Raw genomic sequence first — 44,483 nt, 5'->3', positions numbered from 1 at the left:
TCACACTATTTCTTCTCTTACTCATAGTGGACTCCTCCTCTTAACTAAATTGTACTCCTACTAAATTTAGGTGTCCAAATCAGTTAAGGGGCTAAAATGCTATCTCTTCAAATTAGGTCAAAATTCAAAGATTTAGATAAGTTAACCGGAAAAACTTCCCTTATTTTAAAGGAAATATGGGTGTTTTCCAATTTAAGCGGAATTTTTCCTGTTATTTCAATCATATATAATATTCGGAATTTATTACAAATAAAGTAAAAAAGAGTATAATTTAAGAAATAATGTCATTTCGTTAAAAATGAAACAAGGAGGTGTTTGGATGGTCAATTCTCTCAAGAAATCAAATATTAAATTTGCCAAGTTATTTTTTCACTCGATTATTCTAACGAGTATCCTGACTCTTATATCTAGTGTTTGTATGGACATAATAGCATTAATTCTTGGACATCCACTCGAAAATAATACCTTCAATTATGTCACCTTCTCAGTTTTAATATGGCTCATTTTTGCATTACAAAATGAAAAATATAAAAAATGATAAAATACAATTAATTGAGGTCCCTGAATTCTTGTTGTATGTTGGTAATAGAGAATGCTACTGAAGGTTACGTCCGCACATCATTTATTCATTGATGGAGTGGACTTTTTTTAACGGAGAATATTTTGGGGGGATGGGTTAATGGATTCTGTTTGTATGAGAAAGTTCGGGGTGGTAGTAATAATATTTACTCTGATTACTGTTTTATTTGGATGCGGAGCGGATAAAGGGGAACTTTATGACAGCAACAAAGAGATTGGTAAAAACGGAGATAGCTATACTTTTGTAGGAAGAATTGGGAGCCAAAGTAAAAAACATATTGATTTTAGCTTTAAAAAGTTTTCCGGGGTGCAAACGCAATGGTTGATTGAGGCAAAGGACAATAGTGCGATCGAACTATATTATGATGCTGAGATTGAAAAAGGTGATTTCAAGATTGTTTTTGTAACACCAAAACAAGAAGTTACCCACATTGCCCAGAACAGCAGCAAAGGTAGCTTCAAAGTTAATACTTCAAATGGGAAGTATCGAATCAAAATCGTAGGCAGGAACGCAAAAGGAAAAATCAAAATGGATTTAGAAACAAAAGGTGTGAAGAGAGTATCACATCCGGGAGATGATTAATGAATGTATGAGGGATCGGATGGCAAAGCATAATCTATTTCAAAATAGTCATAGTAAAGTTGACTACTGAGTGGTTCTGATTTCCAATAACTTGAATAGAATGACGTTTCTGGAAGTAAAATATCTCCAATTGTGATGATAAAAATGATGCAACAAAGGAGGTATTAAAGATGGCGTTAGATTTCAATCTATTGCGAGCCACCGAACGGTTTCATTATGACCATCCAACCTGTGGGGTATTGGTCGATGTATTTCAAAATGGGCATCACTGGCACGCAATCGCCACTGCGGAAAGACCGGAATGGTATTGCCATAATGGATTTGGTGAAACAAAAGAGCAAGCAATCAAGGAGGCAGTTAGTGGGGTATTAGTGTTGGTGAAAGATATTGATTAAGCATCAGTTTCTAGTGAACGGCCAGAAACCCGCAGTTTTTACATAGTTTAGTTTTACGTGGACTCCTACCTCGAGAAATGAGTGTAGGAGTTTTATTTTTGAAAGGGGGAAGAACAATGCACGTAACGATAAAAGAAATTAAGCTAAAGAGGGCAAATTCTGCACCATATGGTATCAAAGCAGAATTTAGAGAGTAGATTGATAAGTTTTCATTCATATTTTGAGGTAAACTTTAGCTAATGTTTTCAAGCAGGAATTTGTGTATAATTAGTTGGATTACCAAGGGAAATGAAATGGAGAGTAGTTATGTTTTTTCGGTTAATGTATCATATTGTCTTACCTATTTATGTAGTATTTGTTATTTTCGCCTCGATTTCGTTGGACAAGACTCAAAATGCATTTATTATGATTGGATTTGGACTTCTTTTTATAATTAGCATTTTCTTGGAGAAAATTTATCCTCGCTTATTTGTTTTCATTGCAGCTAGTGAAATCATTTCGTTGCTATTGTTTCATTTCACCAGCCAACTGAATTGGTGTTACTCAATTTACATCATTTTACTTAGTAAATTTTTATTCCAATTCAAGGGAGCCGTCAAGGGGATTTTTCTTGGTTTTGTTTTCATGGTTTTTTACACTGTTATTCGAGCTACGTATTCACCTGTAAATTCATATAGCATATTTGGGGTTGGATCAGACTTCTTAACTTCAATAGCTGTAGTACTGATCATTCAGTACATTATTGAAATGGAAACGAAAAAAAATACCCTTATTGAAGAGAAGAAACGTGAAGAACTGCGGCACCAAGAGGAAAAAGGGAAGCTAATAGCTGAAATGGCTGCAGGTCTTGCACATGAAATTAGAAACCCGTTAACGATCATTCAAGGGTTTCTGCAACATTCCAAAGGGGCAAATTATAATATAGAGCCGTGGTACGATATAATCTTTAGTGAAGTCAACAGGATGAATAAATTAACTGTTGAATTCCTACAATTTTCAAAACCAGATGTTTCTCAATACCAAGCATATTCCATCCACGAGTGTTTAAAGAGAGTCATTACCTTAACACAATCCGAAACCCGCAGATTAGGACATCAAATCGTATACACGGAGGATAATCCTGATCTTTTGGTTAAAATGGACTTCGATAAAATGGTACAGGTTTTTGTGAATTTAATTAACAATGCCATTCAGTCTATGGTTGAAAGTGGACATATTACGATTCGATTGTTCAAAGTGGAGAACTTAGCAGTTTGTGAGGTTTGTGATACGGGTGCGGGTATAGAAGATGCGGATCTGAATAAAATCTTTAATCCCTTCTTTACAACGAAATCTGAAGGAACGGGTCTGGGTCTACCCATATGTCAGAAAATTATTCAGGATCATGGGGGAACGATTGAGGTGAGTAGTACTCCGAATTATGGGTCTACATTTACTATTAGTCTTCCATTAGATATTGATGCTAATCACGAGCTGGATTTTGCCAAAGATTAGTTGACGTTAGTCAATAAGACCAAATTGGTATGCAATTAGAAAATAGGGCGCACTAATAATATAACAAAAGCCAACATTCTCACTTATACTTAGAATGTTGGCTTTTGTCCCTTCAGGTAACCTTGTAAATTCTCAATCCTCTTGTGAATCCACCCAATCCTTCACTTCATATATTCCAACGATCTCGTTCTTTGCTTTTTCAATGACATCAACACTATCGTCATTTCCCTTATAAAAGATAAAATGGGTAGGTGTTTCTGCTAGTACTCGATACCTTTCAACGTTCCCGTCTTGAACTTCAACCATATAAATTTTACCTGTTACGAAATCAAGTGTATCCTCTAAATTTTTCAAGTTCAAACCAACCTCCTGATGTGTATGTAATCTTATTTTAATAGAAATCAAACGTAAAAAGAGTTTCAAAAAGATGTGTTAATAGGGTTATTTTTTTAAGTGGATTTTTCTCCATTCGCTCGCCAATACTCCATAAACGGCATGGTCAACATAATGGTCATATAGCCACTCGGCCTGCCTAATTGTTCCTTCATTTACAAAGCCTAATCTTTCCGGAAGGGTCCTGCTGCTTTTATTCTCAACGGCAGCGCGAATTTCCACTTTATTTAGATCGAGATGATGAAAAGCATAGTTGGTCAACGCTTTAGCAACTTTGGTCATAATCCCATTTCCTTGATATTCTTCACCAAGCCAATACCCAATATAAGCCGTCTTGTTGGACCAATTTATACTATTGAAGCCTGCGACTCCAACAATTTCTTCATTGAATAAAATAACCGTATTTAAACTTTTACTGTCGGCATAACCTTTTAAACATCCTCGGATAAAATCTTTTGTATCTTCGACATTATTGGTGAAGTCAAGCCATGGTAGCCATTCTCTTAAATAATATCTCGACTTGTCTGTTAGTTCAAAAACGCTTTGGGCATCATTTAATTCGATTAGTTTTAAGGAAACATTCTCATCAATCTTATGTATAAACACAATCCACCCCCAAATTTCTTGTTGGTTTAATTTTACTATAAACGCTTAATTATTTTATTAGAAAAATAAAAATAGTAAAGCAGGTCGTCAACTATCGTGCCCATGAAGAGTGAAAAACGAAGTCAGCGGTAACGATAGGTCAACTATCGTGCCCATGAAGAGTGAAAAACGAAGCTGGCGGTAACGATAGGTCGACAATCGTGCCCATGGAGAGTGAAAAACGAAGCTAGTGGTAACGATAGGTCGGCTATCGAGCCCATGAAGAATGAAAAATGAAGCTAGTGGTAACGATAACTCCTCAATCGTGCCCATGAACAAATATTCTACTAATAGAATCAGACTTTTATTGGATTTTGATTTTTAAAAAAACTGAAAGCCCCTGGTGGACTTTCAGTTTTCATTTTTTTATCGCAATACATTAAAATTTAGCTTATTTTCTAAGTTTTACTTGTAAACCAATTTGTCAAAAAGTGTACTCTTTATGATGATGATTATGCCCAATTCTTAAGTTTAGAGGTTTTGCCGATTCCTGGGTTGAAGCTGTTGGTAGGGTCACCGTTTTTGTAGTGATCAACTAGTGCTGGTGCAGCTTCATAGAGATGACCAACATTATGCTCCGCAGGATAAATCGCACCGCGCTCATCCAGAAGTTTCAGCATTTTTTTCTTCAAGGCATGCGCATCGACACCTTTTTTCAAGATGTAGTCCTGATGCAGCACGTGGCACATGAAATGTCCGTAGTAAAGCTTATGGACAATCTGGCTCGAGATCTCCTCAGGCAGCTCTTCAAACCAGTCCATGTCATTGCGTCTTAAGGCGATATCAAGTGCCAAAATATCATCGACTTCGTCTTGATGCACCTCTTGGAAGCGAATTGCAGCACCAGCCGCCACAAATCGATGCAAGAACGCATCTGCTCCTTCTTTTGGTGTGCAAATAAAGAAATCACCCTCAGCTTCTTTGAAAAGTTCCGTCAAATATGCCTCCGCCTCAGCGTTACCTTCGCCTGACATTTTGAGCATCAAATGGTGCTCATACTTATCGCGAAATTCTTCCATTCTTTTTGGCAAATGGTTCGGGAAAAGATAGCTAAGTTTTTGCAAGATACGGTCAGGAAGATAAGGCTTAAAGATTTTCATTTTGTCCAAAATCCGCTCTGCATTCGCTTTCGAGGCAAATAAGAACGGCAAACGGTCAGTTCCAAGTTTATTGATGACAATGAATGAATCTTTGCCGTATTTTTTGGCAATATCGTAAATCTCACGGTGCATGTATTCACCAGCGACAGGGATGTTTTCAAACTCCGACAGCGCTTTTCTCCGAATCATTTCTAGCACGCGCGGCGTATTGGTTCCGATGTAGAAAACCTTTTCGTTTTGTTCTTTCGGAAACGTATCAAGTCGAACTGCGAATACTGCAATTTTGCCAGAAGAGCCTGAAGCTTCATAGAGTTGATTAGGGTCAGCATTATATCTAGCTGGGCTATCCGCGTCAACGTCACGCACGCGCGTTTGATACGTATGATTGTGCCCGTGTTTAGGAGATTCCGGCACAGCATTATAATCGTAATTTCCAGTATCAAGATTACCAAGGATTTCTTCAGGCGTATCGCCTAAGTCGATGCCTAGGTGATTCACCAGCTGCAGCTCTCCATTTTCATCAACACGAGCAAAAAGTGAAAGCTCAGTATAAGCAGGGCCGCGTTTGACAAGCGAACCGCCCGAGTTATTACAAATCCCACCGATGGCTGACGCACCGAGACAAGACGAGCCAATTACAGAATGTGGCTCTCGCCCAAGCGGTCTCAACGCATTTTCAAGTGAGTAGAGCGTTGTGCCCGGAAAGGCCAAAACTTGAGTACCTTGGTTGATCAACTGAAGGTGATCAATCCGTGTAATGGACACAATAACGACTTCACGATCATAGCCGCCAGCAGGGATTGAGCCTTCTGTTAAACTTGTATTTGACGCTTGCATGATGATGATTTTATCAAATTTGACAGCCGCTTTTAGGATTTGCCAGAGCTCTGTCAAATTCCCTGGCTTAACAACAGCTAATGCATCCCCACGTCCCGAGCGATAGCCTTTACGATATCGTAATGTTTTTGACGGATTGGTAATGATATATTTGCGATCTAGAATCGCTTCAAGTGCTGTGATAAATGAATTTTCCATTCTCATGGCCTCCTAAATATGAAAAGAATTTCTTGTATTATGACTTGTGATTTTGTGAGCGATTACATATTTATGTGTTCACATACTTTGTGAAACTTTTTCTACAAATTTATTACTCTATTAATATAATAAATCTAAATTTACAATATATCAATAGGGAAAATATAATTAACCAAATTTAACGAAAGGTTGCTTATGCGAAAAGATTTAAATCGAATCATATAGCAGGTAGGATTCCCGTCAGGTATAGTGTAGTTATTTGTTCGTAGCGAGTCATGTTGGTTAAAGGTAAATTTCTTTGTTTAAAAGGAATTAGACGGTGTTTTATAGAAAAGAAACTTATGATGTTTTTTTAATATAATTTTCCGCAAGGTCAATAACCGGATGAAAATAAAGAGAGTGGTGTACTGAATGATAGAGTACTATATTGACGGATCAATGAAGGGTCAAAGAATCGGGGTAGGGATTGTTAAAGTGAATGAATATGGCTTTATCGAAAAATATCATTATGATGTTGAGCATATCAATCCGACTTCTAATATTGCCGAAGCATATTCTCTTGAAAAGGCTTTGGAAATGATTAAGCAATTTGACCTTCATAAAAATGAAATGATTGATATATATACTGATTGCCAAAAGTTGTATCAATTATTTCTTTTCCACGAAAAAACAGAATTCACAAACAGTCAATATTTTGTGAAACAGGAGGCCAATCGATATTTTCAACATATCAGAGAGCTATATATAGAATTAACTTCTGAATTCTCCCAGTATCCTGTCTATCATTGCGAGAAAACAAATCGTTCAAGACCGTTTATCAAAATATTTTATCAGGACGATGCGAAGGATAAAAAATATCTTCAATATGCACATGATTTAAGCAGACAATATTTAAAAGAAGAAACTAAACCGATTATTGTTGAGCTTAAAGCAAAAAGAGAGAATAACTCTTGGTACATAATAAAAAATAACAAGCCCATCGCCGAAAATAAACGGCCAATTTTAGCTTTGGCACAGGCCTTGAATCAGTTTGATTCCAATTCAAAAATAAAAATGAGTGACGATTTAATAACTCTCATTAAAAACACAAGAACGATGAAACTTTCAAACGAGTCGATGAAAAAGGCGATGAAAGTAATCGAGAAATACAACCTTTAATATCAGAAAAATGGTCCTGGCGCCAGTGGATAAGATGAAAGTATATTATAAATAAACGATGACCCTTATCCATTACAAGGTCATCGTTTCGTTCGCATTAAGCCTCTGAATCAATCTGTTTTACGATTCTTTCACATATCTCATGTGTGAGCAATGAATCTTCTATTGAAGGATTTGGCGCTATGTTTTTTTTAACGCACTCAATAAAATGATCGGTTATTTGATAGAAGCCTCGTTTATAAAGGGTCGGCTCCCAATCACCGAAATTTGTGATGCTGACCTCTTTATTATGTAAGTGTGTTGTTTCAACTAAACTATTCACGACATATTTGTGGTGGCCTGTGTGATACTCAATCGTTTCCTCAGTTACACCGCCATTGCGATTCATGATGCCAATCGCCAAACAGCCATCACCAATTAATTGAATCACGACTTGATCTAGCTTTTCTCCCGACTTTTGGAACTCGACTTTTACATCTTTTACCTCTGTAGCCATTAGGAACCGCAGCGTATCGACCACATGAACAAAATCCTCAACGATAAACCTTCTAACAAAATCAGGTGCTGCAAACCGATTTTTCTGCATGAGAACCAGGTTTGCTTTGCCGTGTTCCTTTAAATCCCGTACCATCGGAATAAATCTCCGATTAAAACCAACCATGGCGATTTTTCCACTTTCGTTTGCAAGCTTCACGATTTTTTGGGTTTCCATGAAGTTCATCGAAATGGGCTTGTCTATGTAGGTACTAATTCCATTTTCTAATAATTTTTCAGCAATCTCGAAATGCGCCTCAGTTGCGGTGCTGACAATGGCTGCATCAATGCCAGTTGCGATTAGCTCTTCCACAGTTCGTACTTTTTCTTGAATACGATATTTTTTTGAAAGCAAATCGAGCGTTTCCGCATTTCTTGTACAAAGAACGAGTTCTATTCCTTCTTTTTCTGAAAGCACTGGTAAATACGCCTTCTTGGCAATATCGCCCAGGCCTATAATTCCAATTTTCATGATTGTCACCTCTTGTTCCAGTTTTGGAATTCTATTCATTTAGTCATTTTACTACAATTGGTCAAATATTTCTTAAATCACTCAAAATCTCTTCCGCAACCTTTACATAAGTACGTTAGTTATTAAAATTCTTCCTCACTGTTCTTTAAAATCGTGATAAACTAATAGGAAATAAAAGGAAAAGGGGGAGTGAAACGAGCATGAAGCCCAGCATATTTAATTTTCTAGGGGAGTTTTCAAGTACGTTAGAAGAGTTAGGATTACGTATTGAGACACTCTTGTGGGATCAGCCGCAGGCAGCGATGACCCAGATGCGTTTGTTTGGGGAAAAATTAATCTCAATGGTTTTTGAACAGGAAAACATGAGTGAAGTGTACCCACTTAAACAGGTGGAGAAAATTAATAGATTATTTAAACAGGATGTTATCTCAGAGAATATATACAAGAGGCTTGAATACATAAGAAAAAAAGGGAATATCGCGTCCCATCAGGTGACAGAGATTGGACCTGAAGTGGTAATACGAGCACATTGAGCATTATTTGATATCTGTGTCTGGTACGCAAAAGTTTATGGTAGTCATTCCTTTACTGTTCCCGAATATATGTTACCTACTAAGCAAAATCAAGACCATCATATGATAAAACAACAGATGGATGAATATATCCAAGAGACTGAAAACAAATTTGCTGAAATAGAGGCTCAACTAGAGCAATTGAAGCATGAAAAGCTGCAAGCACAAACAGAAGTTAAAGAAATCGATGGACCTAGAGTACGAACAGTCAGAGATCGGGAAAAGACGAACATAAGAGCAGTCCCATTAGAAAAGTACAAATCAACATTTGAAGCAACAAATTTTAAGCTTACAAACGTATCGAAAAAAGCAGCGGAGTTTGAACATCCTGAATATGGAGCTTATATCTATCTATTAGACAATGTAACACCAACAATCGCTATTCATCCTTCATTATTTGAACGTGCAAATACATTAGTAGAAATTCCGAATAAACTGGTAAAAAGTACTGCGTTAAGACGCTTCCCCAAAAAAGAAGAAGACGGAAAACTTAAGTCTAATTTTGGTTATACGTATACTTTTCAGACTAAGAGTGAATTAGAGTCGTTGTTGGCAAGAATAGTACAGGTTTTGGAGGATAGGCACAGGGTAAGAATTTAAACCATAAACCTGATTTTTGTCGGCATTCGTACGTGAACATTCTAGTTTCAAACCTATTTTCGAATCAGGATTGATTTCGGTAAAATAAACCTTTCCGTTTCCCGGTTCTGATTAGGTTCAAGCATTTTTTTGTCTCTTTTGTCGTTTTGTGTCGATTTGGTTTCGTAATCCATTATCATATTGACAATACGGGCGATTTTACGTAACTTTATGAAAGTATAATACTAAGGAGGAACAAGACAACATTGAATAATCAACATCATACCTCAGTAAAAATCGTTACCGCTGATCCATCTGCACTTGGGCTGTTTGGTTTAGCAATTGTAACACTCGTAGCATCTTCACAAAAATTAGGACTGACAGAAGGTACTGCATTAGTTCTGCCATGGGCCATCTTTTTAGGTGGTATTGCACAATTAATTGCAAGTTTCCTAGATTCAAAAAAGAATAATGTATTTGGAACAACAGCATTTGGAGCATTTGGATTATTTTGGTTTGGTGTTGGAACAACATGGTTGATTCAAATGGGTGCTTTTGGTGAAAAGCTCCTTGCTAACGCTGATTCAAAACAGCTAGGTGTTGTATTCATCGGCTACCTAATCTTTAGCCTATTCATGACAGTAGGTGCAATGGAAACTCATAAAGTACTGTTTTTTATTTTTGTACTAATTGATTTCTTATTTATCGGATTGTCCCTCAGCTCATTTGACATTATGTATGAGTTCTCTCATATGCTTGCAGCCATCTCTGAATTGCTCATTGCTTTACTATCATTTTATGGTTCCGCTGCAGCAGTCTTAAATCCACATTTTGGGCAAGTTGTTTTACCAGTAGGTAAGGCATTTGGTATCTTTAAAAAACCAAATGAAAAAGAACAGAAGACTGAAAAACATCTTAAAGTTGGGTAATAACAATTAAATCTCAAATAGTAGCGGAATAGAACATTTGTTCTATTGTTGATAGTATTTTAGAGCATCTCTTTTGGGGATGTTCTTTTTGTGCTAGTCTCCAGGAGGAGTTTATTACAAAAATAATAAATAAACTACCAACAGGTCATATTTTGCCACGTACCCTCGATACATGTTGATTGCATGGACAAACCATCAATAATTTTACAATTTACTTATGAAAGCCTTTCAATCATCCTTTGTTTTATTTGATTTATCACAACCAATTTAAACAAGGCGACAAATTACGAGGCGAATTTTAGTACTTCTGAAAAGGTTCTAATAAATCAATATAGTAAAATTACAAATTCTTTTTAGACTAAATAAGACTATACCACTTTTTAAAGGGGTGTATGAGCTTTTATTCCTATACCTTTTTTAGCAACTGGTCTTATAGAGTTTGAGACAAAAAGATAGGAATTATTCCAGCAGATTCAGTAGTATAAACGAATCATGAATTTATGCCCAAAGTAGTAATAATAATGAGTTTAAAGGCGCGAACTAATGAGTAGATGGTTTTTTACGAAGGTCATTTAACAAAATGTTGATGAGTGAGGATGGTTAGGGATTTTTAAGGGAACTGGGTCAGCAATTGAACTTGCCCCCCATGTCACTCCCAACGGGTGATAGGTTTTCTCCTTATTCAATGTAACAGCAAGAAATATCCACTTATTATTTGGTTTTAATAAAAATGACAATGATTGTGAGGTTTTAATCTTTAATCTTTGTATAAAATTTGACATAGTAATGACATAGTATAACCATATCCTGGTGTATGGTAATATATAACTATTACGACTATTATTATTCATAATTTAAAAAAAATTAGTTATGATTTGAGGTGGAGCAAATGAGTAATTCATATATTACTTATTTAAATTCATTAAACAATGCAAACAGTTCGAATGAAAACGCTTTAGCTGAAGCGCAAGTCACAAACCCATTCTATGAAAGGATTAGAGTAGAAAGAAATCTGGGTATTTATTTAGCTGATAAACTAATAAAAAAACCCGTCTCAATAATATTGACGGGTCACGCTGGTGATGGAAAAACTAGTTTGGTCCATCAAATTTTAAGACAATTTAACCTTATAAAACCAAATGAAGATCTTAAAATTTACGATGAAGTTTACTCGAAAGAATTAGAAAAATCTATTTTCTATGTAAAAGATATGAGCGAGCTTTCTGAGGAAGACCAAAATAAATTACTTAAAAAGTCTTTAGAAATAAAGAAAGAAGGAAATTCTGCAATCCTTGTTTCTAATACTGGACCTTTATTACATTCATTTAAAAGGATTTTTACTGAAAACAGTGATGAAGTTGAAATGGGTCTGTTAAAAATAATGGATGAGAATAATGGAATTGAATCAGAAGTTGAAGGAAACGAAATTCTTCTAATTAACATGGCGAGAATTGACAATGTTATACTTGCACCAAAAATTTTGAGTAATCTACTTTCAAAAGATTTATGGGAACCTTGTACGGAGTGTGAAAATATACAAATTTGTCCAATTTATAACAATTATAAAACGTTAAGCAGTAATGTAGTAAATGTAAACAATGTAATAAGTGCCTTTTATCGATGGATGTTCGAAAATGATCGAAGGTTAACTGTTAGACAAATTCTTTCGCATCTTTCATATTCTTTAACAGGAAATATTTTTTGTAACGAAGTAGGTGAAAAATTTTCATCTAACCATATAGAAAAGATGTTTAGATACAATTCATCCAATTTATTTTTTGGATATCTAGGAACAAATATAGATAGTGATGCAACTCAAATTAAGGCTATAAGAGAATTGCAAAATTTAAAATTAGATTCTAAAGAGTTAGACTATGACTACTCTTTTTTTGTTAAACAAGATTTTTCCTTTTTAACTGAATCTGCACGAAAAATAGCAAAACCGATTTGGGAAAAATATAACCGACATTATACATATAGTTCATTGAATTTACTTACTGACAAAGAGCCTTTTGAATTACGTAAGGCATTAAGAAGAATGGAAATACTATTTGGAAAATACGATGAAAAAAATATGTTTATTTTATACAATAAATTATTTTCTCCCGTTTTTGCAGATTTTCTGAAGTTCAGAAGCAATAAAATTGGTGCCCGTGAGAGCAGAGAATTGCGAAGTAAGATTACTAAAGCATTATACTTTATTTTCGTGGGTTCATTTAATGGATATGCGGAAAGTGATGTAATATATTTACCTTTAGTACGTTCTGGTAGTGGTTTTCAAAGTGTACAATTACTCCTTGGTAGAATAGAAAAAAGAGAGATTAGGGTATTACAAGAATTAAAACAATCGTATTTTGACAAAGAAGAAAGCCGTTATAATATGTTATTGAAATTCTCAAAAGTAACAGAAACATTTCCAATATCATTAATGTTGTTTGATTATTTAGATAGGATTTCCAAAGGTGCAGTATCTACAAAAATAAATCCCGCCTTAAGCCATGGTATAGATACAATGAAATCAAAAATTTATGAAGAATATAAGTTTGAAGACGCAACGACAGAAGTTTTAGTTCATACGAATGTTGGACCAAAGGTTATATCTATAGAAGTTGATGATGACGAAATGTTTGTTGGATAAGGGGTGGAAATATGGTGCATAATAATATTTTTCCTGAAGGAAATAATAAGGATGTAAAAAAGCAAAATATTCAAATTCAAACCTATGGTCAAAGACTATATAGGGATCAAACTTTTTACGAGTATATATTAGAATTCTTATTAATTTTCATTTCAAATAAAGGGTCGGAAACAAGTAAAACGAAAGATAATGGTTTTTCTTTTCCCATTCATTTAAAAGATGAAAAACTTGCATATTATCCATATCCACGGATGGGATTAAAAAGATTTGTTTTTTTGAGCAGAAGTGAGCCCGATAAAAGGTTTAATGTTGATATTAACGCATTAGAAGATCATAGGGACTATTTAAAAAGCAAGATTAATATTTCAGATTCTAATATAAGTAAAGAATTTGTATTAGATATACTTCAGGATTTATTTTATGGCTTTAATGCCATAATTGGAAAGCGTTCTTGGTTTGCGCAATCATTATTACCAGTAACTCCTGAGTTAATTTTTCCAGAGGCAATTGGTAGTAAAAAGTTTCGAGAGAACTTAGATTATCAGGTTGAAAATGACGATGTTGATTTTGGTTTTGAATTTAACCAAAGAAGTTTTATGGCAAGAGGTGGCGAAGTTTATTATCTTCATGTTCTTCAAGGGCTAGTTGGACAAAATGAATTAAAAAATGAATTAGAGGAGCTTTTAAGAAAATTAATAAAAGGGGTTCCACAATTAAGCATTTTATCAAATTTTATTCAAGTAGCGTGGCAGGAGTATCATTATCCAAATCAACCAGATAAGATTCAGTATATTACTAAAACAATGGAATGGATTCCTTCAAATTATCGGTTCCGTTCATTTTATACTGTAAGTGAATTAAGGAATTTGTTAAGCTCACTTATTGATCCCTTAGAAAAAATAGACTTACTAGGAACGTTAATTATTTTTCAAATAATGAGGATGATGAGTCTTCAAGCTTCACTAAAATTAGAAAATGAAGATAATATGGAGTGGGTAATAGATCTAACAAATGATCCCAATGGACAAATAAGAAAAATAGCAACCACTTCTTATCAAAGGTTTGAAGAGAATGTATTTAGAGCAGTTCATACTGCGGACATAAATACATATAAAGAAGTAGCAAAAAGAGAAGAAGCTGATATTTATGAAGATGCATCAAAGGATACCAATCGATTAATTAGAAAGCTTGGTAAAGATATTGATTTTATTATTCCACCTAAGGGTGCAAATATGAGGTTTAGTTTAAATGAGGATTTAATTAAACTTTTAGTAATCATAATAATAAAACCGGGTGAAAGAATGTTGTTGAATACCTTCTTAGAAAAATGCTATGAACAATTTAAAATTATTATCGGACCAAAAGAAGCTAAGCTCCATTGGAAAGACAAAATAGATTTTGATTTTTCTCCTTTTGATAATAATTCAGAAAAATTTCAAGAAATGTTAAAAGACAGTGGATTTTTAAGGGATCTATCTGACGCGATATCTATTGTAGAAAATCCATTTAAGGGGTGATTGTATGGAAGATTATATTAAAGAAATAAACCAATTACTCGAATCTAAAATTATTAATAATCAATCAAACAGACATCTCTTTAGATTAGAATACTTTGTCCATCCATATATATATTTAAGCATTTGCTCTAATTTTAAAAGAAAAGCTGAGAAAAAGGGAATTAAGTTTACTGCTAAGATCGCTTCGGAACAGTTTAAGGAATACGAGCATAACCCGTTATATGTAAAATATATTTCTGAATTCTATTCAAATGATTACATTGATAAAGACAATTCCATGACAAAATGGAGAAATGAATGGACACAAGGGCTATCCGGTATAGTTTTTTTAATGGGTACTGAAAATGTAGAGGATAAAGGTGGGTTAAATGATTTTTTTACAATTTCACCTAAATCAGTTGAAAATAGCTTAGGTGAAAATTATTCAAAATGGTTTTCAGAATTAATAGATTTAGATGATAAAGATGAAGTTAATATCATAAATCATTTTTTATCTTCTTTATTAAAAATTGTCCCCAAGGATGTTTTTAAACTAAGTCAAATTATTGATGAAATTAAAAAAGAGTCGATTTACAATGCAAAAGAAATTGTCGAGTTATTAGCTAAAAGGTTATGGATTGATTGGGGATTACCATCTATTTACTCTATTGAAGATAAGGAAATTACAAAATTAAAAAAAGGAAGGAAATTTGAATTATTATCTAAAGCAACAAAGTTTATTAATAGATCTGAGTATAAAGATAGTTTAAGTAAAAGTAAATTTGTAAAACTTGAGAAAAAATTTGATGAATTTGCTTTAAATCACCCTGAACTGATTAAAGAGAATGAGCTTCAAATAAAAGAAGAATTTTCTTCGTTTAATGAATTTAAAGTGGGAATTATTAATTATTTTCAGGGGAAAGATGTTGATATATTAAGACCTAAGCTTTCTCGGATGGATTTTAACTTTATAAATGCAATTTTAGATATAAAAATTAGTGGTACAGTTGGGAAAAAAGACAAAGTTAAGACAATATACGGTACACCGTTACAAGCTTTTTCAAAAATGGTCATTAATACATTAATGGATAATCGTAATATTATTGGAAATATTTCAAATGATGATGGGTTTTGTCTAGAATTCATAGTTAAAAGCGTTACTTTTGCTGATACATTAAGCAATGATGAAGATAAGTATGATAAGTGGTCAAAGCTCTGCTTATTTACTAATGGTCTTCTAGAATATCTAAATGAAGAAATAGAAGATAAAGTACCTCTAAAATACGAAGATAATGCTGAATTCTTTAATTTAAAAAGATTTGCAAATGTAAATATAAATGCTGCTTCATCTAATATTAAATTATCTAATATTTTATTTGAAATTAAAATAAACGAAGAAAAGAAACATAATTTCAAATGGGTTTTTAATACAAATGACTTTTGGTATAGGACTTTTATACATTTAGATGAAATAAATAAAAAGCTTGAAGAAGAATCTTTATTGCTTCCTATATTTTATGCTAAAGGATTAGGGAGCTTGCTTGAATGTAATGATAAAGAATCATTTCATTTTCAACTAATTGGTAAAAAAATTGGGATTATTAATACTTTAACAACCTTACCAGATGAAGTAAGGAATGGGTTATTATTTTCAAAAATGATACATTTAGTTAAACCTTATGAGAATTTTGTGAGTTCATTATTTGAAAATGGGCTATATAATTCCATTAATCCTGCAAAAAGTGACAGTGCCTTTAAATTTATTAATACCTATATTAAGGTAGTAAATGAAATTTCAGAATCAATTAATGATCTAAATGCGGTTGAGAAAGAACACTTAAATTTAATTGCAAACCTATTTTACATAGTTGCAAATAAGGATGTTGCTGAAGCTAATTTAAAATTAGAAGGAGCTATAATACCACCTTATCACCCTGCAATGCTAGAAAAATTAATAGAACAGCAATCTTTCCAAAGGCGTGGTATAGGGTTGGTCATAAAAGAAATATTAGAAAATGAAAAGATGTCAAATACAATAATAGAGAATAAAATAGTAGCAGCTGAAAAACAATCAACTATTATTTCATCTGTAGACACAATAATATCAGAAATGGAAGAATCTAGGATTCCTAAAAAAGTATTTGGTTATTATGCCCTACATGGAGAAATAACATCTGATATTGCGCTAGATATAAATTCAATGTTGGATGCTGATTTGGTTTTTGATGAAGATTTTGATACTAAAGAGATGATATCTGATACAGCTTTGTCTCGCTTAATAACAGAACAAATAAATGAGTATGTAAGAACTTATCCTGCTCATACTGATTCTATACGTATAACATTTTTAAATTTTTCAAATTTACAACCAGTTATTGCTGGTCTTCACGGATTTGTCAATAAATTAGGGGGCATTAATCACAAGATACACTTAAGGCTTCAAATATTTGCCCAAAGTGGATTAAACCAAGGTAGAAACTATGTTAATTATTGGCTTGATAACTTTTTTACTGAGTCTGATCCAGTTAATATTGAAACATATTTTAATGATTTGAATCTACAGGAGATTAGTTTGATCGATATCGAGGGGCAGCTTTTTGAAAGTGACATTACATTCTTAGAAAATATTTTAAAAACTAATGGTATTGTATATGAAAGAACTGGAGAAAAATCTATAGAGCCCTCTGAGACTAGGTTTCCAATGGTATTTCATCCTATCCCGGTTTTAAAAAAGAATTTAACAAAAAATATATCAATTAGCCAAAAGCAATTCCAAGCATCATATTATCATACACAATTGCTTCATTGGATTGAGAGACCACACAGTGTAAAAGATACTTATAGAATAGAAAAGGAATTAGTACTTCCTGAAAAAATGATTGAATTAATGGATTTGATTCATAAAAAATCTAGATGGCTTGTTACACTTGATTCTGGGCTTGATAAGGCATTTCTAAAAGAAGAAAATGTTATTAGTTTTTCAACTGGTGAAGGAACATTTGGGGAATTGAATATGACAGTTTCATCTAGACCAGAAGTAAAGTCTGATTTAGAGGTAAAATTAACCAGAAGATTAAAGGCCCTTTTTCCATCATGGTCTAATGAAATGTGTAGGGAATCTGCTAAGTATTGCATTGAGCAATCGCATGTGCTAGACGGAATGAAAGTATTAAAGGCATTAAATCCCCATGATTATGAAATTCACAGCTTTTTATCTAGTCTACTATCATTTAATAGTATGGAAATTAACTCTAGAAATGAAAATGAAGTAATAAATAATTATATTTCTTTAGATAGCTACAAACATTGGTTTTATGGAGAACCAAATCGGCCAGACTTTTTGAAAATAGAGATTAACAAACAATCACAGGAAGATATGGTAGTAATTGATGCAACATTAGTGGAATGTAAGATGGCAAAGTATAACGAGGTACACATAAATAAAGGAATTCAACAATTAAGCAATGGTGTTGCATATTTAATGGATAAATTTAACCCTTCTTCGAAAGAATATAATAGAAGATACTGGTTCTCACAACTATATCGAATGTTAGCCTTTTCTACAATGAATATTTCAGAAAGTGAAAAAGAGAACTCCAATATGAATCAGCATTTATTAAAAATATTAGAAGGGAAATTTAAAATTAATTGGGATTCCGTATTGATAACCTATTGGCTTGATTATAATGGCGAAATTATTGAGGAAAGAAGTTTTTGTTTAGAAGGAACGGGTGTGAATTGTAAACATTTATCATTCGGTCAACTATATGTACAAACTGAGCTTTTACCTTCAGACTTTAGGAACGATGTATCGTTTGAGGATCCAACAAGTTTAGAGATGTCTTTAGTGGCGGATGATGAATTTGTAAACGATGTTGTACTTAATGATAACATTGATAAATTAAAGGATCGAGAGCTCGAAAAAGAAAGGTACGCAACTGAAAAAGAATTAATAAATAAACAGGTTATTAAACAAACTGCCTCTAAAGAAAATAACGATGGAAATCGAAATCAAATTAACCTCATTGAGTTTCTAGAAAATCAACATGTTGCTAATAATCAAGATGGGTTAAATAATATAACAAATACTAATTCAATAGAAGAAAATGAAAAAACCACATCTAGCTCTAGTGAAAAAAATGATAATAAGGAGACTACTAATTTAGAAAACATTAGGATCCTTTTAGGCGAAGAACATAGGACTAAAAGAAAAATTTATTGGGAGTATGGTCATCCCCAATTAGAGAACAGACATATATTAATTTCAGGTAAATCAGGTGTTGGTAAAACGTATTTTATGCAATGTTTACTACTTGAATTAGCTCGAAATAATATCTCTAGTATAATTTTTGATTATACAGATGGATTTAAAAAATCAAAACTTGAACCTGAATTCAAGGTTTATTTGGGTGAGAAAGTAGAACAATTTCATATTCAACTAAATAAATTTCCAATTAATCCATTTAAGAAAAATCAAAAAGAAATAGATGAAGATTTATTTAAAGAGGAAGAGGATACAGATGTTGCTGAAAGAATAAAGGATGTGTTTGCAGCTGTTTATGATACAGGGCCTCAACAAGCAAACTCGATTTACAGAGCAACAATGAAGGGATTAGAGAAGTACGGAAATCAAATGAATTTAAGATACCTAAAGAAAGAATTAGAACTAGATGGGTCCTCCTATTCAAAAACAGTATTATCCAGAATAGAACCCCTTATCGATCGAAATCCATTTGATTCTTCCTCAGAATACAACTGGGATAAACATAGAGAAAAGAAGGGTATTGTATTTGTGGTTCAATTATCCGGATTTACCAGAGAAATGCAGTTAATTGTCACTGAATTTATTTTGTGGGATTTATGGAATTATAACTTATCTCATGGTGATAAGAGTAAACCTTTTCCTGTAATATTAGATGAGGCGCAAAATTTAGATCATAGTGAAAATTCACCAAGTGCCAAAATCTTGACAGAAGGAAGAAAATTTGGGTGGTCTGGTTGGTTTGCTACTCAATTTATGCAAGGTCAACTTCATAAAGATGAAATTCAGAGGTTACAAAACGCTAGCCAAAAAATTTACTTTTCTCCTCCAGAAACTGAGATAAATGACATTGCTTCATTTCTTAGTACAGATACACAAAAGAAAAAAGAGTGGGCAAAGAGATTAGCGAATCTTCCAAAAGGCCAATGCATTGTTGCAGGGCCAGTACTGAGACCAGATGGTAATCTTGAAAGGAATACACCAATGGTGATTAATGTTACTCCGTTAAGGGAAAGGATATGAAATAGTGAAATTCCCATTAAATTTTCATCAATCATTTGCACCAGAAAAAGAAGCGATTGCACAAATTGTGCAATTCGCTTCTAACAATTTTAATGATTTTTATACAAAAGAAGAGATATCTCAATTAACATCAATACCTACCGGAAAACGATCTGGAAAAGTAGTGCCACATATAAATTATGCTAATGCAATGGGGTTAATTTGTGTTAAGAAGGATGGAGCAACATTCAAAATATCACTTACACCACTTGGACAAGTAGTAAGTGAGGAAGACCCATATTTTATTGAAGAATTAACAAACTATTTGTGTCATTGTAATTTATCTAGTATTACATCAAAAGCAGAAATGTGGTCTTATATTTATAACGTAGTAATAAAGACATATGGTCTTGTACTCACAAATAATAGCTTGAAGTCGACTTTGAATAAATACTTTGATGGAAAAGATGTAAATATCACTCCTTTTCGGACATGTTATATAGAAGACAGATGTTTTGGTGATCTTAAATTATTGGAAATATTGGAGGAGAAATACATATTTAAATCCCATAAAGTTAATAAATCTTATAAATTTTTATATGGTTATTTATTACTTAGTAATTGGGAACAATTATTACCTAATCAAAGTGAGATAACACATAATAATCTTATTAATGAAATAGGTTTTGGAAATCCGTTTTTATGGGATGAAGCAAGTATAAATGAAACTTTAGAAATACTGCGAGAAGAAAGAGTTATTGTAATAAACCGACAATTGTCACCGGTAACTTATATAAAACGAATATCATCTAAATCTTTGTTATCAAAAATTTATAGTCTTCTAATTTAGGAGTGATTAATAATGAAACAACAGTTAAAAGATTTAATTCGTTTTAAAAAGGAATTATATTTTAACGGTGCTGTACAGGTTGATTGGTATTATAATCACGAAAAGCAAGAAGAGGTATCAAAGAGTTTTGTCTTTCATGGTCCTGAATATTTTGGAGTAAATGAAGATGATATTACTTTTAAAAGTCATAGATTAGTTGACACAGCGACATTTACAAATATACTTGCAAATAAATTATATGGAGAGAGCTCAGACTCAAATTTTTTTATGACAATCGCCCCTTATGGGACAGGTAAATCCCATTTAGCAGTAACTTTAGCAAGTTTATTTAGTCGTGATGATTCTTTACAGAAATCAATAATAAATAATATTAGAAAAGTAGATTCTGATTTAGCTGCTGAATTAAATGGATACTCATTAAAACCTAATATTGTTCTTGTACTTAATGGTATGAAAGATTTTAACCTTAATTATGAAATTCTAAATGCCACTCAAAAAGTATTAAAGCTCCATAATGTTAATGATAATTTTTTAAAAACCTTAACAAAATCTTATGATATTGCAAGAAATTTTGTTAATAACACATTTGAGAATTATGAAGAATTATATTATAAATATGCAAATGAAATATTAAAAGAAATAAAGTACGATGATTTAAAAGCTTATTTAGTTGGAAATATTATCCAGGATGCTGATGCGTTTGAAGTTATTAATACAGTATATTTTCAAATTAACGGAATATACATCCGTTGGGATGAAGGGGTATCTGCAGGTGATGTTTTAACCAAGATAGCAGATACAGTGTGTGGAGATAGAGGGAAATTCAACAAAGTAATAGTACTATTTGATGAATTTGGAAGATATATAGAATATGCCTCGTCTTACCCAACAAGAGCTGGTGATTCTGCTTTGCAACAAATTTATGAGGCTGTGCAAGATAGCGGAGATAAAATCATTTTTGTTGGTTTTATACAATCAGATTTGAAATCATACTTGTCTCGTGTAGATAGAACTGCTAATATCAATCGTTATATTGGTAGATATGAGGCAAGTGAAAAAATACATCTTTCTTCAAACTTAGAAACTATTTTTGCTAATTTAATAGAAAGAACAGACCCAATAAAGTTTAAAAATTTAATTGCAGATAAATTTGAAAAGCAAACTAATAACTGGGTTAAATTTCATCAAGATTTTGTATCGTGGCAACCACAATCAATTACGTCTAGTGTTTGGGGAAAATATTTACATTTTAAAAAAGTGGTTCTAGAAGGTATTTTTCCGCTACATCCACTCACTTCTTGGATGCTATCAAATTTATCTTCTTGGTTACAGCAAAGATCATCTTTAACTTTTTTAGATAGACAAATAGAGCAATTTGGATATATGGAAATTAATGAATTCGGTGATCTACCACTTATTCCTGCTACTACTATAATTCGATCAGAATTTTTTAAAGAATTATTGGTAGCAGAACAAGAAGGGCGAAAACAGAGTGAATATTGTATATTATATAATCAAATTCTAACTAAATATGGTGATAAGTTCGATGAAAGACATAAAGAAGTATTAGCAGCAAACTTAATCGTTAGAATTGGGAGATTTAAAACAAAATCTATTGAAGATACAAAACAAGCACTAAAATATTCAACAAATTTAAGTCATATTGAAATTGAAAAGGCAATTAACGAACTCGAGCATGAATATGGAGTTATTAGTTATGATGAGATTGCAAATGTGTTTGATTTTATTGCAGATGCAACTGGAATAAATGATTTTAAGAGGTTAGTTAATAATAAACGTAGAAAATTAGATATTAATATCAGTCTTGTATTAGATAGTATTTCTAATGAAATTCTTCCTTTAGATACAATAGAAACTTCATTTGGTAGGAAAAATCAAATTAGTACAAGTGAATGGCAATTTGAACAACAAATTGTTCATATAAATGATATTAATAAATCATATCTGTTAAACATGATAAATGATTTCGAGTACTCAACAGCTCCAGAAAAAGCTAAAGGGAGATTAGTTTGGATATATATTCCATCTCTTTTTGAGTCTGAAAAATTATCATCTGTTACTAAATTACTAGATAGATTTAATATTGAAAATATGCCAATTGCTTTTTTTGCATTAGATGATCAAGAAAACAAATTTTCTGACGCATTAACTGATTTTCAATTATCAAATCTTTTTACAGAACAAGAAAAAATTAAGTATAGTAAGTTTATTCCTGACTTTAAGTATAAGACAGAAGTAAACGTTAAAGATCGATTTAATGAACTTGTTGCAAATCGGATTATTATTACAAAATCGGGATTAGAAAAGACAAATAAAAGGCCTAAACTGTATTTTGATGCTTTGTTTGATGAATTATATCCTGATGTTATTCCATTTCCATTTACGGAATTCTCAAATAAATCTTTAGGAAAAGCAAAAAAGAATTTATCAAGAATTGGTAAATTAATATTATCTGGTGCAGCATTTCAATTGATTCATTCTGAAACAACCGAAATAAAAAATAGAATTGAAACAGTGCTTTTTGAAGGCAGAATGGGCTCATGGGGGATACTTAATAATGATTACCAATTTGTATCACCAACAAATCTAAAGGTTAGAAAAATATTTGAAGATATAGATGACCTAATTAATGCTAATGAAACTATGACTATTGACAAGGTTTTCGAAAAGTATCAGAAACCTCCATATGGAATAAATGATTTTGCGTTGGCATTATTGTTAGCTACTTACCTCATCCAAAGAAAAATAGAAATTAGAGTGGATATTAACGGGCAAAGGCTGCGTTTGGAGGAATGGGGTAATAAAGTATTCTTGGATAAAAAAGTGGATTTTACTGCGTTATTTGAGACAACTTTAACAAAGGTAGATCCTGATAAGTTGGCTGGACGATATCTTAATTTATATAACAGAGTTGAACGTAATAACGACATTGATAAGTGTCCAGGATTAGCTAGAGAGTTTGAGCAATTAAAACTAGAAGAAGATATTCCAGAGGAACTAGAAGATAAAATCATGAATCTTGAGCTAATTTTAAGAGAAGGAAAAAAATTATTTGAAAGTAACAGACTTATTTTTGGTGAGCTAAGATTAAAATTATCAAATGGTAGTAGAGATTTAGACTTTAAAAAGATTTTTGAGGTATTAGATACTTGTAGTAATATTGAGGGTGCAGTACAAGATTCCAATAGATATGTGTACAACTCATCACATATTGAAGAAGCTAATATTATGACAGAGAAATGCCATAGCTTAATAAATAAAGAATTCGATGGATGGTTGAATAAACTACGATGTCAAAGTTATGCACAAGTTTCTGGCTTTGAAAAATGGGTCAATCATTTAATTGATTCATTTACAAAATATGATTATAAACACGAAGCACGTAAACTTAGATCTAAACTCCAAGATATTCTCGACAATTTAAACATTATTAAACAATTAGAAAATATTAATGAAACTGTAGAAAACTATCTAAAACACAACAAACCAAATAATTCGTCAGGATATGATGAATTAGTTAATATGAAGCATGCTGGTCAAGATATTCTTGAACTTTTAAAGAATGATAAAGTAGAAAAAAAGCATATGGTTGAATTTATTGAGAAAGTTGAAACAAGAGTAAACTTCATTGAAAATTTTATAGATAATCTTGCTAAGGAAATATCAAGTATATATGACTCTATGTTTGAATTAAGAAGTGTAGATGATTGTGATAATTTTCTTACTAACGCAAAAAATCTTTTAGGAAAATCTATTAATGAGGTAGATCGTGAAGGTATTGAAGTAGCCGCAAATCACTTACAAAACTTCTTAAATGAAATAAACAGTTTGAATAAATATAAGGAGAATAGAAATGATCTTTATATTGAAATTGACAATTTAACAGAAAAATGGTCAGATTTTGAATCTGATATTGATTTTTTACCTATTATAGAATTCTTGAAGGAAGATTATATAAAAAAAATTAATTTACTCGAAGATAAATGGGTAACAAGGTATCTTAATATTCATTCAAATATAAAATCTTGGGATGCAACTGACTGTTCTACTTGGTTAGAACAAACAAAAGTTGTCCCAACCTTCTTAAATGAAAATTCTTTGAAAGAGTTAAAAGCTTTTAACGAAATAGTGATACAAAGGCTTAATGAATTATCTGTTGACGCTGTAATCAGTTTGTTTGATAACCTTACAGAGGAACAGAAGTTCTTCTGCATAGAAGAATTGAATCGTAGGTTTTATAGTAAGAGTAATTAAATTACTAGCATCTAGGTTATTCCTAGATGCTTTATATTTCATCACCAAAACGAACTAGTGTTCGAAAATATGAGAATATTACTTACCTTTAAAGTTTGATTAGTGTATAATGATTACTGGAGATGGTTTACCAGAAGTTGTGAAAGGAAGTTTATTTATGGCTTACGCAAGACATCAAAGTTTTTATTTAAGGGATAAATGGATTAGTAAGGGTTTAAAGGCGATTATTAATTCAACAAGATTTTTTTATGAGGATGATAGTCCCGAAGAGATCGGTTTAGGGAAAAATATGGTTCAATCATTACGCTTTTGGATGGTTGCAACAGAAGTAATTTATGAAGAAAAGTCTAACAAACAAACTGAACATTTATTAACGGATTTAGGTAAACTAATATACCATAAAGATCGGTTGTTACAAAAAAATGACACGGTATCATTATTGCATTATAACTTAGTGAGAAACAAAAATGATTTAGCAACTGTTTTTGATTGGTACTTTAATGATTTTAAGGAGACCATTACACAGCGGGATAGCTTATTAAGAGCTTTTACTAATTGGGTATACAGTAATGATAAATCAGTTTCTCAAAAATCTTTGAAAAGAGATATAGATTGTTTAGTTCAGCTTTACACTAAGAGATCTGAAGAAAATGATCCCGAAGACTTTATTTTTAGTCCATTTACTAAATTAAACCTTTTAAAAGAAGAGCCCTCTGAAGAGGGAGTTGAGAATGTTCTTAAAGTTACCCCTGATATTAATGACATTGGTATAGTTACATTATATTATATACTCTTAAAATATGGAGAGGAACATGAGGTTAGTCTTATAAGCCTCGAGGAAATTCTAAATGAAAGATATTTGTGGGGAAAAATATTTAATCTTTCTAGAAACAAAGCAATAGAGATTCTTAATAATTTAACAAATCATAATAAATTCCCATTAGAATATGTTAGAACTAATAATTTGGATAATGTTCGATTACCAAAAATTTCTGCATTAGAGTATTTATGTTATGAGTACGGATTTTCATTAGATAGGGTGACAGTCTAAAATGGCTTTAAAAACTAGTGTAAATATAAAATTTGATGTAGGAAATGATGAGTTTATTAGAAGTTATATTCCTAGTCCTTCACATACTGAAGCGCTAAAGGGTATATTAAACGGTTTTGAAAATAATGCCAATAGATCACATATTGTTATAGGACCATATGGAACAGGAAAGTCATTATTAGCAACTGTAGTGAGTAGTATCGTTTCTGAATCAACTCCTTCTATTGAAATACAGAAACTTATCAATAAATTTCAACATTTCGATGATTATATCGCAGGACAAATTGAAAGTGTATATAAATTAAATCGCAAATATATACCTGTATTGTTAACAGGAAATGAAGGCAGATTTAGAGATTCAATACTTTCTAGTATTATTAAGACACTAAAAAAGACAATTGATATCGATATAATTCTTCCAGGAATTAGTGAGAAGATTATTGATTCAATAAACAAATGGAAAGAAAATTACCCGCATACCTATGATATCTTTGTAAAAGCGTTAGATAGTAAGGGGAAAGACATTGAAAATTGGCTATTAGAAATTAAAAATCAAAATGAAGGGGAAATAGTCTTTTTTTCTAAACTTTATCCCTCTTTAACTTCGGGAGCATCCTTTGAAATTGGTTATAATGACGATATTATAACTCAAATGGAATTCTTATCAAAGAAACTTGAAGAGCAAAATGTAGGGGTATTTATCATTTATGATGAATTTGGTCGATTTTTACAGGGATTAGAACCTTCAAAACTAAATGAAGCGATGCAGGATATTCAGGATTTTGCAGAGATTGTTAGCCGCAGTAATACATTACAGTTATTGTTGATAACTCATAAAAGTTTACGCCAATATTTTAAAGGAAGTAGTGAAGTTTCAAAGGAATTTCAAAGAATAGAGAAGAGATTTACCCAATATCATATTTCAAGTGATCAAATTACCTTCTTAAAAATTGCTGAAGTAATATTAACTGAAAATATTATTAATAAACCCTCAATCAACAAAGAACAATTTAATATTACTTTGGATAAGATGAAGAATTTCACTCTTTTCCCAAGTCTTAATCCAATAGATAGAGAAGAGAAAATTATAAAAGCTATGTATCCAATGCATCCTGTTTCTCTATTTTTATTACCAAATCTATCAGGAGTTTTTGGGCAGAATGAGAGAACGTTATTTACATTTCTTGAAAGTGAAGAAACCGGTGGGCTTAAAAATCATATGTATAAATCCAATGATTATTATAAGCCATATCAGTTATTTGATTATTTTTTCCCTGATTTAAATGATTTAGATGTTGATTATGAGATTAGAGAACATTTATTAATGTACAAAAAGGCATTAGCAAGAGTTCCAGATGATATTAAATATAGACAACTAGGGATTAATACATTGAAATTTATTACCCTATGGAATATTTGTGGTTTACAGAATGAACAGAAAATCTCAAATGATTTTTTAAGTTTTGCTATGGAAAAAGATCAGTCTGAACTTTTACCTTTAACAAAAAAATTGTCAGAGCATAAAGTAATCAGATTTAATAGAGTTAATAACTACTGGGAAGTTAATACTGGAAGTGCTATTAATCTTCAAGAAAGAATCGAAAAAAGAAAAAATAAAATTGATTTAAAGCATAATGATATACTTTCAATATTAAATCAAAATTTAAAAAGTAAGTATTTCTTCCCTGAAGAATATAATGACGTAAAAGAAATGACGAGATTTGCAAAAGTTGAATTAATTTTAGGTAACGAGTTATCACGGTTGAATGTTGAAGTAATTAACAAATCAGATGTTACCATCATATATATTCTCCCAAGAGAAAATAGCGAAATAAATGAAATTAAAGATACAATAAATTCTCTTAGTTTGAAAAAAAACGTTATATTTGCCATACATTCAGTTCCATTAAGTACAATTATGGATGACTTATTAGAGAGCTTTATTATCCTTGACTTATTAAACGACAAATCTTTGCTAGCTGAGGATAAAGGGATCAAAGAAGAATTAATTTTAATGTCTAAAGAGGTTAGTCATGTTGTTTCAGAGTATTTATCAGTTATCACAGAATTTGATGGAAAAACAATTTGGATTACAAATAAAACAGAAACTAGAGTAGAAAACAAAATTTCATTGTCAAATTTGTTATCCAAGATTTGTTTTGAGATATATACTCATACTCCTGTAATACTTAATGATTCCTTTAATAGAATAAATATTACATCTGCACAAAGGAAAGCTGCAATATCAGTAGTTAATAGCATCATAACTTCACCTAGGGAAGAGTATTTTGGTATTGAAGGGAATGGTCCTGATTATGCAATTTTTGCTTCCATTTTTAAAAGAAATGGTAACTTGTATAAAAACGTAAATACTTTTGATTATAAAAATATCGAGGACCAATCTTATAAGTTAATTAGAGATAAACTAATAAAATTATTAGATTCTAACCCCAAGGGTTCATTCGCAGATATATTAAATATTTTTACTAATACTCCGTTTGGTATTAGAAAACCAATAATTCCTATTTTATTGGTTTCAATGCTTAGGGACAGATGGAATGAGTTTATGTTATACAGAAATGAAATGTATATTTCTGGTTTAAATGGGGACATATTATTTGAGATATTATACGAAGAAGGACCAGAGAATTATCACTATGTTTACGAAAAATTTGATGAAGAATATATTGAATTTTTCAGTTATATTGAGGAAGTCTTTAAGGATCATATCGAAGAAAGACTTGATGGAAAATCAAGATTGATAAAAACATGTGGTACTTTATTAAAATGGTTAAGATCTCTACCACGTTTAACCCAATTAACTGATGAAACAGAAACTGATTTTAAGGTATTAAGGGATTTAATAAGAAAAACAGAAGTTAAACCGCAAGAAAGTATTGCAGATATTTATCATGAATTTTTTAAAAACAATAATAGAGATAAATTATTTTTGTTAAAAATATATGCTGAGAGATACCTTGATATTTTCAAAGATAACCTGTTAACAAATATTTTTGATATTTGTGAAGTAGAGACATTTGATTCTCTCAAGGTTTGGGCAACAACTAGGCACGAATATTTTAAAAAAAATAATAAGTTAATTAAAGTATTATTAGGATTATATAATGTTAATTGGCTTAACAAATTTATTGAAAATTATATTGGTGTTGAATTAAGAGACTGGTCAGATACAACTAATAATCTATTTTTTAATCAACTTTCCAATGATTATCATGATGCTATAAATTTTATAGAGAACATAGAAGAAGGTAGTATCAAAGACCAATTTATCACCGTTGATTTTTCAGGTAAAAAGAAAATAATATCTAAAGTTAAGTTATCTCCAAAAGCAGAAACAATTTATAAAAATGTAAACAGAATGATTCAAAATGGTGGGAAAAGTATCCCTAAAAAGGAAATTGAATACATGATTTACAAATTGTTTGAAAAACATGTTGAATAATAGAAGGTGAATTGATTGTCTGAAAATAATCGTAAACCTGTTCATATAGCAATGTTCTCTGGTGGTGCAGGTAGCGCATATGTTGCTTATCAAATGGTTCAAACCCATGGTAAAGAAAATTGTAAACTTTTTTTCACTAATACGATGTGGGAAGACGACGATAATTATAGATTTATGGAAAACATTGCAGAGTATATTGGTATAGAGATTACCGAAGTTATAGACGGTAGAACTCCGGAGGATGTTTTCTTTGAGCAAAAATTTCTAGGGAATTCGAGATTAGCAAAATGTTCTGAAGAGTTAAAAGTTAGACAAACCTTAATTTATATGGAAGAACTTAGAGATATAGAAAATTTAGAGCCAATTCTTTATTTTGGTATAGCACCACATGAAAAACAACGTAGAAGTAATCAAGAACTTACGCACGATGAAAGTATATTAATAACCCCTGAAAGCAGAGACGAGAATATTAGGAAAGCAGCTGGAATTAGATCTTTCTATGAACATTTCCCGCTAGAGCCAATTGAATCTCGTTTTCCATTAATTGAGACGCATCGAAAAGATATTGATGCTAAGGGAATAATTGAAAACGAATGGGGAATTAAATTACCTCGTATGTATACTATTGCAATTGAAAAGGATGAAAAAGAAAATAATCCACATGCCAAATTATTAGTTGAAAATGAAATTTATGGTTTTTCTCATGCTAATTGCGGGGGTAGATGTGTAAGGGGTGGTTTGCAACATTATGCTACACTTTACGCACTATGGCCAGACCAGTATAAAGCACAAGAGGAAATGGAAGAACGCTTTAATAAACATTTCAACAAAGAAAAATTTGTTACTATATTAAAAAGAAATGGCACTAGCTATAGTTTAAAACAATTTAGAGAAGATATGGAACGTGAAGGAATTGAAAATTATCTATTTGCAAAAGATGAGACTATTCCTTGTGTTTGTTCTTTTTCTTGATATCAGCAACGAACCCTCTTTTGAGGGTTCGTTTTTTTAAGGAAAAAATTTCCGTTTAAGTTGGAAGAAAGTTTTATTAAGAATATTTGTATGAATAATCTATGATAAGTATTTTCTAAATTAGGGATATTGCATATAATAAAAGGGAACGTTAGTTCTGATTTATGAGGAGGATGATGTTTTAAATGAAACATGTAGTTATGTATTCAGGCGGAATTGGAAGTTACATGGCTGCTAAGAGAGTTGCACAAAAGGAAAACATTCGAGATATAATACTATTGTTTTCAGATACGTTAACAGAAGATGAAGATTTGTATAGATTTATTGATCAAACTATAAAGGAGATTGGGGCAACTTTTGTTCGACTTTGTGAGGGTAGAGATGTTTGGCAAGTTTTTAAAGATGTGAAATACTTAGGGAATTCAAGGATTGCACCTTGTACTAGGGTGTTAAAACAAGAGATAGCTAGACAATGGATTATTAGCAATTTTCAACCTGAAGAGGTAAAATTATATGTGGGAATAGACTGGATGGAAATTCATAGGCTTGAAAAAATAAAAAAAAATTGGCTTCCTTATAAAATCAAAGCCCCTTTATGTGAATCTCCATACTATTCGAAGCTTGAAATGTTTGATGAGTTAAATAGAGATGGAATCACTGTCCCTCGCTTATATAAGTTCGGTTTCTCTCATAATAATTGTGGAGGATTTTGTGTAAAAGCAGGACAAGCACATTTTAAAAAATTGTATGATACAATGCCAGAACGTTTTTTATATCATGAAGAAATGGAACAAGAAATGATTAAATTTTTAGGGAAGGAGGTTTCAATACTAAGAAGACAAAAGAACAATAGATCCTATGGATTAACTTTAAGAAAGTTAAGAGAGGAAATTGAAGAAGAAAGTAAAGAAATTGACCTTTTTGATTTTGGAGGATGTGGTTGTTTCATTGAGGAGTCTAAAATTACTTATAAAATCTCATAATGATAATGAAAAGGCTTATAGCTTAGAAATCATTTCGAAAAGTGAAGAGATAGTAATTTTTTTTTAGAAAAACATAAGAGAATTACAAGGTGTGATTAGAGTCACAAGAAATTACCACTTATGCCATGTATTGTACCATCAGTTTCTATGGAATTTACCACTTCCTATCAACTCAGTTACAAATAGAGAAACTTTTGAGATGTTGAATTGAAAAAGCCTAATCCTTTTTTTAAACGTGGAATTAGGCTTTTGTAAGCTTTCAGTAATCACTCCAGAAATAGGACTACCAGCTTTTATTGCACAGTATATTTATTGCTGTCAGTCGTGGTTATACAAAATAAGAATCAGAAACCATTTTTAACTTCCCCTAAAATTTCATAACATGTCGATCATAATCTCCGTCAAACTACGGACACTTTATATCATTAGTATTTGGTTATTATAAGGTAGAAAAACAAATGGTGTTCTCTATTAATCATTTTTGATACTCCCCCAAACTATAGATTTACTCCTCCTTTCCCCAGAAAGATTGCTGTGGTAAATGTTTTGTAATTATTTGGTAAACCTCAAGTCGTTTAGTGGTAAAAACAATGGCAGTAGTGGTACATTTAAATGACTGTAATCATTTAAAGTGAAATTCAAATATTTGATTGATGACTCAGATTAGTTTTAAAATGAAATAAAATATATTAAAATATAAATGTAACTATTACAATTTTAAAGAATTGATTATTGCGTATAAAATAGCTTCTTACACTCGGCTTTGAGGTATCAGTTACTGGACTGTAAACCATTAAATATAAATTGTACTATAAAGAAGTGCATCTAATCCACGCGGAGCTACTTGCCAATGATTTTTTATGTCCATCTTTACATTAGGTTAAACGGAATAGTCGTTGTCCCTTCTTAGAATTGGTTGTCCGTGTTATCACGCTGGAGTAGGCATTAATTATTATAGTTCTGTGATTGTTCTTTAAAACGGATTAAAGTAAAGCCAATGGTGGAGGAAATTGCCTTTAGGCTAATATATGGTAGAACAATGATTGTGGATTTCCGTTCCGCATTTATTGGCTCAAACATTTGCATTCAATGGTTCAAACTCCACATCATGGCTCAAACAGCCTTCATAATTAAACAATTTCTTGTTATCTTGTAATGGATATACTCTTAGTTTGCATATATTATGATTTTTAGAAGATTATAAAAAAACCACTTCGCATAAAAAATAGCCTATTCTTATAAAAATTTTATAAAGAAGGTAGAGAAAGATGTTTGAATGTAATATGTGTGGTGGAGATGGAAAAACCTTATTAGAACAATTAAATGAGCAAATTATTAGGGAACAGGATTTAAGAATTGCGATGCTTACAATCCTAAAAGAAATCACATTAGATTTCCAATTGATTGACGAAGATGATTTATTTGAAGTTCTACTAGAGAAAAATATTACCCTAAATTTAATACTATCATCAATTGAAAATTCGATTAGAAAAAGAAATCTTTGTCTTAACCATGTTGAATTAGAGATATATGAGCAGTATGTAAATGAAGTTCGTGAACTATTAAATATCTACAATATTATGAAAATGAATAAGGCCCATGAAATATTCCATTAGACATTGCTGACTAAATATATTGACAAGAAATGTACCACATTGTTAATGGCGTTATATAATGTCCCGAAATTGACGTTACTAATTGTCCGTAAACTGACGGATTCATTGTCCCGAATAAAAGGGAAGCAATCCTGTGCTTCCCCTAGAATTTTACATATCAACCAAATACGTTTCATTTTTCTTAAGGTAAAATCTAACTTCATTTCGACCGGTTATGATGTACCAGTCTCTGCCCAGTTCCAATCGGCAGGAAAGTGTCTTCCCATTTCCTAGATGAAGGTCAAACCATTCACCGCAACGCATTTTATAACCTGTATTATCTCCCCAAAACACAATCCAACAATCCAATTTAGCATTGTAGTTCATTTCTTTCCAGCGGCTTTTCATGAAAGTTCTCCCTGGATAACCTGTTTAATCATATGGTCATCAATGATTTTTCGTCCATTTTGTGATCCATATAAAAGGCTATGTGTACAAAGTTTATTAATGAGCCTTGCGGCACCACCAGAGAATTGATGGATTTCATCAATCGCACCATCAGAAAAGATAGGTTGATCAACTCCGGCATAACGAAGATGCCTAGATACATATTCCTCAACTTGATGAGAACGATCGAGATGTCCTAACTGGAATTGGATATCGATTCTTTGACGTATAGCTGCGTATGATTGCAGGCGAAGCCGATCCCACAGTTCACTTTGACCGACGAGAATAAGCGCCATCGGGCTTTGCGAATCCATTTTGAAATTTAATAAGAAACGAACTTCTTCAAGCATTTCCCGGTCCAGTAGGTGAGCTTCATCCACTACCACAACTGGTTGGAGTCCTCGTATACCTTTCATCAATTCAATCTCTCGATGAAGCTGCCGTTTTGCATCCCCACGATAAAACTTTGCTTCAGACCCTAGTTGTTCCAACAGCCCTTTATAAAAATGGCGCGGCGTTATTTTAGAATCGGACAGATAAAGTACATGGAATTCTCCTTTTTCCAATCCGTTGACAAACTTACGGATTGTCGTCGTTTTTCCTGTACCACTATCTCCACTTAGGACCGCAAAAAGCTGTCTATCGGCTGCATATTTTAGCCTTCCAAGGATTTCTTGATTATTTCGCTGTTGGGGCAACACTGTTTCGTGTTTGAGCAACACCCATTCGGGAAAAAACATCACCAGATATTTTTGTCAGGTTTCGCACAATAGCACCAGTAATCCACGCAAAAGCTGAATATTGCCATTAAAAAGAGCCGCTTATGCCAAATTTTTGAGCCATCAATGACAAGTTTGGGGGACAGTAGTGACAATACATAGCCACTATTTTGTAATAGTAGCTATGCATTTAGTTTAATATTTTAATCCATGTCTCTCTCTCATTGAGATTTCTCCGTCAATTAATATTGTGTAGGAGTCGTGGATAATTCGATCTAAAATTGCATCAGCTAGTGTGTCCTCCCCATTCTTTTCATACCATCCTTGTGTATCAAATTGAGAACAGAATATAGGTGACGTGCTTCTACTATCTCTAGTAAGTCTCTAGCTTCACTTTCTGTTAATGAAGTAAGCAGCCATTCGTCCAGGATGAGTAAATTTACCTTCCGGTAAGACTTCATTACTTTTTGGTAAATGCCTTCTCCCCCCTCGCAAGAGCTAATTAGTCAAATAAATCTGGTAGACGAACATATTTTACCGTAGAAAACTGTCTACAAGCAGCTACTCCAAAAGCACATGCTAAATAAGATTTGCCGTTTCCAGATGCCCCTTTAATGATTATATTGTGTTTTTCTTGTATGTAATGTCCTGAAGCTAATCGTAGAATCTGAGTTTTATCTAACTTTCGGTCGGGATGATACTCGATATCTTCAATACAAGCATTATTGTAACGAAAATCAGCATTTTTGATTAAACGCTCCAATTTATTATTTTTTCTTCTAGCCCATTCAGCATCAACTAATAGACTAAATCGGTCTTCAAAGGATAGTTCAGTAAATTTTTTATTCTTCAATTGTTCATTATGGTGGTCGGCCATCTCGTTCAAGCGCATATCATGTAATTTGGATAATGTACTTTCATTTGTCATTTTTCTTTCCTCCCATAATATTCTGCACCTCTAGTGAATCCATGAGAATTTCTCTTTTGTTGATTCAACCGATTATAGAAAAAGGTGCATTATGGCAAAGCAGTCTAAATAAAAATCTCAATTTAAGTTATTAACAAGTCTCTTCAAATGTAATTTTCTATTCATCTTCCGTTCACATACAGCCTTTAAACTAAGTATGTAATAAAGATTGGAGGAATGAAGATGAACGTCGCTTGGAAAGAAATGAAGAAAAATAAAGCAAGATTTATGATTTTAGGTTCTATTGTTTTTCTAGTTAGTTTATTAACGTTTATCATATCGGGTTTGGCCAATGGATTATCACAGGACAGTGCCAGTTTAATAAAAGATTTGCCGGATGGACAAATTTATATGACGAAGGAAGCCAAACAAACTTTTAGTATGTCTAGAATTGACCATGTGCTCCAAAATGATATATTAATCAAACAAAAGGATGCCGCAGCATTTTCCATTCAAATGGGGTTTTTGAATGAGCATGATGGGACGCAGCTAGGTGTTGCTTTTGTAACAGCAACCGAATCCAAGTGGTTTAAAAATGTAGAAAAAGGGGAAATTGTGCTTGACAGTTCACTAGAAGAAGAAGGTATCAAAATTGGAGATACTTTAACCAATAATCAACATAAAGGTAAGTTTGTTGTAAAAGGTTTTGTGAAAAACAAAAAATACAGCCATGCATCTGTAGCTTATATTAGTATGGAGGATTATAAAGAAATTTTTCGGACTGATGAAATGCAGTTGATTTTTATACCTAAAGGAGGTACAGTAGCAACCTTCTCCGGTATGGAAACATTCTCAAATAATCAATTCCTTCAAACCATTTCGACTTATAAGGCAGAACAGATGTCCCTTAACATGATTATATGGTTTTTAGTGGTCATCAGTGGAATGTTGTTTGCCATCTTTTTTTACATGATGAATGTCCAAAAAATTGGCTTATATGGCATTCTTAAAGCAATTGGTGTCAAAACAAGTTCGCTGTTTAAAATAATGTGGATACAAATGGTGTTTATCACCTTCATTGCTCTTAGTCTTTCCATATCCCTTAGTCAAATTTTTAATATGGTTGCACCTAAAGGAATGCCTTTTCATTTAACCACTGAAACAACCGTTCAAATGTCGATCATCTTTATAATAATTGGATTTATTGGCGCAACGCTTTCTGGCTTACAAATAAAATCAGTTCAACCATTACATGCTATTCAACAAGGAGAGGTTTAAAATGATATTTCAAATAGATAATGTGAAAAAAACTTTTAAAAATGGAGAAGTGACAGAAGAAATCCTTAAAGGAGTGAACCTTTTTCTTCGAGAGGGGGAGGTAACTGCTTTAGTGGGGGCATCGGGCTCCGGTAAAAGCACACTTCTAACCATAGCAGCAGGACTTCAGCCTGCATCAGATGGACAAATTATGTTCGAAGGGGAAAACTTGACTACGATGAATGCGGAACAAGTTCGGAAAATCAGGGCCAGTAAATTTGGTTTCGTCTTTCAATTTGCCCACCTTGTGCCATTTCTTACAGTGGAAGAGCAATTGTTACTTATGTTGGATGTATCTGAATCCAAGTTAAAAAAACGGGAACAGACAAAAGAAATCGACAACATTTTAAAATTAGTTGAAATGGACCATCGGAAAATTGCCTATCCTTCTTCATTGTCCGGCGGGGAAAAGCAGCGGGTTGCTATTGCTCGAGCGCTTATCCATAAACCGAAAATTCTTTTTGCAGATGAACCGACTGCAAGTTTGGATTCGAAAAGGTCAAAAGATGTGATGGCATTAATCCGTCAGTTAACAAAGACACTAAAAATTGCCACATTAATCGTGACACATGATGAAGAAATGCTTTCATTTGCTAACCACATCATTAAAATGAATGATGGACAAATCTTGCAAAAAGTATAGGAGAAACATGCTATGACCAAAATTTTAATTGTGGATGACGATATAAATATATTAAAACTTGTCGATATTCACTTATCACAACAAGGCTACCATGTATTCCAGGCAAAGGATGGGATGGAAGCGTTAGAATTACTCAAAAAAACGAGATGCGATTTAGCCGTATTGGATGTGATGATGCCATTTATGGACGGCTATTCTCTAACGAAAGAGATTCGAACCCAGTATGATATTCCGGTGATCCTTCTAACTGCTAAAAGTGAAATTGAGGATAAGGAGCAAGGTTTTCAAGCCGGAACGGATGATTATCTGGTTAAGCCATTTGAACCTAAAGAATTAACTTTTCGGATTAAAGCATTGTTGCGGAGATATGAACACCAGCTGGATGATTCCATACTACAAATTGGCTCTACCGTGATAAACAAAAAAAGCTATGAAGTTCAGGTAGGGAAGCGTACCTTACTCTTACCGTTAAAAGAATTCGAACTCTTAACTTATCTAATTTCTAATCCTAAATCAGTGTTTTCCAGAGAACACCTGATTGAACAAATATGGGGCTTGGACTATGAAGGAGATGAGAGAACGGTAGATGTTCATATAAAAAGATTAAGGGAACGTTTTTCTAAACTAACGGATGATTTTCAAATAAAAACAGTACGTGGGGTTGGATATTTATTGGAGGTCCAACGTAAATGAAAACTCTTTATGTGAAATTTGTTGTCATAACAATTGGAATGATGTTTATTAGCTTTATCTTAGCTTTTGCTATTTCAAATACCTATTATCAACAGAAACTAAAACCCTATAATGATAATAAAAACACAAAAGTCGCATTAGATATTGCTGCTTTTGCTGAAAGTCACCCAAATATAAGCTTGACAGAGTATTTGGACAGCATTACTAAAGTTGGCTATCAAGTGTGTCTGGTAGATAACCACGGAAACAGAACTTTTTTGGGCGAACCTTTCAGGAACAAAAGTCTTTCTGGTTCAATTCAACAGGATGTATTAAATGGGAAAATTTTTCATGGCATGCTTCATTTTCCTAAGCGGACATTTGTTACAGGCTTTTTTGCTAATGAATTAGATAATACCATTGGCGTTCCATTAAAATATAAAGGAAAATCTTTTGCACTTTTTATCAGGCCAGACATCAAATTCCTCATTAACGAGATGCATATTTTATTTGGATGGATTCTTGGAATTGCGATTACTTTAACCATCATTATGGTTGTTATTAATACAAAATATTTAGTAAAACCGATTACTAACCTGACAAAAGCGACAAAATCGCTGGCAGAGGGTGATTTTAATGTCAAACTTGAAGTGACCCGCCATGATGAGTTAGGGGATCTTTCCCACAGTTTCTTGCGAATGGCGAGAAAATTGGAACAAATGGATGAAATGAGAAAGGAATTTATTTCGAATATTTCACATGATATACAATCACCGCTGTCTAATATAAAAGGATATACAAACCTATTAGAGACTGATTCAATAAACAAAGAAGAAAGACTCCAATATGTGTCCATCATTAACGGTGAGATCAGAAGGCTTTCCACCTTAACAAAGCAATTGCTGCTTCTGGCCTCTTTAGACAGAAATGAGGAACTTATGAAGAAAAAACATATAACCTCGGACAGCAATTGAAGGAATTAGTGCGAAATTATCAATGGTCAATAAGTGAAAAGGAAATTATGCTTAGCTACTTTTTGCCGGATATAGAGATTTTCGGCGATTCATCCTTGTTGAATACGGTTTGGGATAACCTTCTATCCAATGCCATTAAATACAATAAACCGAATGAAAGCATAGAAATATCTATTGATGAAAAAGAAGAGAAAGTCATCGTAATTTTTGAAGATACGGGAATAGGGATGAATGATACGGAAATAGATAGAATATTTGATCGCTTTTATCGTGCTGACAAGGCACGTACACGAATAGTCGAGGGCACCGGCCTTGGTTTATCAATTGCCAAAACGATTATTGACTTGCACGGCGGTCGTATCCATGTAAGAAGTAAAGAAAATGAAGGGACTACTTTTAGTGTGGAATTGCCAATTAGATAAAATTACTCAAATTACAATTTTTATAAATTGTTATATTTGTGTAAAAAAAAAGAGTCAATAAATTCCTATTGTAAACATTGTTATCAGCGAAGAAAACAATGTGGAGGAATTAATTATGACCCAATAATAGTTTAACTAAAATATTGATGATTTATATGATTCTGTTATTACCTCTGATATAGTATTTTTTATCAAGACTTTAAAGCTTTAAATTCGTCAATCGTTTCAGGGGTATGTTTACCTTCTTTTCCTTTGAAAAAGTCAAGATTAATGGTGACATCCATACAACCAAGGTACTGTCCATTTTCATCACGTACTGCCATAAATTTTTGGTAAATTTGGCCAGTTTCTTCTCCGGAGCGTTTTGGAAACCAAAATTCCCACTCGTCGCGTGCTCCTGAACGGAAATCATTCAACAACTTTTCAACGTGATGAGCCAATTTTGGGTGAAGTTCAAGCACATGTCGACCAATTGCTTCTTTACGACGACCATGAACTCGGTTTGGATTATTTGAATACCAGCGGAAAATATCATTAGCATCGCAAAAGCCCATTTCAAATGGTAAAAGATTGATAATTGAATCCAAAGTGCTCGCTTTAATTGGACCAGTTTCAAAATTAATGATCGCCTCAGGACTAATTAATTCTGACAATTTACTTTCAGACATTCATAACACTCCTTTATGCAGTCTCTCTTTATGAAAAGAATATAATAGTAGTGTGAAAAGACCTCTACTTTTAGGTGTTTATTATCTAATCTCATTAATAATGTTAGCATTAATAATGATAGTGAATTGTGATTTATCTCACAAAAAGGTGTTTTTTGATCATGAACTGCAAATAATTATAAAAAGTTGGGGAAAGAGGTTATTCGCTCGATAATTAGTTGGAAAAATTCCGCTTAATTTGAAAGTTATGATACTGAAAGAGAGGGCGTGGAGAAAAAATGAGCTATGAAATTATAACATTACAAAATAATATGCATGTGGTTTTCATTTCTATTAAGCTTTGTTCATGAATTAATATTAAAAGGACTGTTAAAAGTCAAATGACCTTTAACAGTCCTTTTCGATTTTCATAGTTTTACTATGTTGCTCTTTACTGAATAATTTCGATTTGTTTTACTAGCATGGACGGAATGCTAATCTCGCCACCCATTGTGGATTGATATGTAATCAAACCTTGAGATACACCTTTAACAGTGACAGTATCATTATCCAAAACTCTAGAACTGGTAATTTCACTATCATACGCTACAAATAGAATTGTATCGTAATTATCATCAACCGCAATTCGTAATTGAGTTTCTCCGTCACCTTCAATAACTTGAACTACAGTGCCAGTAAACTTAGCCTTTTTTCCTTCGAAATCATCTGGGGTCCTTGCTAATTGATCATATGTAATGCCAGTTTCATACCCAATTCTTTCTTCTTCCTCTTTTGCAGCTTTTTCAGCAGCAGCTTTCTCTGCTGCAACTCTATCAGCCTCAGCTTTCTCTGCTGCGGCCTTTTCTTCAGCGGCTTTTTTTGCGGCTTTCTCTTCGGCAGCTTTTTGTTCAGCAGCAGCTTTTTCCTCTGCTGTTAATTCTTTTTCTTTTTCAGCTTCCTTTTTTACCTTTTCTGAACTAGTTGCAGGACTTTTGGCAGTTGGTGTTTCAGTGCTTTCTATTGTAATTCCAAATAAAATAAAGGTGGCAATTAGCCCGATACCATAATATTTCAAAACGTTCATTCTATTTCTTTTTTCTGGTTTACCCCATTTTACCACAAGCTGAGGTTTGATAATTCCAATAATCAAGGCTATAAAACAGACAAAAGATAAAATAAAAAATATAACATCCATCTTGCTCATTCCTCCCTAATTTTGTTTAAATTTGGAAAAACTAGCATGTCATTATTATATTTACATAGTTTTGTAATTTTTTCAAATCATACTAGTAAGACTTGTTTGAATATTTCGGGAGCGATCAGACATATTCAGCTTTCACTTGAGGTACTCGATAAATTCCTCGCCAAACTATGTTACAATTATTAACGAAAATGGAAAGGTGGTGACAACAAACCTTGAATCCAGATGACAATCTTATTCTTGTAAAACATGTAGATAAAACAGAAGAAATCGATTCATGTCAATATGAAAATCGAAATTGGCAAATACGATATAAAAATAATAGTAAAGTTTATTTTTATAATTTCCAAAACGTAAAATGGCATAAGAGCGGCAAGGTTTTAAATCATGAAACCTACATCATTTATGAAAATAATTTACCCATAACGGGAGTAGTGAAAATCCTTGATTTTGGAGAGTTTGTAAAAGTTACCTTTAAAACCGGATATAAAAAAGTGTATGAGAGGTCCAGCTTAGTAATTGAAGAAACCTGTTTAAAGAATGGCAATGCAAAAAATACCTTTGATTATTTGAAGACTTTAGCGAATATTGTCAGTACGAGATTAGATGATGATATCAGCTTTTTGGGAAAGCAATATAATAAACTTGTAACCGTTAGTACCAGTAGTGTTTTATCAGCATATTTAGAAGGGAAACCTTTAAATAAACAAAACACGAAAACACCTCCAATTTTCCCATTTGGATTTAATATAAGCCAAAAATCTGCCACAGAAAAAGCCTTAACTGAACAGATTAGTGTAATTGAAGGTCCTCCAGGGACGGGGAAGACGCAAACAATCTTGAATATCATTGCGAATGCTATTTATAATGACAAAACAGTTGCGGTAGTATCAAATAATAATTCAGCCACAGCTAATGTACTTGAAAAGCTCCAAAAATATGGTGTGGACTTCATTGCAGCCTATTTAGGTAATAATGAAAATAAGGAAAAATTTTTTGCTGAACAGTCTGGAATATTTCCCGAAATGAAAGAGTGGACGTTACTTGGGGATGAGTTTCAAAATGCTAAGTCTGAACTAGTTGTCTCTCAGATAAAACTTAATGAAATGTTAGGTTATCAGAATAAAAGGGCTATTTTAAAACAAGAACTTTCTGATCTTAAAGTAGAATATGACTATTTTAAACAATATTTTTATGAATCAAATTTCCAGAGTTTAAACTTTCGCGCTTTTTCAAGGTACAGCTCAGAGAAGCTTTTAAAAATACTTCTAGAATACGAACAAAATTTGATCAAAGGACAGATTACTTTTAAAGATAAAGTTTACAATCTCCTTATCCATGGAATATTCAATTTTAAAATTTATAAATATCCACCTGAAGTGGTTGTTGCTTTTCTACAAAAGACATACTATGAGAGAAAAATCCACGAGATTAATAAGCAAATTGAAACATTGTCGACTAAACTAGAAAATTATAATTTTGAACAAGAAATGAAGCAATACAGTCAACGCTCGATGGCTTTATTAAAGGCAAAATTGGCTTCAAAATATAAATGTGCTGAAAACAGAACAGTTTTTACAGTTGACGCCCTCTGGAACAATTTTTCAAAATTTATCAAAGAATACCCTGTTATCTTAAGTACCACTCATTCATTGCAAAATAGTGCTGAAAAAAATTACTTGTTCGATTTCGTTATCATAGATGAAGCATCACAGGTGGATATTGTAACTGGAGCATTGGCTTTATCATGTGCAAAAAATGCCGTTATTGTGGGGGATATGAAGCAGCTTCCAAATGTTGTTACTAAAGAAACAGCTCAAATTGCAAGAAATCTTTTTGAATCAACAAATTTGTATTCAGCATTTAATTATGCTGATCACAGTATATTGTCTTCTTTGTTAAGCGTATACAAAAACATACCAAAAACACTTTTGAAAGAGCATTATCGTTGTCATCCTAAGATTATTGGATTTTGCAATCAAAAATTTTATCATAATGAACTCATTGTTTTAACAACTGAATGTGAAACAGATCAGCCTCTGTTATTATATAAAACTGCAAAAGGGAATCATGCAAGGGGGAAAATGAATCAACGTCAGATTGATGTTGTTTTCCAAGAAATTATTCCTGAGCAAAATATTGATGTAAGAAGACAATCAGTAGGTATTATTACTCCCTATCGACTACAATCAAATGAACTTCAAAAGACAATAGGAGAAATGACTATTGAAGCGGATACTGTACATAAATATCAGGGCCGAGAAAGGGAAATTATTATTCTAACCACTGTGTCTAATGAAATCGGCGTTAATGATTTCGCCGATAATCCTAATCTGATAAATGTAGCCGTTTCCCGAGCAGTGGATAAGCTAATTGTTGTTGTTTCAGAGGGAAGTGAGGAGTGGAAGGGAACGAATGTGGGTGATTTGGTTCGATATATTCAATATCATAATTTTGAAGTAATTGAGAGCCAAATCTATTCTGTATTTGACCTGCTTTACAAAAGCTATTCCAATAAATTATTAGAAACTTTAAAGAGTTCTAAAAGGGTATCTGAATTCAAATCCGAAAATCTAATGAATGCTGTAATCGAAAAGGTTTTAAATATGCCCGAGTTTCATAGCTTAGACTGGGTACTCCATCAGCCGTTAAGAATGCTGATTAAAGACCCATCAAAACTTAACGGGGATGAACGAAAGTATGCGATGAATATTTTAACCCATACAGATTTTGTTATTTTCAACAAATTGGATAAAATGCCAGTGTTGGTTGTTGAAGTAGATGGACATGCCTTCCATGCCAACAATCCAATCCAATTATCAAGAGATCAAATGAAAGATGATATTTTACGCAAATATAATATTCCAATCATTAGGATGAAAACAACTGAGAGTCGAGAGGAAGATCGGCTAAGACAGAAACTTCTTGAGTTATTACATTTGGATACTTGCAAGGAAGAAATGGGTTCGGAAGTAGTAACTGCTAGATTATAAGGAGTTTGTAAGGAAATCAAATACGGTGATATTTTGGCAAAACTACACAGAAATGGGATCCTCCAGCCAGGGTTCCATTTTTCGTTGAATGTAAAAGGGCTGATGAAACAAAGTCATCAGCTCCATTAGTGCGTAAAGGGCTAGCGAAGAAAGAAGTCGTACATTATTCCGACTCTTTATCCTTTTCGGCAAGAAGACTCCATCTGATTTGTGTTACGGGCGAAGCCCAACAATTCAGGTGGAGATGAATTGCCGTCAGCCGATAGGCTGAAATCTTATGTTTGGTTTGCATAATTACCCCACTGTTTCAAGAACGAATGTTCGCATATTATTTGTGCTAGTGATATAATTAGTCTTAGATGGGAAGTGTATTGACAAAGTTAGATAATAATAATCATTCAGTGTTCTTACTCTACTATCACTTGGTTTTCGTCATTAAGTATCGCAGAAAAGTAGTAAACGATGAGATTTCAGATTATCTGAAAGA

30 protein-coding genes and 2 pseudogenes are annotated in these 44,483 nt (G+C 32.6%); 23 read left to right on the top strand and 9 right to left on the bottom strand.

All coding sequences use genetic code 11. The features are described 5' to 3' along the window. Window positions 1-679 precede the first annotated feature (679 nt). From HHO41_RS18735 to HHO41_RS18725, 3 genes are all read left to right on the top strand, one after another. Complete coding sequence (locus HHO41_RS18735; protein ID WP_169101518.1) at window positions 680-1,162, top strand: hypothetical protein; 483 nt, start codon at window positions 680-682, stop codon at window positions 1,160-1,162. A gap of 170 nt (window positions 1,163-1,332) precedes the next feature. Continuing rightward, the gene (locus HHO41_RS18730; protein WP_169101516.1) at window positions 1,333-1,557 is read left to right on the top strand and encodes a hypothetical protein; all 225 of its coding nucleotides are present in this window, start codon (window positions 1,333-1,335) and stop codon (window positions 1,555-1,557) included. Window positions 1,558-1,863: 306 nt separating this feature from the next. After that, on the top strand, window positions 1,864-3,051 hold the full coding sequence (locus HHO41_RS18725) for a two-component system sensor histidine kinase NtrB (RefSeq protein WP_169101514.1): 1,188 nt from the start codon (window positions 1,864-1,866) through the stop codon (window positions 3,049-3,051). A gap of 132 nt (window positions 3,052-3,183) precedes the next feature. Here HHO41_RS18725 and HHO41_RS18720 read toward each other — a convergent pair whose 3' ends face one another. The 3 genes from HHO41_RS18720 to dld all read right to left on the bottom strand — a co-directional run bounded on the left by HHO41_RS18720 (window position 3,184) and on the right by dld (window position 6,224). Then, window positions 3,184-3,411 (bottom strand): hypothetical protein, encoded by a 228-nt coding sequence (locus tag HHO41_RS18720; RefSeq protein WP_169101512.1) that lies wholly within the window; start codon window positions 3,409-3,411, stop codon window positions 3,184-3,186. 81 nt (window positions 3,412-3,492) lie between these two features. After that, window positions 3,493-4,050, bottom strand: coding sequence for a GNAT family N-acetyltransferase (locus tag HHO41_RS18715; protein ID WP_169101510.1), 558 nt, complete (start codon window positions 4,048-4,050; stop codon window positions 3,493-3,495). A 491-nt stretch (window positions 4,051-4,541) separates the two neighbouring features. Further along, window positions 4,542-6,224, bottom strand: coding sequence for a D-lactate dehydrogenase (gene dld, locus HHO41_RS18710; RefSeq protein ID WP_169101508.1), 1,683 nt, complete (start codon window positions 6,222-6,224; stop codon window positions 4,542-4,544). 411 nt (window positions 6,225-6,635) lie between these two features. On the opposite strand from dld, the gene HHO41_RS18705 reads away from it, so the two are divergent. After that, window positions 6,636-7,382: a hypothetical protein gene (locus HHO41_RS18705; RefSeq protein ID WP_169101506.1), complete on the top strand. Its 747-nt coding sequence runs from the start codon at window positions 6,636-6,638 to the stop codon at window positions 7,380-7,382. Window positions 7,383-7,479: 97 nt separating this feature from the next. Here the strand turns inward: HHO41_RS18705 and HHO41_RS18700 are convergent, their stop codons facing one another. Then, window positions 7,480-8,388: a Gfo/Idh/MocA family protein gene (locus HHO41_RS18700; RefSeq protein ID WP_169101504.1), complete on the bottom strand. Its 909-nt coding sequence runs from the start codon at window positions 8,386-8,388 to the stop codon at window positions 7,480-7,482. A 200-nt stretch (window positions 8,389-8,588) separates the two neighbouring features. Between HHO41_RS18700 and HHO41_RS18695 the strand changes: the two genes are divergently transcribed. The 13 genes from HHO41_RS18695 (at window position 8,589) to HHO41_RS18635 (ending at window position 33,075) form a co-directional block, all read left to right on the top strand. Beyond that, on the top strand, window positions 8,589-8,921 hold the full coding sequence (locus tag HHO41_RS18695) for a DUF4145 domain-containing protein (protein ID WP_169101502.1): 333 nt from the start codon (window positions 8,589-8,591) through the stop codon (window positions 8,919-8,921). A 102-nt stretch (window positions 8,922-9,023) separates the two neighbouring features. Beyond that, window positions 9,024-9,560 carry a DUF2002 family protein gene (locus HHO41_RS18690; protein WP_169101500.1) on the top strand — a complete coding sequence of 179 codons (537 nt, stop codon included), beginning with the start codon at window positions 9,024-9,026 and terminating at the stop codon, window positions 9,558-9,560. 245 nt (window positions 9,561-9,805) lie between these two features. After that, a complete protein-coding gene (locus HHO41_RS18685; RefSeq protein ID WP_169101498.1) occupies window positions 9,806-10,468 on the top strand; it encodes an acetate uptake transporter in 663 nt (220 codons plus the stop codon). Between the two features lie 889 nt (window positions 10,469-11,357). After that, the gene (locus tag HHO41_RS18680) at window positions 11,358-13,106 is read left to right on the top strand and encodes a hypothetical protein (protein ID WP_169101496.1); all 1,749 of its coding nucleotides are present in this window, start codon (window positions 11,358-11,360) and stop codon (window positions 13,104-13,106) included. Between the two features lie 11 nt (window positions 13,107-13,117). Continuing rightward, window positions 13,118-14,623: a hypothetical protein gene (locus tag HHO41_RS18675; protein ID WP_169101494.1), complete on the top strand. Its 1,506-nt coding sequence runs from the start codon at window positions 13,118-13,120 to the stop codon at window positions 14,621-14,623. Between the two features lie 4 nt (window positions 14,624-14,627). Beyond that, a complete protein-coding gene (locus HHO41_RS18670) occupies window positions 14,628-19,886 on the top strand; it encodes an ATP-binding protein (protein WP_248278536.1) in 5,259 nt (1,752 codons plus the stop codon). Window positions 19,887-19,890: 4 nt separating this feature from the next. After that, the gene (locus tag HHO41_RS18665; RefSeq protein ID WP_169101492.1) at window positions 19,891-20,715 is read left to right on the top strand and encodes a hypothetical protein; all 825 of its coding nucleotides are present in this window, start codon (window positions 19,891-19,893) and stop codon (window positions 20,713-20,715) included. Window positions 20,716-20,727: 12 nt separating this feature from the next. Then, window positions 20,728-24,990, top strand: a complete 4,263-nt coding sequence (locus HHO41_RS18660) for a hypothetical protein (protein WP_169101490.1) — start codon at window positions 20,728-20,730, stop codon at window positions 24,988-24,990. A 109-nt stretch (window positions 24,991-25,099) separates the two neighbouring features. Beyond that, entirely contained in the window at window positions 25,100-26,041 is a 942-nt protein-coding gene (locus HHO41_RS18655; protein WP_248278535.1) for a DUF4007 family protein, read from the top strand. 1 nt (window position 26,042) lies between these two features. Next, entirely contained in the window at window positions 26,043-29,504 is a 3,462-nt protein-coding gene (locus tag HHO41_RS18650) for a hypothetical protein (RefSeq protein WP_169101487.1), read from the top strand. Window positions 29,505-29,519: 15 nt separating this feature from the next. Further along, window positions 29,520-30,476 carry a hypothetical protein gene (locus tag HHO41_RS18645; RefSeq protein ID WP_248278534.1) on the top strand — a complete coding sequence of 319 codons (957 nt, stop codon included), beginning with the start codon at window positions 29,520-29,522 and terminating at the stop codon, window positions 30,474-30,476. A gap of 185 nt (window positions 30,477-30,661) precedes the next feature. Next, window positions 30,662-31,459 (top strand): hypothetical protein, encoded by a 798-nt coding sequence (locus HHO41_RS18640; protein WP_169101485.1) that lies wholly within the window; start codon window positions 30,662-30,664, stop codon window positions 31,457-31,459. A gap of 1,268 nt (window positions 31,460-32,727) precedes the next feature. After that, window positions 32,728-33,075 carry a hypothetical protein gene (locus tag HHO41_RS18635; RefSeq protein WP_169101483.1) on the top strand — a complete coding sequence of 116 codons (348 nt, stop codon included), beginning with the start codon at window positions 32,728-32,730 and terminating at the stop codon, window positions 33,073-33,075. Between the two features lie 150 nt (window positions 33,076-33,225). Here the strand turns inward: HHO41_RS18635 and HHO41_RS18630 are convergent, their stop codons facing one another. From HHO41_RS18630 to istB, 3 genes and pseudogenes are all read right to left on the bottom strand, one after another. Continuing rightward, the gene (locus HHO41_RS18630) at window positions 33,226-33,462 is read right to left on the bottom strand and encodes a DUF5348 domain-containing protein (protein ID WP_169101481.1); all 237 of its coding nucleotides are present in this window, start codon (window positions 33,460-33,462) and stop codon (window positions 33,226-33,228) included. After that, window positions 33,459-34,220 carry an ExeA family protein gene (locus HHO41_RS18625; RefSeq protein ID WP_248278533.1) on the bottom strand — a complete coding sequence of 254 codons (762 nt, stop codon included), beginning with the start codon at window positions 34,218-34,220 and terminating at the stop codon, window positions 33,459-33,461. The genes HHO41_RS18630 and HHO41_RS18625 overlap by 4 nt, the downstream gene beginning before the upstream one ends. A 195-nt stretch (window positions 34,221-34,415) precedes the next feature. Beyond that, window positions 34,416-35,148: pseudogene (gene istB, locus HHO41_RS18620) on the bottom strand (IS21-like element helper ATPase IstB). A gap of 222 nt (window positions 35,149-35,370) precedes the next feature. Between istB and HHO41_RS18615 the strand changes: the two are divergent. The 4 genes and pseudogenes from HHO41_RS18615 to HHO41_RS18600 all read left to right on the top strand — a co-directional run bounded on the left by HHO41_RS18615 (window position 35,371) and on the right by HHO41_RS18600 (window position 39,155). Further along, window positions 35,371-36,405 (top strand): ABC transporter permease, encoded by a 1,035-nt coding sequence (locus HHO41_RS18615; protein ID WP_169101479.1) that lies wholly within the window; start codon window positions 35,371-35,373, stop codon window positions 36,403-36,405. Window position 36,406: 1 nt separating this feature from the next. Next, on the top strand, window positions 36,407-37,087 hold the full coding sequence (locus tag HHO41_RS18610) for an ABC transporter ATP-binding protein (protein ID WP_169101478.1): 681 nt from the start codon (window positions 36,407-36,409) through the stop codon (window positions 37,085-37,087). 12 nt (window positions 37,088-37,099) lie between these two features. Next, entirely contained in the window at window positions 37,100-37,780 is a 681-nt protein-coding gene (locus HHO41_RS18605; RefSeq protein ID WP_169101477.1) for a response regulator transcription factor, read from the top strand. Continuing rightward, window positions 37,777-39,155, top strand: a pseudogene (locus HHO41_RS18600) (sensor histidine kinase). The gene HHO41_RS18605 and the pseudogene HHO41_RS18600 overlap by 4 nt, the downstream one beginning before the upstream one ends. Before the next feature lie 191 nt (window positions 39,156-39,346). On the opposite strand, the gene HHO41_RS18595 reads toward HHO41_RS18600, so the two are convergent. After that, window positions 39,347-39,823 (bottom strand): PAS domain-containing protein, encoded by a 477-nt coding sequence (locus HHO41_RS18595; RefSeq protein ID WP_169101476.1) that lies wholly within the window; start codon window positions 39,821-39,823, stop codon window positions 39,347-39,349. 430 nt (window positions 39,824-40,253) lie between these two features. Next, window positions 40,254-40,997 carry a hypothetical protein gene (locus tag HHO41_RS18590; RefSeq protein WP_169101475.1) on the bottom strand — a complete coding sequence of 248 codons (744 nt, stop codon included), beginning with the start codon at window positions 40,995-40,997 and terminating at the stop codon, window positions 40,254-40,256. Between the two features lie 221 nt (window positions 40,998-41,218). Between HHO41_RS18590 and HHO41_RS18585 the strand changes: the two genes are divergently transcribed. Beyond that, on the top strand, window positions 41,219-43,996 hold the full coding sequence (locus HHO41_RS18585) for an AAA domain-containing protein (RefSeq protein ID WP_169101474.1): 2,778 nt from the start codon (window positions 41,219-41,221) through the stop codon (window positions 43,994-43,996). Window positions 43,997-44,355: 359 nt separating this feature from the next. Next, window positions 44,356-44,483, top strand: a 128-nt coding sequence (locus HHO41_RS18580; protein WP_211171229.1) for a transposase, incomplete at its 3' end; no start/stop codon positions are given.

It is taken from the genome of Bacillus sp. DNRA2 (genome assembly GCF_012843265.1).
Lineage (GTDB): Bacteria > Bacillota > Bacilli > Bacillales > Cytobacillaceae > Bacillus_BU.
The sequence above is the reverse complement of the archived record's forward strand: the minus strand, read 5'-3'. Positions and strand labels throughout refer to the sequence as shown.

Excerpts from the sequence above, each read along its gene's own strand:
- HHO41_RS18615 (WP_169101479.1), top strand. The coding sequence starts at position 35,371 with ATGAACGTCGCTTGGAAAGAAATGAAGAAAAATAAAGCAAGATTTATG.
- HHO41_RS18590 (WP_169101475.1), bottom strand. The coding sequence starts at position 40,997 with ATGGATGTTATATTTTTTATTTTATCTTTTGTCTGTTTTATAGCCTTG.
- HHO41_RS18730 (WP_169101516.1), top strand. The coding sequence starts at position 1,333 with ATGGCGTTAGATTTCAATCTATTGCGAGCCACCGAACGGTTTCATTAT.
- HHO41_RS18695 (WP_169101502.1), top strand. The coding sequence starts at position 8,589 with ATGAAGCCCAGCATATTTAATTTTCTAGGGGAGTTTTCAAGTACGTTA.
- HHO41_RS18680 (WP_169101496.1), top strand. The coding sequence starts at position 11,358 with ATGAGTAATTCATATATTACTTATTTAAATTCATTAAACAATGCAAAC.
- HHO41_RS18700 (WP_169101504.1), bottom strand. The coding sequence starts at position 8,388 with ATGAAAATTGGAATTATAGGCCTGGGCGATATTGCCAAGAAGGCGTAT.
- HHO41_RS18705 (WP_169101506.1), top strand. The coding sequence starts at position 6,636 with ATGATAGAGTACTATATTGACGGATCAATGAAGGGTCAAAGAATCGGG.
- HHO41_RS18675 (WP_169101494.1), top strand. The coding sequence starts at position 13,118 with ATGGTGCATAATAATATTTTTCCTGAAGGAAATAATAAGGATGTAAAA.
- dld (WP_169101508.1), bottom strand. The coding sequence starts at position 6,224 with ATGGAAAATTCATTTATCACAGCACTTGAAGCGATTCTAGATCGCAAA.
- HHO41_RS18655 (WP_248278535.1), top strand. The coding sequence starts at position 25,100 with ATGATTACTGGAGATGGTTTACCAGAAGTTGTGAAAGGAAGTTTATTT.
- HHO41_RS18640 (WP_169101485.1), top strand. The coding sequence starts at position 30,662 with ATGAAACATGTAGTTATGTATTCAGGCGGAATTGGAAGTTACATGGCT.
- HHO41_RS18735 (WP_169101518.1), top strand. The coding sequence starts at position 680 with ATGGATTCTGTTTGTATGAGAAAGTTCGGGGTGGTAGTAATAATATTT.
- HHO41_RS18610 (WP_169101478.1), top strand. The coding sequence starts at position 36,407 with ATGATATTTCAAATAGATAATGTGAAAAAAACTTTTAAAAATGGAGAA.
- HHO41_RS18660 (WP_169101490.1), top strand. The coding sequence starts at position 20,728 with ATGAAACAACAGTTAAAAGATTTAATTCGTTTTAAAAAGGAATTATAT.
- HHO41_RS18635 (WP_169101483.1), top strand. The coding sequence starts at position 32,728 with ATGTTTGAATGTAATATGTGTGGTGGAGATGGAAAAACCTTATTAGAA.
- HHO41_RS18725 (WP_169101514.1), top strand. The coding sequence starts at position 1,864 with ATGTTTTTTCGGTTAATGTATCATATTGTCTTACCTATTTATGTAGTA.
- HHO41_RS18690 (WP_169101500.1), top strand. The coding sequence starts at position 9,024 with ATGATAAAACAACAGATGGATGAATATATCCAAGAGACTGAAAACAAA.
- HHO41_RS18670 (WP_248278536.1), top strand. The coding sequence starts at position 14,628 with ATGGAAGATTATATTAAAGAAATAAACCAATTACTCGAATCTAAAATT.
- HHO41_RS18595 (WP_169101476.1), bottom strand. The coding sequence starts at position 39,823 with ATGTCTGAAAGTAAATTGTCAGAATTAATTAGTCCTGAGGCGATCATT.
- HHO41_RS18605 (WP_169101477.1), top strand. The coding sequence starts at position 37,100 with ATGACCAAAATTTTAATTGTGGATGACGATATAAATATATTAAAACTT.
- HHO41_RS18650 (WP_169101487.1), top strand. The coding sequence starts at position 26,043 with ATGGCTTTAAAAACTAGTGTAAATATAAAATTTGATGTAGGAAATGAT.
- HHO41_RS18630 (WP_169101481.1), bottom strand. The coding sequence starts at position 33,462 with ATGAAAAGCCGCTGGAAAGAAATGAACTACAATGCTAAATTGGATTGT.